General features: G+C 43.6%; 46 protein-coding genes and 1 tRNA gene (2 of these 47 only partly in view). 21 read left to right on the forward strand and 26 right to left on the reverse strand.

Features of this window, described 5'->3' with window-relative positions:
- On the reverse strand, positions 1 to 1,896 hold the 5' portion of the coding sequence (locus BWX39_RS02200; RefSeq protein WP_028905667.1) for an outer membrane beta-barrel protein. 891 nt of this gene lie to the left of the window's left edge; only the first 1,896 of its 2,787 coding nucleotides appear in the window; its start codon is at positions 1,894 to 1,896; its stop codon lies off the left edge, out of view.
- A gap of 259 nt (positions 1,897 to 2,155) precedes the next feature.
- On the opposite strand from BWX39_RS02200, the gene BWX39_RS02205 reads away from it, so the two are divergent.
- From BWX39_RS02205 to BWX39_RS02215, 3 genes are all read left to right on the forward strand, one after another.
- Entirely contained in the window at positions 2,156 to 3,625 is a 1,470-nt protein-coding gene (locus BWX39_RS02205; protein ID WP_028905666.1) for a hypothetical protein, read from the forward strand.
- 10 nt (positions 3,626 to 3,635) lie between these two features.
- The gene (cdd, locus tag BWX39_RS02210) at positions 3,636 to 4,115 is read left to right on the forward strand and encodes a cytidine deaminase (protein WP_028905665.1); all 480 of its coding nucleotides are present in this window, start codon (positions 3,636 to 3,638) and stop codon (positions 4,113 to 4,115) included.
- Between the two features lie 135 nt (positions 4,116 to 4,250).
- Positions 4,251 to 4,451: a DUF4250 domain-containing protein gene (locus BWX39_RS02215; RefSeq protein WP_014708998.1), complete on the forward strand. Its 201-nt coding sequence runs from the start codon at positions 4,251 to 4,253 to the stop codon at positions 4,449 to 4,451.
- 104 nt (positions 4,452 to 4,555) lie between these two features.
- Here BWX39_RS02215 and BWX39_RS12340 read toward each other — a convergent pair whose 3' ends face one another.
- On the reverse strand, positions 4,556 to 4,789 hold the full coding sequence (locus tag BWX39_RS12340; protein ID WP_076123190.1) for a hypothetical protein: 234 nt from the start codon (positions 4,787 to 4,789) through the stop codon (positions 4,556 to 4,558).
- Between the two features lie 136 nt (positions 4,790 to 4,925).
- Here BWX39_RS12340 and BWX39_RS02225 point away from each other — a divergent pair, with 136 nt between their 5' ends.
- From BWX39_RS02225 to BWX39_RS02260, 8 genes are all read left to right on the forward strand, one after another.
- Positions 4,926 to 6,095: a nucleoside recognition domain-containing protein gene (locus BWX39_RS02225; protein ID WP_028905664.1), complete on the forward strand. Its 1,170-nt coding sequence runs from the start codon at positions 4,926 to 4,928 to the stop codon at positions 6,093 to 6,095.
- 97 nt (positions 6,096 to 6,192) lie between these two features.
- Positions 6,193 to 7,713 (forward strand): 2,3-bisphosphoglycerate-independent phosphoglycerate mutase, encoded by a 1,521-nt coding sequence (gpmI, locus tag BWX39_RS02230; RefSeq protein WP_028905663.1) that lies wholly within the window; start codon positions 6,193 to 6,195, stop codon positions 7,711 to 7,713.
- Positions 7,714 to 7,783: 70 nt separating this feature from the next.
- Positions 7,784 to 8,446, forward strand: a complete 663-nt coding sequence (gene ung, locus BWX39_RS02235; RefSeq protein ID WP_028905662.1) for a uracil-DNA glycosylase — start codon at positions 7,784 to 7,786, stop codon at positions 8,444 to 8,446.
- Between the two features lie 31 nt (positions 8,447 to 8,477).
- On the forward strand, positions 8,478 to 9,215 hold the full coding sequence (gene ung / locus BWX39_RS02240) for a uracil-DNA glycosylase (protein WP_028905661.1): 738 nt from the start codon (positions 8,478 to 8,480) through the stop codon (positions 9,213 to 9,215).
- Positions 9,205 to 9,804: a DUF3109 family protein gene (locus tag BWX39_RS02245; protein WP_028905660.1), complete on the forward strand. Its 600-nt coding sequence runs from the start codon at positions 9,205 to 9,207 to the stop codon at positions 9,802 to 9,804. Before ung (BWX39_RS02240) ends, BWX39_RS02245 begins: the two co-directional genes overlap by 11 nt.
- A gap of 491 nt (positions 9,805 to 10,295) precedes the next feature.
- Positions 10,296 to 13,616, forward strand: coding sequence for a leucine-rich repeat domain-containing protein (locus tag BWX39_RS02250; protein WP_028905659.1), 3,321 nt, complete (start codon positions 10,296 to 10,298; stop codon positions 13,614 to 13,616).
- 13 nt (positions 13,617 to 13,629) lie between these two features.
- Complete coding sequence (locus tag BWX39_RS02255; RefSeq protein WP_028905658.1) at positions 13,630 to 13,821, forward strand: hypothetical protein; 192 nt, start codon at positions 13,630 to 13,632, stop codon at positions 13,819 to 13,821.
- Between the two features lie 249 nt (positions 13,822 to 14,070).
- The gene (locus tag BWX39_RS02260) at positions 14,071 to 14,535 is read left to right on the forward strand and encodes an HU family DNA-binding protein (RefSeq protein ID WP_028905657.1); all 465 of its coding nucleotides are present in this window, start codon (positions 14,071 to 14,073) and stop codon (positions 14,533 to 14,535) included.
- A gap of 189 nt (positions 14,536 to 14,724) precedes the next feature.
- On the opposite strand, the gene BWX39_RS02265 is transcribed toward BWX39_RS02260, so the two are convergent.
- From BWX39_RS02265 to recO, 4 genes are all read right to left on the reverse strand, one after another.
- Positions 14,725 to 16,038, reverse strand: a complete 1,314-nt coding sequence (locus tag BWX39_RS02265; RefSeq protein ID WP_028905656.1) for an outer membrane beta-barrel protein — start codon at positions 16,036 to 16,038, stop codon at positions 14,725 to 14,727.
- Positions 16,035 to 16,598 carry an RNA polymerase sigma factor gene (locus tag BWX39_RS02270; protein ID WP_028905655.1) on the reverse strand — a complete coding sequence of 188 codons (564 nt, stop codon included), beginning with the start codon at positions 16,596 to 16,598 and terminating at the stop codon, positions 16,035 to 16,037. The genes BWX39_RS02265 and BWX39_RS02270 overlap by 4 nt, the downstream gene beginning before the upstream one ends.
- 24 nt (positions 16,599 to 16,622) lie before the next feature.
- Positions 16,623 to 17,327 (reverse strand): NigD1/NigD2 family lipoprotein, encoded by a 705-nt coding sequence (locus BWX39_RS02275; RefSeq protein ID WP_028905654.1) that lies wholly within the window; start codon positions 17,325 to 17,327, stop codon positions 16,623 to 16,625.
- Positions 17,328 to 17,464: 137 nt separating this feature from the next.
- Positions 17,465 to 18,190 (reverse strand): DNA repair protein RecO, encoded by a 726-nt coding sequence (gene recO / locus BWX39_RS02280; protein ID WP_028905653.1) that lies wholly within the window; start codon positions 18,188 to 18,190, stop codon positions 17,465 to 17,467.
- A 114-nt stretch (positions 18,191 to 18,304) separates the two neighbouring features.
- On the opposite strand from recO, the gene BWX39_RS02285 reads away from it, so the two are divergent.
- From BWX39_RS02285 to BWX39_RS02305, 4 genes are all read left to right on the forward strand, one after another.
- A tRNA-Glu gene (locus BWX39_RS02285) sits at positions 18,305 to 18,376 on the forward strand.
- Positions 18,377 to 18,398: 22 nt separating this feature from the next.
- Positions 18,399 to 18,653, forward strand: a complete 255-nt coding sequence (gene rpsT, locus BWX39_RS02290) for a 30S ribosomal protein S20 (RefSeq protein WP_014708987.1) — start codon at positions 18,399 to 18,401, stop codon at positions 18,651 to 18,653.
- Between the two features lie 710 nt (positions 18,654 to 19,363).
- On the forward strand, positions 19,364 to 21,334 hold the full coding sequence (gene gyrB / locus BWX39_RS02300; protein ID WP_014708985.1) for a DNA topoisomerase (ATP-hydrolyzing) subunit B: 1,971 nt from the start codon (positions 19,364 to 19,366) through the stop codon (positions 21,332 to 21,334).
- A 96-nt stretch (positions 21,335 to 21,430) separates the two neighbouring features.
- The gene (locus tag BWX39_RS02305; protein WP_014708984.1) at positions 21,431 to 22,297 is read left to right on the forward strand and encodes a helix-turn-helix domain-containing protein; all 867 of its coding nucleotides are present in this window, start codon (positions 21,431 to 21,433) and stop codon (positions 22,295 to 22,297) included.
- A gap of 697 nt (positions 22,298 to 22,994) precedes the next feature.
- Here BWX39_RS02305 and ftsZ read toward each other — a convergent pair.
- The 13 genes from ftsZ to mraZ form a co-directional block, all read right to left on the reverse strand.
- Entirely contained in the window at positions 22,995 to 24,305 is a 1,311-nt protein-coding gene (gene ftsZ / locus BWX39_RS02315; RefSeq protein ID WP_014708965.1) for a cell division protein FtsZ, read from the reverse strand.
- A 55-nt stretch (positions 24,306 to 24,360) separates the two neighbouring features.
- Positions 24,361 to 25,809: a cell division protein FtsA gene (gene ftsA / locus BWX39_RS02320; RefSeq protein ID WP_014708966.1), complete on the reverse strand. Its 1,449-nt coding sequence runs from the start codon at positions 25,807 to 25,809 to the stop codon at positions 24,361 to 24,363.
- A 33-nt stretch (positions 25,810 to 25,842) separates the two neighbouring features.
- Positions 25,843 to 26,703 (reverse strand): hypothetical protein, encoded by an 861-nt coding sequence (locus BWX39_RS02325; RefSeq protein ID WP_028905652.1) that lies wholly within the window; start codon positions 26,701 to 26,703, stop codon positions 25,843 to 25,845.
- A 4-nt stretch (positions 26,704 to 26,707) separates the two neighbouring features.
- Positions 26,708 to 28,093, reverse strand: coding sequence for a UDP-N-acetylmuramate--L-alanine ligase (gene murC / locus BWX39_RS02330; protein ID WP_028905651.1), 1,386 nt, complete (start codon positions 28,091 to 28,093; stop codon positions 26,708 to 26,710).
- Between the two features lie 45 nt (positions 28,094 to 28,138).
- Positions 28,139 to 29,242 carry an undecaprenyldiphospho-muramoylpentapeptide beta-N-acetylglucosaminyltransferase gene (gene murG / locus BWX39_RS02335; protein WP_028905650.1) on the reverse strand — a complete coding sequence of 368 codons (1,104 nt, stop codon included), beginning with the start codon at positions 29,240 to 29,242 and terminating at the stop codon, positions 28,139 to 28,141.
- 438 nt (positions 29,243 to 29,680) lie between these two features.
- A complete protein-coding gene (locus BWX39_RS02345; protein WP_028905649.1) occupies positions 29,681 to 30,952 on the reverse strand; it encodes an FtsW/RodA/SpoVE family cell cycle protein in 1,272 nt (423 codons plus the stop codon).
- A 58-nt stretch (positions 30,953 to 31,010) separates the two neighbouring features.
- The gene (gene murD, locus BWX39_RS02350; RefSeq protein ID WP_014708971.1) at positions 31,011 to 32,342 is read right to left on the reverse strand and encodes a UDP-N-acetylmuramoyl-L-alanine--D-glutamate ligase; all 1,332 of its coding nucleotides are present in this window, start codon (positions 32,340 to 32,342) and stop codon (positions 31,011 to 31,013) included.
- A gap of 76 nt (positions 32,343 to 32,418) precedes the next feature.
- Complete coding sequence (locus tag BWX39_RS02355; RefSeq protein ID WP_028905648.1) at positions 32,419 to 33,690, reverse strand: phospho-N-acetylmuramoyl-pentapeptide-transferase; 1,272 nt, start codon at positions 33,688 to 33,690, stop codon at positions 32,419 to 32,421.
- A 51-nt stretch (positions 33,691 to 33,741) separates the two neighbouring features.
- A complete protein-coding gene (locus tag BWX39_RS02360) occupies positions 33,742 to 35,202 on the reverse strand; it encodes a UDP-N-acetylmuramoyl-L-alanyl-D-glutamate--2,6-diaminopimelate ligase (protein ID WP_028905647.1) in 1,461 nt (486 codons plus the stop codon).
- 52 nt (positions 35,203 to 35,254) lie between these two features.
- Positions 35,255 to 37,408 (reverse strand): penicillin-binding protein, encoded by a 2,154-nt coding sequence (locus tag BWX39_RS02365; protein ID WP_028905646.1) that lies wholly within the window; start codon positions 37,406 to 37,408, stop codon positions 35,255 to 35,257.
- Positions 37,409 to 37,413: 5 nt separating this feature from the next.
- Positions 37,414 to 38,082: an FtsL-like putative cell division protein gene (locus BWX39_RS02370; protein WP_028905645.1), complete on the reverse strand. Its 669-nt coding sequence runs from the start codon at positions 38,080 to 38,082 to the stop codon at positions 37,414 to 37,416.
- Positions 38,083 to 39,018, reverse strand: coding sequence for a 16S rRNA (cytosine(1402)-N(4))-methyltransferase RsmH (rsmH, locus tag BWX39_RS02375; protein ID WP_028905644.1), 936 nt, complete (start codon positions 39,016 to 39,018; stop codon positions 38,083 to 38,085).
- A 7-nt stretch (positions 39,019 to 39,025) separates the two neighbouring features.
- Complete coding sequence (mraZ, locus tag BWX39_RS02380) at positions 39,026 to 39,505, reverse strand: division/cell wall cluster transcriptional repressor MraZ (protein WP_028905643.1); 480 nt, start codon at positions 39,503 to 39,505, stop codon at positions 39,026 to 39,028.
- Positions 39,506 to 39,860: 355 nt separating this feature from the next.
- Between mraZ and BWX39_RS02385 the strand changes: the two genes are divergently transcribed.
- Positions 39,861 to 40,676: a glycerol acyltransferase gene (locus BWX39_RS02385; RefSeq protein ID WP_036860594.1), complete on the forward strand. Its 816-nt coding sequence runs from the start codon at positions 39,861 to 39,863 to the stop codon at positions 40,674 to 40,676.
- A 59-nt stretch (positions 40,677 to 40,735) separates the two neighbouring features.
- Positions 40,736 to 41,728, forward strand: a complete 993-nt coding sequence (locus BWX39_RS02390; protein WP_028905641.1) for a GNAT family N-acetyltransferase — start codon at positions 40,736 to 40,738, stop codon at positions 41,726 to 41,728.
- A 240-nt stretch (positions 41,729 to 41,968) separates the two neighbouring features.
- Here BWX39_RS02390 and BWX39_RS02395 read toward each other — a convergent pair whose 3' ends face one another.
- Complete coding sequence (locus tag BWX39_RS02395) at positions 41,969 to 44,158, reverse strand: glutamine synthetase III family protein (protein ID WP_028905640.1); 2,190 nt, start codon at positions 44,156 to 44,158, stop codon at positions 41,969 to 41,971.
- 276 nt (positions 44,159 to 44,434) lie between these two features.
- Between BWX39_RS02395 and BWX39_RS12345 the strand changes: the two genes are divergently transcribed.
- Positions 44,435 to 44,662, forward strand: a complete 228-nt coding sequence (locus BWX39_RS12345) for a hypothetical protein (RefSeq protein ID WP_076123193.1) — start codon at positions 44,435 to 44,437, stop codon at positions 44,660 to 44,662.
- Between the two features lie 148 nt (positions 44,663 to 44,810).
- Positions 44,811 to 47,627 carry a M16 family metallopeptidase gene (locus BWX39_RS02405; protein WP_028905639.1) on the forward strand — a complete coding sequence of 939 codons (2,817 nt, stop codon included), beginning with the start codon at positions 44,811 to 44,813 and terminating at the stop codon, positions 47,625 to 47,627.
- Between the two features lie 707 nt (positions 47,628 to 48,334).
- On the opposite strand, the gene pckA is transcribed toward BWX39_RS02405, so the two are convergent.
- Positions 48,335 to 49,948, reverse strand: a complete 1,614-nt coding sequence (gene pckA / locus BWX39_RS02410; RefSeq protein WP_028905638.1) for a phosphoenolpyruvate carboxykinase (ATP) — start codon at positions 49,946 to 49,948, stop codon at positions 48,335 to 48,337.
- A gap of 282 nt (positions 49,949 to 50,230) precedes the next feature.
- Between pckA and upp the strand changes: the two genes are divergently transcribed.
- Positions 50,231 to 50,890 (forward strand): uracil phosphoribosyltransferase, encoded by a 660-nt coding sequence (gene upp / locus BWX39_RS02415; RefSeq protein ID WP_014708961.1) that lies wholly within the window; start codon positions 50,231 to 50,233, stop codon positions 50,888 to 50,890.
- 775 nt (positions 50,891 to 51,665) lie between these two features.
- On the opposite strand, the gene BWX39_RS02425 is transcribed toward upp, so the two are convergent.
- From BWX39_RS02425 to BWX39_RS02445, 5 genes are all read right to left on the reverse strand, one after another.
- Positions 51,666 to 52,523, reverse strand: a complete 858-nt coding sequence (locus BWX39_RS02425) for an OmpA/MotB family protein (protein ID WP_028905637.1) — start codon at positions 52,521 to 52,523, stop codon at positions 51,666 to 51,668.
- 186 nt (positions 52,524 to 52,709) lie between these two features.
- Positions 52,710 to 53,114, reverse strand: coding sequence for a hypothetical protein (locus tag BWX39_RS02430; RefSeq protein ID WP_028905636.1), 405 nt, complete (start codon positions 53,112 to 53,114; stop codon positions 52,710 to 52,712).
- A 100-nt stretch (positions 53,115 to 53,214) separates the two neighbouring features.
- A complete protein-coding gene (locus tag BWX39_RS02435) occupies positions 53,215 to 53,679 on the reverse strand; it encodes a hypothetical protein (RefSeq protein WP_028905635.1) in 465 nt (154 codons plus the stop codon).
- A gap of 37 nt (positions 53,680 to 53,716) precedes the next feature.
- Positions 53,717 to 54,499 carry a glycosyltransferase family 2 protein gene (locus BWX39_RS02440; RefSeq protein WP_028905634.1) on the reverse strand — a complete coding sequence of 261 codons (783 nt, stop codon included), beginning with the start codon at positions 54,497 to 54,499 and terminating at the stop codon, positions 53,717 to 53,719.
- The gene (locus BWX39_RS02445; protein WP_028905633.1) at positions 54,500 to 55,768 is read right to left on the reverse strand and encodes a glycosyltransferase family 4 protein; all 1,269 of its coding nucleotides are present in this window, start codon (positions 55,766 to 55,768) and stop codon (positions 54,500 to 54,502) included.
- Positions 55,769 to 56,994: 1,226 nt separating this feature from the next.
- Between BWX39_RS02445 and BWX39_RS02455 the strand changes: the two genes are divergently transcribed.
- Positions 56,995 to 57,671 carry the 5' end (the start) of a helix-turn-helix domain-containing protein gene (locus BWX39_RS02455; RefSeq protein WP_028905632.1) on the forward strand. The gene runs 1,498 nt beyond the window's last position, so only the first 677 of its 2,175 coding nucleotides appear in the window; it begins with the start codon at positions 56,995 to 56,997; the stop codon falls past the right edge of the window.

Here is a 57,671-nt window from a genome sequence, read left to right on the forward strand (position 1 = left end):
CTTGTTTAACTTCCATTTAACAGCCATTTCCGGCATAAAGGTATTGCTGTTGCGGTGTGCCACAGTGTCCAATCTGTCGCGCTGATAGTTCAGTCTTTCCCAGTCAAAATTGTAGTTTACCTTAGGAATAAATTGCCAATTGCCCACCTTGTAAGTTATTCCGAGTGTACTTGTGGCATTGGTTTCTAAGTGCTTACTGCGATAGCTGTTGGCTGCATCGAGCACGCTCTCGGGGTCGTCTTCTATCTTTGAAGCGATGGGAGAACTGTAAAAACTTTGCCGAATGTTATTGTTACCGGCTTTAAACTGTTCTGCTGCGGTTAGCATAAGTGCGTCATTGATGTGGTATTCTATCGTAGCCTCTCCGCTTGCCTCTATGTTATGATAGGGTGCGCGGCTGTATTGATAGAGCGGCGAGGACGTTCCTTTGTTTATATACTCCAGCTCACGGTGAGCATCGAAGCGGTTGTTGCCATTCTGATATGTCATTTCGGCATTGATTTCCAACTGTGCTTTCTTGGCAATGAAGTGTTTCCAGATACCTTCGAGTTTGATTCCTCCACCTTCGTTTATTTGTTGCTGGTACGAACGTTCCCGGTTTATGATGTGCCGATAGACAGCATCTCCGTGCCCTGCGCTTAGTGCTAAGTCTAAAGGAAAGTCTCCGTAAGGTTTCGTATCGGTGTCGAAGCGTGCGCTACCTGTCTCTGTATTGTTTCGTTGCAATGTGTAATTGAAGATTAAGTTTGCTGCAGCGATGTTATTTCTGTCGACAAACGACATCAATTCGGCGCGCACTTCGGGCGCTATTTCATGGTTATAGTGTTTCTTTCGGTTGAGGCTCCACGTCGTAACACTGTTTGGTGAGAAGTACTGAGAAGTCTCGTAGTCGGTTCCCCAGCCATCTTTGTGATTGAAGTTTGAAGTAAACGCAATGAAGTGATACTCGTTGGCTATTGCTTTCCAGTTGTGCTGATAGCCCAAGGCTGCATTCTGTGCCTTGCCGAAATAGTCGAAGTCGCCACTTTCCCACCAGCTTGTACCTACTTTCTGATATCGGTTTACGTTGTTGGTATTAAGGTGGAACATGATAGGATTCTTGTCGCTGAGCTTTGTAGAAGTAATATCAGCCTCGTAGTTCTTGGGCGATTGTAACTTTGCCTTTATGTCGCCATACCATTTATCCATAAAGGCCGCCTTTATTTTAATATCCAAAACTTGGTCTTCCTTGCCGTCGTCTTTGCCCGAATGTTTGGCAAATTCGCTTGCTTTGTTGTAGCTTTTAATGTTCTGAACGGCTTCTGCAGGCAGGTCGGCAACGATTCCGCTTCCTCCGAATATATCGTGTCCGTTCATTTGGAGGCGCAAAGGTTTGTCGTTCCAATACAGTTTGCCGTCTTTTTTCGTTACTCCAGGCAGCTTTTCTATGAGTTCTTTCAGTCGTGCACCTTCGGTTAGCTTGAATGCAGCGGGGTTAAACACAATTGTATCGCCCTGTATGGTGAAACGTTTTGCCTTTGCAGACACCAGCACTTCGTCGAGTACAACGTCCGACGGCTTCAGTCTGAACTCTCCCAACTTTATGGTGTCGGCAGTCGAACCGCTTCCGCAGTACCCTCTCTTCTTGGCATCGTGGTAGCCTAAAAGGCTCACAGTAACCGTTAGCCGCCCCTCCAAGGAACACTGATTGCTGAAGTAGCCCAACGAATCGGTAGTGGTAGAGGTCCAAATTATAGCTCCACCCATTTTGCATTCCATCTTTACCGACGCCATTGCCAACGGTTCGCCCGTCTTGTCGTCTACGGCTTTACCCGTAACAATGTCTGCACTTACCAATGAAGGTATGCTTGCCAATAGGGCAAGTATAAGGCTAAATAAACATTTCTTTCGTATCATATATGTAGTTTATTTATTGTTCAGATTGGTTTTATAGTTATAAGATGTTGCAAATGTAATACTTTATTTTGACATTAAAGTATTTACCCTCTCTTGTTTCTTGAAATATTTTAACTCTTAAACTGCGCTTTTGAAGAGCGAAAGCAGCAGTACAGATTTTTAAAAGCACTTTTGCACTGTGAGTACAGACTATCTCCCGTTTGCTTGTATTTTTATTATAATAATGTAATAAGTAGTGTTTTTCTGCGTTATTATACCAATGGAGAAGTTTAGAATACTTGCATATATGTTGCTGTTGGCTGTTGTCGGGTTGGTAACGGCTTGCAACGACGACGATACTTTTACGACGTCGAAGAGCAATCTGTTGGCATTTTCAACAGATACGGTGCGCCTTGACACTACATTCTCGAAAGTTCCAACCCCCACAAAGACATTTTGGGTCTACAATCGGTCGGGCAATGGCATTCGCCTTGCCAATGTTCGGTTGGAGCAAGGCAACCAAACGGGTTTCCGAGTGAATGTAGACGGCATCTACTTGGGACAGGCAAACGGCTATCAGGTGAATGGGCTTGAAGTGCGAAACAAGGACAGTATTCGTGTTTTCGTAGAACTTACAACGCCGAAGAATGGCAAGGCTGACCCACAATTGGTGGAAGACAACCTCGTGTTTACACTCGAAAGCACGGTGCAACAGAAAGTAAACCTGAAGGCTTACAGCTGGGACGCCGAACTCTTGAAGAACATTGAGATAAAGCACGATACCACCATACAAAGCACAAAGCCCATTGTGGTGCAGGGAGGCATTAAGGTGAACGAGGGCGCAACGCTTACCATTGGTGCTGGAACCACGCTTTATTTCTCCAATAAGGCAGGCTTTGATGTGCACGGACAGCTGAAAATAGCAGGAACAGCCGACAAGATTGTTACGCTTCGGGGCGACCGTTTGGACTATATGTTCGACTATTTGCCGTACGACCGTGTGAGCGGGCAGTGGCAAGGCATTCATTTCAATACGTCGAGTTACGACAACGAAATAGAATTTGCCGATATTCACTCGACTTATAATGGCATTGTGTGCGACTCGTCGAGTGTAGACCGTTCTACGCTTTCGCTTCGTCGGAGCACCATACACAATTGTCAGGGGTATGGTTTGCTCGCTACCAACTGCAAGATAGACGTCAGCAACAGCCAAATTACAAATACGTTGAAAGACTGTGCTGCTTTCTTTGGCGGCAACATAACGCTGAGCCATTGCACCCTTGCGCAGTTCTATCCTTTCGACGGAAACCGTGGCGCAGCCTTACGGTTCGGAAACAGCAGCGACGGGAAGCAATACACGCTCCAGCAATTCAATGTTTTCAACACCTTGATAACGGGGTATGCCGAAGACGTAATAATGGGTGCTTTTACCGATGAAACCGCTCAAAACTTCAAATTCGACCACAGCATCTTGCGCACCATAAAGCCAAAGGAACTTGATGCTGCCAAGTACGTTGAAGTGGTGTGGGAAGAAGCCACCGACACAGTGCAGTCGGGCGAGAAGCATTTCCGCAAGATAGACGGCGACAAGCAAGCTTACGACTTCCACCTTTCGGAGAAATCGAAAGCCCGCGATATAGGTATTGCGTTGCCCAACGGCATCAGTACCACCGACCACGACGGCTTTGCGCGCGATGAGAAGCCCGATGTAGGTTGTTATGAATACAGACCCGAAAAGAAAAAAGATTAAGAAAAAGCTTATGAAGCAAATTGATATAAACATTAAAATAGGCGTCTGCCAGTTGGAAGAACTGTCTGCCGACGAGCAAGTACTTATAGAAACGGCGATTGAAGCCACTAAGAACAGCTATTCGCCTTACAGCCATTTCAGTGTGGGAGCAGCTTTGTTGTTGGAAAATGGCGAAATGGTGATGGGGGCAAATCAAGAAAATGCAGCCTATCCATCGGGACTTTGTGCCGAACGTTCGGCTATTTTTGCAGCGCAGAGCACTCGCCCCGACCAACCCATAAAGGCATTGGCAATAGCCGCGCGCAATGGCGGAGGACTGATGAAGCAGCCCATTGTGCCTTGCGGAGCGTGCCGACAGGTTGTCTTGGAAATAGAAGACCGCTATAAAAAGCCTGTTCGCATCTTGCTTTACGGTACAGAAGGGGTTTATGTAATCGACACCATAAAAGACTTGCTGCCCTTGCAGTTTGTCGGCGAATCAATGAAGTAAACAAGTAATGCCCCACATTTGGCATTGCCATTTGGGGCATTTTGCATTCCCCTAAACATCATTGACAGGCCGCAAAAATAGGTTTCAAGCTTTCTGCGGCTGTTCTTTGATAATCTACAATATATTTTTTATCTTATGGAAAAGTTACCCACCGACCCTGCAATCCTCGTAAGTGCAGTGAATATGCTTTTGCGCGACGAGGAATTTGATACACTGTCATCGCTCTGCAACAATTTCAACGATACCCCAGAACGTTTGCAAGCGTATCTTCGTGCAGCTGGTTTCATATACAGCGAGCAGCAAAAACAGTTCCGCCCCATCGGTTACGATGAATAATTACGGTGTAGGTGTGCAGGAAAATGAACATAAGAAAGGGACGAAACCATACAAGGTTTCGTCCCTTTGCTTTTATAATACTCATTCTTGCGGTTTGTTGAAACTTAGCACAACGTTAATGAAGCAGTGAGGGCTTTTAGATACAGTTTTGTAAAGATAATTCTGTTAAAAAGTGATAACTGCGCTTTGGCGTTGCGAAAGCGGCTGTTTTGCGCTGCAAAACCTACGCTTTTACCGTGCAAAACAGCCGCTTTTGGAACGCAAAACAATAGGTTTTGCAAAGTATTGATGTATAGATAGTTATGTGATGGTTGCGCTTGTGAAAAATATTTACACAATTATAGTCTTCTTACCGAATTTATTAAATATGTTAAGGATAAATTAAATATTTTCCAGCTTTTAGTATCGTAATTGTGAAAAATATAGTAATTTTACGCCCGAAATTTTAAACGCGTGAAAGAACTCCTAAACAAAATGGAACAAAACCAACAAAACAACACGACTAAGAAGTCAAAGCAGATATTGCCAAAGGGCATAATGTGTCTGCTCATTATTATTGCTTTATTCGGCGGTATAGGCTGGGTAATGGGTGTCGCACCAATGCTTAACACCATTATGCATACGGCGCACGATTTGTTATTGAACACTTGCTTCTATCTAATGGCAATCTGTGTGCTTACAGGTGCATTGGGTAAAATCTTCGTAGAGTTTGGTGTGGTAGACCTTATCGAGAAGATTTTGCGTCCGCTTATGCGTCCGTTGTTTCACCTTCCCGGTGTGGCATCACTCGGAGCAATACTTACTTTCCTTTCAGACAACCCTGCCATCATTACTTTGGCACAAGATAAGCACTTTAGCGGATATTTCAAGAAGTTCCAATACATTTCGCTTACCAACTTCGGTACTGCGTTCGGTATGGGACTTATCGTTATTGTGTTTATGCTCGGACAAGGCTATTTCGCTGAACCACTGATTGGTTTCTTCGGTGCTTGCTGTGGTTGTATCGTTTCAACACGCTGTATGCAGCACTTTGTGTTGAAGGCTTATCCACAGTATCTTACAGAGAATGCACTCGAAACAGCGAAGTTTGAAAAGCAAGCAGAGCTTCCAGAACACGAAAAAGAGAAGTCTATCTTCCTGCGTACGCTTAACTCTTTGCTCGACGGAGGTAAGTCAGGTGTGGAAGTTGGCCTTGCTATTATCCCCGGTGTGCTCATTATCTCTACGCTTGTAATGATACTTACATTCGGTCCAAGCAAGACAGGCGAATTTACTGGAGCCGCTTACGAAGGCATCGCCATATTGCCAGAGGCTGCCAACTATCTGAATTGGTTGTTGGAACCTTTATTCGGATTCTCTGACCCACACCAAATAGCATTCCCTATTACGGCACTTGGTGCTGTGGGTGCTGCCCTTAGCCTTGTTCCAAACTTCCTTTCTCAAGGTTGGATAGACGGAAATGCCATTGCTGTATTTACGGGTATGGGTATGTGTTGGAGCGGTTTCCTCAGCACACACACTGCTATGCTCGATACAATCGGCTATCGCGAACTTACTTCAAAAGCCATTATTTCTCATACCATCGGCGGCTTTGCCGCAGCATTGGTGGCACACTGGGGTTATTTGCTCTACACTTTATTGTAGAAAATAAATAGTAGAATAACGATATTTCTTTGTGCTTTGTAAGTTTTTTCTTACCTTTGCAAATCAGTAAAATAGGTATTAAAGGAATAAAATTATTATGGCAAAAAAAGCACTTCTGATGATTCTCGATGGTTGGGGTCTCGGAAAACACGGTAAGGGAGATGTTATTTACAATACGCCAACACCTTACTTGGACTATCTGAATGCAGTTTCTTCACACTCACAGTTGGAGGCTTCGGGCGAAAACGTGGGTCTGCCAGACGGTCAGATGGGTAACTCTGAAGTAGGACACCTTAACATTGGTGCTGGACGAATTGTATATCAGGATTTAGTAAAGATTAATAAGGCTTGCCAAAGCGGTGATATTCTGAAGAATAAAGAAATCATTAACGCTTACAGCTATGCACAGAAGACAGGCAAGAAGGTTCACTTGATGGGTTTAACGTCTAATGGTGGCGTTCACTCTTCATTGGAACACCTTCATAAACTAATCGAAATCGGCAAGGAATACGGCTTGAACGATGTTTATGTGCATTGCTTTATGGACGGTCGCGATACCGACCCGAAGAGCGGTGCAGGCTTTATTGCCGACATACAGAAGGTCTGCGACGCCAACGGTGCGCACATCGCATCTATCGTTGGTCGCTTCTACGCAATGGACCGCGATAAGCGTTGGGAACGTGTGAAAGAGGCTTATGACCTGCTTGTCGAGGCGAAAGGAAAGCAAGCTACCGATATGGTGAAAGCCGTAGAGGAAAGTTATGCCGATGGAGTTACCGATGAGTTCATCAAGCCAATCACCAATGCAAACGTAAACGGAACCATTGGCGAGGGCGATGTGGTTATTTTCTTCAACTTCCGCAACGACCGAGCAAAGGAACTTACCTACGTTCTCACGCAGCAGGATATGGCAGAGCAGGGTATGCACACCATAAAGGATTTGCAATACTACTGTATGACACCATACGATGCAAGTTTCGAGGGTGTCCACATTCTGTTCCCAAAAGAGAATGTTACGATGACGCTTGGCGAATACCTAAGTGTGAAAGGCAAGAAACAGCTGCATACGGCTGAAACAGAGAAGTATGCGCACGTTACATTCTTCTTCAATGGTGGTCGCGAAGAACCTTACGAAGGCGAAGACCGCATTTTGGTGGCATCGCCAAAGGTTGCTACTTACGACTTGAAGCCAGAGATGAGTGCCTACGAAGTGAAAGACAAGCTGGTTGCAGCCATCAATACAGCGGAGTACGACTTTATTGTTGTGAACTTTGCCAATGGCGATATGGTTGGTCATACAGGCGTTATGAACGCCATTGCGAAAGCCGTTCATGCGGTAGACAACTGTGTGAAGGAAGTTATCGAAGCTGCAAAGGCGAACGATTATGAAGCTATCATCATTGCCGACCATGGTAATGCCGACAATGCGCTGAACGAAGACGGTTCGCCAAATACGGCACACTCGTTGAACCCTGTACCGTTTATATACGTTACCGACAACAATTCGGCTCGTGTAAAGTCTGGTCGATTGGCTGATGTTGCGCCTTCTATTCTCCACATTATGGGCTTGGAACAGCCCGAAGAGATGACAGGCGAATGCTTGATAGAAGATAAATAAAGATAAAAACAATGGTTTAGCCCTATCAGACTTATGCCTGATAGGGCTGAATTGTATCTAAGAAAATGTTATGGTAGATATTGAGGCTTCTTGGAAACAACACTTGGAGGGGGAGTTTACGAAACCTTACTTCACCCAACTCACCGAAAGTGTGCGCAACGAGTATATGAACAGCTTGTGCTTTCCACCGGGAAAACTTGTTTTCAATGCTTTTAATCTTTGTCCGTTCGACAAGGTTAAAGTGGTTATTCTGGGGCAAGACCCTTACCACGAGCAAGGGCAAGCTATGGGCTTGAGCTTCTCTGTGCCCGAAGGAATAATGCTGCCGCCATCGCTCCAAAACATTTATAAAGAGATACAAAACGACCTTGGCAAACCCATACCCACATCGGGCGACCTAACGCGTTGGGCAGAACAAGGCGTGTTGCTGCTGAATGCCACGCTGACGGTGCGTGCGCATATAGCCAACAGTCATCAAATCTTGGGCTGGCAGAACTTCACAGACGCCGCTATCGAGGCACTTAATGCCCATCGTGAACACATTGTGTTTATGCTTTGGGGTGGTTTTGCCCGCTCGAAAAAACGATTGATAGATGCCAATCGCCATTGTATTATCGAATCGGTGCACCCCTCTCCGCTGTCGGCAAATAGAGGTGGCTGGTTCGGACAGCACCAATTTTCACGTTGCAACGCTTATTTAAAGCAACAAGGATTGGACGAAATAGATTGGTAAACCCATATTTGGGAAAGAGAAAAGGAAAGAAATGAGTGATAAGAAGATGATGCCTATCTTGCAGATTAATGGTACTGATGTTTCTCTTGAGGCTTCTTGGGAAGAACATTTGAGGGGCGAAATTAAAAAACCTTACTTTACTGAACTCGTTGAAAAACTAAATAGTGAGTATGAAAATGAAGTATGTTATCCTTCAAAAAAGCTTATTTTCAATGCTTTTAATCTTTGTCCATTCGATAAGGTTAGGGTAGTTATTCTTGGACAGGACCCTTACTACAACGGACAAGCTATGGGCTTGAGCTTCTCTGTGCCCGAAGGAATAATGCTGCCGCCATCGCTCCGAAACATTTATAAAGAGATAGAAGATGACCTTCACTATTCTATGCCCAAATCGGGCGATTTAACTCGTTGGGCTGAACAAGGTGTTTTGTTACTGAATACAACACTGACAGTGCGTGAGGCTAAACCCAATAGTCATAAGAGATTAAAATGGCAGAACTTTACAGACGCAGCCATTAAAGTATTAAATAAAAACTGTGAAAACATTGTATTTATGCTTTGGGGAAATGATGCAAAGAGGAAAAAAAGACTGATAGATACTGAACGTCATCATATAATCGAATCATATCACCCTACTGCAAGGCAAAAATATAAATTTAAAAAGCACCAATTTACATGTTGCAACGCTTATTTAAAGCAACAAGGAATGGGTGAAATAGATTGGTTAATGCGTACTGAGGAAAGAGAAAAGGAAAGAAATGAGCGATAAGAAGATGATGCCTATCTTGCAGGTTGGCGATGTTTTGGTTTCACCTGACATTATAACGGAGAAGTTCTGTTGCGACCTCGATGCTTGTAAGGGTATCTGTTGCGTGGAAGGAGATGCTGGCGCACCTGTTTCTATGGACGAAATAGCAGCCATAGAAGATGTTGTAGATACGGTGTGGGGCGACCTCAGTGCGTCTGCGCAAGCCGTTATCGACAAGCAGGGCGTTGCTTATACCGACCGAGAAGGCGAGTTGGTAACCAGCATTGTGCACGGAAAAGACTGCGTTTTCACCTTCCACGACAAAGATTGTTGCCTCTGTGCGCTGGAGCGTTCGTACCGTGAGGGGAAGACAAGCTTCGTAAAACCCATTTCGTGCGCCCTCTATCCCATTCGCGTAAAAGAGTTTGGCAACAATCTTGTAGGTCTGAATTATCATCGTTGGGACATCTGCAAAGATGCCGTGAAGAAGGGTAGGGAACTCGATTTGCCTATTTATAAGTTCTTAAAAGGTCCGCTTGTTCGCCGCTTTGGCGAAGAATGGTATGCCGAATTGGAAACTGTTGCCGAGCAATTGCTGAAAGAATCGTAACCTATAATACATCTTTCTTTTCAAGCTATATATTTGTATGCTGATATATATCGTTTCACGTTTTTTTATAACTTTTCTTGTCCATATCAAAAACATTTATTATCTTTGCACCAATTTATAAAAAGATTTGTGCTGCAAAGGATAAATAACTTAAAAATGTGTTATTCCTCTTTATATAATAATGGTATGGATAAGTTGCAAAAAAACAGAGATGTTTATGCAACTTTTAACTCGTTATATTTGGTTAGCTCGAATATTTTGCTAACACACACAGGCGCACCGTCGCTAAATTCTTATACAAATATTTAAACGTACGCGCGCGAGGCATTGCGTACAACCTCGATAGGAAAAGGAATTTCGTTGATTTTCTTTTCCTAAATCATCGTATCCGTTGGCCAAGTAGAATAGCCTGAATTAAGGATATGCTAACTATTGCTTAATTCAACTATTGAGAATTATAAATTAAGAAATATCAATATTTTATTTTTATTATGAAACAAACAAAACATTTATTATTGCTGTTACTGGCATTTATATTGTCGGTAACAGAAACCTTTGCACAAGCTGTGGGTACTGATTTTACGGTAGGTAATATCAAGTACATTGTAACGGCAATGGATTTAACCACACATAACAATACGGTAGCTGTGAGCTATATTGGTGGTACGGGTGCCGTAACTGTGCCTACATCGGTGGTGCACCCGAAAAACAAGGAAACTGTTTATATTACAGAATCAAAGGAATACACTAATTGTGCTGACGGTGTTACCAGCATAACTTTCTCTGAGGGTTATACCACGATGGGGAAAGGTTGCTATGCAAAGTCGAAAAACCTAACAAAGGTTACTTTCCCCAAGTCTTTTACTACGATGAATCCTGGCTGTTTCGAGGCAAACAATAAATTAACCTCTTTTGAAGTAGTCAGTGGTAACACTAAATTCTCAACCAATTCCGACGGTTGGTTACTTGCTGATGGTGGAACGACCTTACAGGCTTATCCAACCGGACTTAGTGGCGATGTAACTATTCCGAATACGATTACGAAAATTGCACCAACGGCTTTCAATGTATGTGCCAGTCTTGAAAAAGTAACAATTCCTGCATCAGTAACCAGTATTGAATCAGGAATCACTGCCAGTTTCTTGGCTGTAGGTACGTATTTCGAAGTAGATGATAGTAATCCTAATTACAAGAGTGTGGACGGCGTGCTTTTCAACAAAGACGTGTCAGAACTAATAACTTTCCCAAAAGACTATTCAGGTTCACTTCCAAGTGGCAAGTATACTGTTCCTTCAACAGTGAAGACCATCGCCGGTGAGGCTTTCAGCCATACGTCTACCGTGTTGAAGGCTATTGACCTTAGTAACACCGAAACCATCAGTGCACAGGCATTTGACTATACCAGTGGACTGGAAAAAGTAACTATTGGTCCAAAGGTGAACAGTATAGAAGACGGTGCTTTCCTCAATTGCGAAAAGATAACGGAATATATAGTTGATGCAAACAATGCGAGTTATTCCAGCGATGAGGGTATCATTTATTCCAAGGACAAGAAAACGCTCTATCTTTGTCCGATAGCTAAGACTGGTTCTTATGAAATTCCTGAAGGTACGGTAACCGTTAAGGCTAAAGCATTCTATTCTTCTAAGCTTTCAAGCATAAAGTTCCCCTCTACTCTTACAGCTGTGGAGGATCAAGCATTCCGTTTCAGTTCTATTTCTAATCTTGATTTTGGTACTAACTCTAATCTTTCGTCTATCGGAAGTTCTGCTTTTGGCAATACTCAATTGACTGGTAGCCTTACGCTCCCCGCTTCTGTTGCCAATTTGGGTTCAGGTGCTTTCAACTACACCAAGTTAAAAGATGTTCATATTGCTGACGGTTCAAAACTTGAGGCTATCACTTTTCAGGCATTTGGCAATATGCCCGAACTTGAAACTTTTATATTCGATGGCTCGGCTAACCATTTGAAACGTCTTGACGAACAAGCATTTACCAATGACCCGAAACTTAAGCGTTTCGATGTTCCTGCGTCTGTAACGACAATTGGTAAAGGTGCTTTCTTGAATACTACAGCATTAGAAACCGTAACTTTCCAATCTCCTTCAAAGATTAAAGAAATCAAAGAAGGTGCTTTCGGTTCCAGTGGTATCAAGTACATCAATTTACCCAACAGTGTAGAAACTATTCAACAGCAAGCATTCGACAACTGTACCAATCTTACGACTATTACAATTCCTGCTTCTGTAACGAATGTTGGTATAGGAGTTTTCAATTTCTGTGAAAACTTAACAACCATCAATGTAGATGCTGCCAACACTAAGTACTCGTCTCTTAGCGGTATGCTGACCAACAAGGATAAGACCGAACTTGTGGTATTCCCTGCAGGTAAGGCAAACAGTAAGTATGCACTTATTCCTAACATTTCAACAGTTAAACCATACGCCTTTTACGGTAGCGAGAAGATAACCAATATAACTTTCCCTAAAACCGTAACTTCTATCGGCGACCGTGCTATCGCCCTATGCGATAAATTAAAGTCGCTCAGTTTTATGGGTGAGGATAATGTACCGGTATTGAATGCTGACATTATGTATCAATCAAGTAATCTCCGCGACGTAACCATTTATGTACGCAAGAAGTGGTATGAGAATAGTGCCAACGATGCTGCTGTGAATACTTACAACAGTAGATTTAAGGAAGTCCACCCCTCGTTTGTGTCAGAGACTGGGTACGACCGTGGCACGGAATTCTTCCCTACTTCTGCAACAAATGTAGGTGTTATCAGCTTCTATACTCCTCGTACCTCTGTTATTATTGACAATACAGCCAAGGAATCAGATTACACAGACGTGCGTGGCAAGCATTGGACGGCTACGACCTACGATGTGAGCAGTATTCTCGACTACGCATATCAGAACGAAACAACTGTCAAAGACATAGTGGTACTTTCCAACATCGGTATTGTCGGACTTAATGCTTTCAAAGCTGGAAATCAGTTACAAGGAATATATTTTGTGAGCAACACACCAGCGCAGCTTAACTCTACCGACTACGGAATGAATGCTACCGATTATCCGTTTAATGCCAACCAGAATATTTATGTGAAGCGCAGTAAGGTGAACGATTACAAAACAGTTTGGGAAGTAGATGGGCACACACTGAACATTACTGCCGAAATTCCACAGACAACCCACAGTTACGGTGCAACTCGTTGCTATCCGTTCGATGTGCAGTACGATAACAACCGCGATGTTCGCCCTTATCTGCCCGTTGATTTCAGCCACATGACAGCTGCAAATCCGTATGCTAAGGCGCGTCGCATCGACGACGGCTATGTGCCTGCATTCCTCGGAGTGCTGCTGCACAGTCGTAATGCTGCCAGTGCCACCTCTTATTGCGAGATGACCGATACACAAGACCATCACGCCGTAAACGACCCATCGGGCAAGTATTCTGCAGCCACCTACAAGATGGTGGGTGTTGTTGAGGATACGCAGGTAATGAGCGATGCCAACAACAATTTATATGCTTTCAGCAAGAGCAAGGGACAATTCCTGAAGATTAAGCAGGCTCTGGGTAATATGATGCCTCGCTTCAGTGCTTATTTGAAGTTGGACAGCAGCAATCAGGCTAAAGGTTTCTCGTTCCGTTTCGACGATGACGACCCTTCTACAACGGGCATTGAAAACATCGAGATAGCAGAAGACGCCAATGACAGTGCACCTTACTACAATCTGAACGGTATGAGAGTGAACAATCCTGCCAAGGGAGTATACATACATAATGGAAAGAAAGTAATCATCAAATAAAGGAGATTTCGAAATGAATAAAAAAGAATATATACAGCCCAAAGCAGAAGTGGTTATCGTGAATGGTGATACTCTTATGGACGGCGAATGGTGGAGTGTACAGGTTAATCTGGGAGAGGAAATCGAAGACGACGACATCGGTGCCAAGGAGGGTTCTTTTGACGATGACTGGGGATTTTCCGGGTTTAATTCTTGGGATAACTAATAACTATTTCAGCCATGTTCAACCTGTGTATGCGGTTGGGCATGGCACTTTCAGTGTGGGAATGTTCTTTGCGGAACTACTAATAATGAGAAATCGTTAATTAATATTAACCTTCCGTGGGAGGTGTAGATATAGATAACGACAAGTCCTACTTCCGTGGGGCACGGAAGTATAACCCGTGCCCCACGGGTTATACTTTAGTCGTTATTAACATTTCTGCCGCTTCACGGCATAAAAACAATTAAAATTATGGCTTTTTACAAGAAAACGAAAATGAAGGTGAATGGCAAGTGGTATCCCAAATCCGTTTTGGTAGGTTCACCAATTAGCACCGAACAAGTGGCAAAGCGTCTGGCAGCCGAATCTACTGTGAGTCCTGCCGACGTTCGTGCGGTACTGACTGCCCTTGGTGGCGTGATGGGCGATTTTATGGCGCAGGGTCGTTCGGTGAAGCTTGACGGTGTCGGTTCGTTCTATTTCACGGCGGCGACCAACAAGAATGGTGTTGCAACCGAGAAGGAAGTAACCGCCAATCTCATCAACGGCGTGCGTGTGCGTTTCATTCCCGAAACCCGCTATCGTGGCGGTGGAAAAGGACGTGTATCAACCCGCAGCCTAACGGACGTGGACATAGAATGGGAGGAATGGAAAGGCAAGGTTGCTTCTGACAACTCCGGCTCGACGCCTACCCCGGGCGGAAGTGAGCACCCGTAAAACGTATAAAATCTTAAGTATTTATTTTTATAGTCGCAAGAATTGTTGAGAGACAGGGCTTGCGACTATGTTATTTGTCTTATAATGAATAAGTAGGTGTTAATTAATCATGAACACCTACTTATTTAGCACTAAAGCGATTTATTAAAGTCTGTGTTTTCCTAATTCTGAAACGCTGTTGCACCGGTTTCATCGCAAATTAAATCGAAGCCCAGCTTTTAGTTGGAAAGATACAGGGCGGTCGCTATAAATGGTTTGCAAGTCTGATTTGTTGTTGAAGTGGTAGCTTACTCCTGGTTCTAAATAGAAGCTGACGCCCTTTGTAAGTTTGTAGGCAGCACCGAAGCGGGCTGACAATGCCCATTGCAACTCTTTCATTTCTACTTTGTTGGCGATAGTGGTCTCGGTGCCATCGTATCGTTCTTTTTGCTTTCCGTAAACCATTTTTTCTACACTTCCGCCCCCCGACACATACACAGAAGTGTTGTGTCGTTGCCACAACCGATAGTTCAGGTTGAGCGGAATACCGACAAAATTCAGATGTTGTTTGATGTCGTGGTTTATGTTGCCCACTTCGTAAGTGAGTTCCGAATAGTGATGGCTATACATCAAGCCTGTTTCCACACTCATCTTGCTGCTCAATGGCAAGGCAACGGAAACGCCCAAGGTGATGGGTTGGCGGTGGTTGGCTTTTTTAACCATCTTGCTTTGCCCTGTTACTATCATTCCGTTGTTTTCTTTCATTGCTGTCGGTGCGACGGAATAAAGGTCGTCTGACGAATTCACCGTGGGCATACCTGCAAGCAACATACCCAATTGGACGGAGTTTTTATTGCGCCGAGGGCGGCTGTTGGTGGTAGGCGTGGTGGTGCGTTGGTGCTTTGTTGGCTCTGAACATTCCACCTTTTCGTTCGGTTTGGGTGCTTCGTTTACAGTTGTTTCTTGTATGTTGTCCGTCTTGTCAGTCGGTTCTGTGGCGGTAGTGGGTTGTTCTACCATTGCCAAAGTGGTCTTGTCGGCAGTGTTTTGAGGCAAAACCGTCGAGGCAACAGCTTTGAAAGCGGTCTTTAGAGAGGTGAATATTCTGTTCTTTGCATTTACCGTAGGAGTGCTTTCGTTGCCGTTACTGTTGGTGTATGCGTTGTCGGGAGAGGTTGTTGCTGTTTCTCCACTTCTGTTTTCTACTATATTATTGTTGTTTTCTGCTAAGTTGCCAATTGTGTTCGTGTGGTTCGCAACATCTACAGCAGAATTGTTTACCAGCAAAATCGCAACTATTGCAGCGGCAGAGAGAATGGCAGTGAGCCAAATAGCGGCCTTGAACTGTTGCTTTTTATTGGTGTTGGCAGCTGTAATCGGCACTTCTGTGGGTTTGTTCGGTACCTTTTCGCCTTCCTCGATAGGTGGAATATGCTTTAAAATCTCGTCAAACAGTCCTTGGGGAGGAGTTGTTTCATAATTGTTTAGTTTATTATGAAATCCTTTTTTCCATTCTTCGTTCATAGTTTCACTCCTTTCCTATATGAGACAATTTGTTGTTTAAGTATGCTTTTTGCACGGGATAGCTGCGAGGCAGAAGACTTTGCCCTAATCCCAAGTATTTCTCCAATTTCTTTATGCGATTTGTTTTCTAATACGTATAGGTTGAATACGACTCTGTAACCATCGGGCAGCGACTGTATCATCTGCAGTAGCATTTCTTCGGGTATATCTTCTACCGTTAAATCCGACTTGTCGTCTTGTTCGGGAAGCTGCTCTCCGTATATCAGCGGAATGGTTTTCTTGTTGCGCAGGAAGCCCAATGCCTCCATAACAACGATTTGTTTGCTCCATGCCAACAACGAACCGCTGCCCCTGTATTCAAAACTATCAATCTTTGTGAATATCTTTATGAATGCGTCTTGCAGTACATCTTTTGCATCGTCGCTGTCTGCAATATAACGCGAACACACTGTCATGAATATTCCTGCGTATAGGTTGTAGAAAGTCCGCATCGCTGAAGCGTCCCGTCTTTGGAGCCCTTCAGCGATTTTGGTTTCTTCTTTCTGGTCTAACTTTATCATTCAGTGTGTATATGTCTCTTTCCTTTATTTGCTATCATCTCTTACGTGATACTTAAAGGAAACGTGCTTATCCCCTTGATAAGATTTCCAATGGAGCTGTAAAGTTACATCTTTTTTTCCATTCTTCTGTGCTATCTTGTCAATTTCGGATAATCTGAATGCAATAAGACTCGATGCCATTCGTCCCTTGTTATCGCCGTGGGCGTTGTATGCAAGCACTAATTTGTAAGGCTCTTTCTCCGAATATTGCACGATTAAGTTTAGGTCGCGCTTGAGTTTTAGGTCGCGCATGGCGGTGCTGAATCTTAAAGTAAGATAGCCATCCTCTACCACCGTGCCGAATCCGTTGATGATTTCCAATCTGTCTTCGCCATACTTTTTCAATTCCAATTCGGGGTTCTTGAGAACGATAGCCTGCTTTGTGCGTATGCTGTCCATCCAGTTGATGTATATTTTAGTCTTACCTTTGGCGTCTTTCTCTTCTTTTATGTTGGCAATAGCCCTTACTTCCTTGTTTCCGTATGGCGATTTTGTAAGGTTGCTGGGCGGTCCTTGCACCTTTTCGCTTACCCAAACATTGAAACTTTCGCCACCGTTAATCGGTTTTATCGTAACAATAGCATTGGGAAACCTTTTTATATTGTCGTTAGTATCGTTATCACACGAGGTGAAAAGACTGCACACAGTGAATATAGAGATAAGCCCTAAGAATATTTTACCTGTTTTCATTGTTCTTGATATTGTATTAAACTTAAACTTTACTTTATCTTTGAGTACTCGCCAAGTAAATGCGTAAGTGCGCAAAAGGTTGCGTTCTGTATAGTTAAAATATGTTTTGAGGGATAAAACCAATATACATTTTCATTTTAGGAAAACACCTCGCGCAAGATGTCGAAACTTTGAAGGTCGGGCATATTGGGTATGTGGAGACGATAGTAGTGCAACACGAGTTCGGTGATTCGGTTGCGCTCGTCGTGCGAAAGTTTGAAAACTTTCATTGTTTCAAAGTTCATTCGCATCAGTGTGTGCATACGTTCGGCATCTGTTGTATTCAGAAAGTCGGAATGTAAAGGTGCCGACAGCGTGAAGCAACCATTGCGAAGGTCGAAGAAACAGCCTTGCGTGAAATTGTCGAGAAAAGGGTGAAAGCCAAGAAACCTGCCCAAACGCATCATAAAAACAAGGTGGAAGTTGGCAAAACCATCGCAGGCACTGTCGAACCATTCCAAACTTGCACTTATATAATTAAATAAGGTGGAGTTCTCTTGCTCGTCTCGAGTGGTATAATATAGGAATTCTGCAAGGAAAAGCAAAACGCTCGACTTTACAGGATTGCAAGGAATAGACGAATAAGGCTGAGCTATTCTTACATCTTTAATATGCTGCAAGCTGCTTCGTTGCCTGAAATCGTATTCAAAATCGAGCAAAGTCATAGGCTGGAAATATTGCTTTTTCACCTTGCCTTTCGAGGTTTTAGGAATGCGCACAACAAAAGAAACACGCCCAGACAACTCCGTCAGCACATCGACAATCAGCGATGATTCACCAAAACGAACGCTCCGCAGTACTATTCCTCTTGTTTTTGTAATCATAAGCCTTTTTATTGATACAAAGATACAAAAAACACAGCATAATGAAAAATATCTTTGAGAAAATTTGGACGATTAAAATAAAACCACTACCTTTGCACCCGCAAAACAAAAGATGGTCTCTTCGTCTATCGGTTAGGACACAAGATTTTCATTCTTGTAAGAGGGGTTCGATTCCCCTAGAGACTACAAACAAAAATAAAAAGTAAAGATGGCAAATCACAAATCATCACTTAAGAGAATCCGCCAAGACAAGGTGAAGACTTTGCGCAATAAGTATTACGCTAAAACAATGCGTAACGCTGTTCGCAAGTTCCGTAACATCACTGACAAGGAAGAAGCTGTTAAGCTGTATCCAACTGTGCAGAAGATGCTTGATAAACTTGCTAAAACAAATGTTATTCATAAGAATAAGGCAGCGAACTTGAAGTCAGGTCTTTGCCAGCACATTGCTACGCTTGGATAAAATACGGTAAAGTCATAGCAAATAAAGAATAATGAAAGGTTGCAATCTGATAAAGATTGCAGCCTTTTGCGTTTTATAACCCTGTGAAGTCTTGGCAAACGCTTTCTCCTTATATACTTGCATCGAGTAGGTGCTTATGGTTGGTTCTCGTTGTATTTAGAGAAACGTTTGATGTTTTGAGTGAGCTTGTTTTCTCTTTTATGCTCAAGAAAAATACTCAAAAACACGGTTGATTTTGTAAAGATAACATTGTTAAAAATTGACAACTGCGCTTTGGCATTGCGAAAGCGTAGGTTTTGCGATGCAAAAGCGCCACTTTTACCGTACAAAACCTACGCTTTTGGAATGCAAAACAATAGGTTTTGCAATGCGTTGATAAACAGATGATTACGTGATTGTTATGCCTATGAAAAATATTTACAAGGTTTTACCATCTTTCTCTTCCTGAGATAAGGTTGCGAGAGCAGTAGGGTAGCGAGTAAAAAGTACTTTCTTTTCAGAGTAGATTGAGCGAATTTATTACTCTTTATTAAGCTTCTAATGCCCTATAAATCCCTCTAATTAAACTTTTTTTCGCATTAAATATTCCTTTTAATTAGGTATTTTTTCGTATCTTTGCAAGTAGATAGTTTCATAGGTTGTATGAAATCTTGAAAGATTAGGCATACTCGCAGGAACTATCGCAAAAGAACAAGGAGAATCAAATAAAAATGGCAGATAACTTAGGAAACGAGAACAACTACTCGGCCAGTAATATTCAGGTCCTCGAAGGACTTGAGGCAGTGCGCAAACGCCCTGCAATGTATATTGGCGACATAAGCGAAAAAGGACTTCACCACCTCATCAACGAGACAGTAGACAACTCTATCGACGAGGCTATGGCAGGCTATTGCAGCCATATCGAGGTAACCATAAACGACGACAACTCCATTACCGTTGAGGACAACGGACGTGGTATCCCAGTAGACGAACACGAGAAGTTGCACAAGAGTGCGCTCGAGGTGGTTATGACCGTACTGCACGCGGGTGGTAAGTTCGACAAGGGCTCCTACAAGGTCAGCGGTGGTCTGCACGGTGTGGGTGTCAGCTGTGTTAATGCACTGTCTTCCCACATGATGTCGCAAGTGTTCCGTAACGGAAAAATCTACCAACAAGAATACGAACAAGGCAAACCCCTCTATCCTGTGAAGATAGTTGGCGATACCGACAAGACGGGTACACGTCAGCAATTCTGGCCAGATGCCAGCATTTTCACAACAACAGTGTTCCAATGGGATATTGTGGCACGCCGTATGAGAGAACTTGCGTTCCTGAATGCAGGTATAAAAATCACACTCACCGACTTGCGTCCAAACGAGGAAGGAAAAACACGACAAGAAGTTTTCCATGCTAAAGATGGACTGAAAGAGTTTGTGAGATATGTAGACCGCCACCGTACGCACCTTTTCGATGATGTTATCTACCTGAAAACCGAAAAACAAGGCATTCCAATCGAGGTTGCCGTTATGTATAATACGGACTACAACGAAAACATACACTCGTATGTGAACAACATCAACACCATCGAGGGTGGTACACACCTTACAGGTTTCCGTGCTGCATTGACACGTACATTGAAGTCGTATGCCGACAACGAACCACAAATAGCAAAGCAAATAGAGAAAGCTAAAATAGAAATTACGGGCGAAGACTTTCGCGAAGGTCTTACCGCAGTTATCTCTATCAAGGTTGCCGAACCACAATTCGAAGGACAAACCAAGACGAAGCTCGGAAACAGCGAAGTGTCGGGTGCTGTCCAACAGGCAGTGGGCGAGGCACTTTCATATTATTTGGAGGAGAATCCAGCCGAAGCAAAACTCATTTGTGACAAGGTTATTCTTGCGGCAACAGCCCGCATTGCAGCCCGCAAGGCACGCGAAAGCGTTCAGCGCAAGAATGTTATGACAGGTGGTGGATTGCCTGGAAAGTTGGCTGACTGCTCTAACAAAGACCCTAAGGAATGCGAGATTTTCCTTGTTGAGGGTGATTCTGCAGGTGGTTCTGCCAAGCAAGGACGCGACCGATACACGCAAGCTATTCTGCCTTTGCGCGGTAAAATTCTCAATGTAGAGAAGGTTCAACGCCACAGAGTGTTTGAAGCAGAATCGGTAATGAACATTATCCAGTCGATAGGCGTTCGCTTCGGCGTTGATGGCGAGTCGGATTTTGAGGCTAACACCGATAAGTTGCGCTACGACAAGATTATCATAATGACCGACGCCGACGTCGATGGCTCTCACATCGACACACTCATTATGACGCTTTTCTATCGCTATATGCCCCGTGTTATTGAGGAAGGACACTTGTATATTGCTACTCCGCCACTTTACAAATGTACCTACAAGAAGGTCAGCGAGTATTGCTATACAGAGCAGCAACGCCTCCAGTTCCTTGAGAAATATGCGGGTGGAGATGAAGAAAACAAAGCGGTTCACACGCAACGATACAAAGGTTTGGGTGAAATGAATCCTGAACAGCTCTGGGAAACCACAATGGACCCAAAGACGCGCCTCCTAAAACAAGTAACTATCGAGAATGCTTCGACTGCAGATGAAATGTTCTCTATGCTGATGGGAGACGATGTTGAACCACGCCGTGAGTTCATTGAGCAGAACGCAACCTATGCAAACATTGACGCATAGTGTTGCCGACTCTCTAAAAGGAATAGCTTAATCTACGGACTTTCACTGTTTTGCACCTGCGGGATAAGTGATTGACCCCGTTCAAAATAGTATTATATGAGGGAACTTAATATTGATTTCATTAAGGGTAAATACCCCAATGGCTTCAGCATAGAGAACGATTTGTTGCTGTACGACTCGACAACTGGTTTGCCCACTCTCACCGAAACATCGAAAATGAAATGCTTGTTGTTGGCAATCTGCACGGGTGGAGAGATTGAGTACACGGTTGATACTGTAATACACAAGGTTTCTTCTAACGATGTTCTCATTGTCAGCGAAGGACAAGTAATAGGCGATTATAAAATGTCGGCAGATGCAAAAGGAGTCTGTCTTTTGCTTTCTTACGACTTCTTCCAAGAAATTGTGAGCAATGTGAAAGAACTTACAACCCTCTTCCTCTTCGCACGCCGCCACCCAGTATTCCACGCCGAAGACCGTTTGGTAAGCGAATTGCTGAACTACATACAAGCCGTAAAGCTGAAAATACTCGACCTTGAACACGAGTTCCGCCGCGAATTGGTCGCAACAATGCTGAAAGTGCTTATCTACGATATGTGCAACGTTATCTATCGTGTGCAGCAAGTAGAGAAAACGGGCAAGTCGAGAGGCGAAACCATCTTTTCCGACTTCATACGATTGGTGGAAAAGGAATACCGTTCAGAACGCCGTGTAAGTTGGTATGCCGAGCAACTTTACATCTCTCCCAAGTATCTGTCGGAAACAATCAAGCATATCAGCAAGCGCACACCGAGCGAATGGATAGACTATTACGTGATGATGGAAATCCGTGTGTTGCTTAAAAACAGCAAGATGAGCATCAAGCAGATTGCGGAAGAATTGAATTTCCCCAACCAAAGCTTCTTAGGAAAGTATTTCAAAGACCGCTATGGCAAGAGCCCATCGCAGTTCAGAAGAAGCTAACAGACTGACAAAGGTGCTAAAAACATAAAAGGAGTTGAGAATTACGATTTCTCAACTCCTTTTTCAGTTTCTTTCTGTCGTCTAATAAGATAATGTGGGTTCAGTATAAGAAAGCATTTAAAGTAGGCACCTCTTAGGTGCTTTTTGGTATTCTCCCCTAATGAAGTAGTGAGAGTTTTTCGGTTTGACTTTGTAAAAATAATTCTGTTAAAAATAGACAACTGCGTTTTGGCATTGCGAAAGCGGCTGTTTTGCACGGTAAAAGCGTAGGTTTTACGTTGCAAAAGAGCCACTTTTGGAAAGCAAAACAATATGTTTTGTAATGCTTTGATAGATAGATGATTAAGCAATAGTTATGTCTGTGAAAAATATTTACACTTTTGTTGTTTTATTTTTGTTCATAAAGTAACGTGAGTTCGGTATCTTTATTTGCAAATCAAGAAGCTTACCTTCTTTTTAATTATAGGTATTTCAATTCATAATCAATTCGTTTTTGGTAGTGCTTTAATAAATAATATGTTAGTGTAATTCTTATATCAGACTCACGTTAAGGTAGAATCTGTGTGTATAAAATCTTCCTACTATAAAACAAAAACGATGTGCGTTTGGGAGTATTCGCACATCGTTTTGGGGTATAAATGATTGTATTATTGAAAAGTATTTTGCGTTGTCTTATGGGCTTTATCCGTCTTGTTTCTTAGACAAAGCTGATGACGCCCTGAACTTCTTCAGAGGGCGTTTCCTCTTTCTTCTCTGGTGTAACCTTCAGGTCTTTGAGCATTTGCTTCGTGCGCTTGTAGGTTGGTGTGTTTTCGATGGCGAGGATAATGTCTTCGTTGTCTAAATCTTCTTGCGAGAAGATGTAGATGTGCGGGCGACGCTTTGATTTTGTAGACTTGCTTCCGCCGTAGATGCGGTCTCTGCGGTCTCTGCGTTCTGCCTCGCGCTCTTCTTCTTCGGCAAGGCGTGCTGCTTCTTCCAACGAATGTTTCTTGATGTGGCTGCCCATTCCTTCTACGTCCTTGATGCCGAAACCTGTTGCGAGAATGGTTACTTTTACTTTCTTGTCGAGTTCCGGGTCGAGTGCCAATCCCCATTTCAGCTCGAATCCGTTGCCGAAGTGGCTCATAAATTCGTTTATATCGCTCATTTCTTCCATCGTCAAGCCGGGATTGTCGTTGTTGTCGCTGCTGAAATTGATGGAGAGGAGTATCTTTTTGGAATTGTAAATGTCGTTGTCGTTGAGCAATGGAGAGTTCAGAGCGTCTTCGATAGCTTGCTTTACACGACCTTCTCCTTCGCCGTAACCCGTGCTCATAATGGCTACGCCGCCGTCTTTCAGTACTGTCTTCACGTCGTTGAAGTCGAGGTTGATGAGTCCGTGTACGGTAATGATTTCTGCAATGCTTTTTGCGGCTACGCTGAGTGTGTCGTCTGCCTTTCCGAAAGCGTTAAGCACGCTCATCTCTGGGTATATTTCGCGCAGGCGTTCGTTGTTTATCACCAGCAGGGCGTCTACGTGTTTCGACATTTCTTCTACGCCGTCGAGTGCTTGGTCTATCTTCTTGTCGCCCTCGAAACGGAATGGAATGGTAACGATACCTACGGTGAGAATGCCCATTTCCTTGCTTACTTTTGCAATGACGGGGGCTGCTCCTGTACCTGTACCGCCTCCCATACCAGCGGTAATGAATGCCATCTTGGTGCCGTCGCTCAGCATTTTCTTTATATCGTCGATGGTTTCCTCAGCTGCTTCCTTTGCCTTGGTAGGCTTGTTGCCGGCTCCTAAACCTTCTTTGCCAAGCTGCAAATGAATGGGAACGGGTGAATCATTGAGTGCTTGTGCGTCGGTGTTGCACAAAACGAATGTTACGTCGTGTATGCCTTCGCGATACATATGGTTCACGGCGTTGCCACCGCCTCCGCCAACACCGATAACCTTGATGATGCTGTTCTGTTCAGCTTCGCCGAAGTCGAGTATTTCTCTTTTCATATTATTATCTGCCATAGCCGTTTTTCCTTTGTCTTGTTTTTTATTTCCTACGCCTTTGAAAATGTTTTCTTTACTCTTCGGGCTCTAAAATAGAACCGCCAAATTCTTTCACCTTACGAGAGAACTTGCCCCAAAAGCTGTTCTTGCGTTTCTCTTCTTCTTCCTGCTTGCGCTTTTCTTCTTCCTCTTCTCTGCGTTTGCGCTCTTCTTCCTCTATGCGGCGGCGTTCTGCTTCAGCTTTTTCTTTCTCTGCTGCTGTCAGTACAACGCCTTGTCCGATTTCAGTCGGCTTTCTTGGTTCCTTGTGAAGGTCGCTTGTGGTAGCTGTTGTTGTCTTGGTTGTATCCTCAAACAGCTTCTGGTCGGGGTTGATAGGAGCACCTGCACAGTTGATGTCGCCCTTTGCCACCAAACCGAGAATGGTGTTCATCGTGCCGTTCTTGGCATTGATGTCGGCATTGCTTGCATTGATGGTTTGGGTAACGAACTTCGCAATTCTGATTTTATCGACGTGAGAATGGTTGCGGAAAGCGCGTTCAATGTTCTTCATATTAGAGCCACCGCCTGTAAGAATGAAACCGCCTAAGAGCTTGTCTGCAAATTCTGCTGGAATTTGATAGATTACATTCTCGATGATTTCTTCGACGCGGGCTTCAATGATGGAAATGAGTTTCCTGCTTTCTACCGAGTAATCGTCGGTTACTGTGTAAGAAAGGTTGTTGTCGATGTCGTTGTCGTCGGTGTATGCACTGCCGTATGTGAGCTTCAGCTTCTCTGCATCTTTCTCTTCCATCTGCAAGCTGGCAATGTCTTTTGTGATATTCGCACCACCAAGCGGCAGTACTGCCAAATGACGGAGTATGTTCTTGTAGTAAACCGATACTGTTGTGGTTTCTGCTCCAAGGTCTACAAGCACGCAACCGCCGCGCTTTTCGTTTTCGGTGAGTACGCTGTCTGCCAATGCCAAAGGTGCAAGATACATCTCGGCAATGGCGATGCCTGCCTTTTCAAAACAACTGTTGAGGTTGTCGTAGAACGATTTGCGCCAAAGTATGTTGAGGAAGTTGCCCTCCAAATGGTTTGCCTTAATGCCTACGGGGTCGATAGAGTCTTGGTTGTCTACCTTGTATTCTTGTGTGGCAGCATCGAGAATTTCCTGTTCCGGATAGCTCATATCGCGGTTTGCGTCCATCAATTCGTTTATCATATCGCTTGATATGATGGTGTCGGCAGGCAATTCCTTTACTATTACATTCTTTACACTGCGGATAGACTGTCCTCCTACGCCTACATAGACGTGTGTTATTTCGTGTTTAAGCTGCTTTTTTAACTTGTTTATGATATTGGTTAAGCACTGTCCTGTCTTGTCGATGTTGTAGACTACGCCCTTTCTGATACATTGCGAGGCGTCTTCCTTGACAACGGCATTTACAGAGATACTGCCGTCAAGGTTCTTCTTGCCAGCTATACCCATAATTTTTGATGAGCCCAGTTCAATGGCTACAATAAATTCTGCCATACACTAAAATACTTTATAACTTATGTTTTATTCTTATTCTGATACTTCTGTCGGAATTGTTTCTTCTTGCTTTGCTTGCTGCTGTAAAGCTGCTTGTGGTTGTTGTTCAGACTTTTTCTTGCAAATAATCTGGTTGTCGAACTCTACATTGATGTACGAGTACTTGTTCCAACCAGCCTGCGAGAGCCCATAGCGATAGAATTTCTCGGTTCGTTCGAGCTTCTTTGCCACAAACTCGGCTATACTTTTCTCGTTTGCAGACTTGCTTTTCCTTATTGGCAGGTAGCCAATAAATATAATGTGGTCGCCTATTCGTGGTACAAGTTCTATGCCACGGTCGGCACAAACGTGGATTTGCTCAATCTGATTGAGCCAGAAATCCGATTTGTTTATAGCTTTTGCCAATGGTGCAATGCCATAGTGGGCAAACCATTGGCTGATGTTTCCCGATGCGATGATTAAATCGCTTGTATATTTAGAGTTCGGAAGTATTCCTCCGTTATCGTCCAAGTAATAGTCTTCTCCTTTATCGTTCTTGATACGAATGATAGGCATACGTTGCGAAATCATAATATTCACGTGCCCATTCTCGGTTATGTAGCATTGCGCAGTGTCTACAAATGGTCCAACCTTCAAGGCTTCTTCTATTCTTCGTGGCTTTATTGCGTCCAATTGCTTGTTAAGCGGATAGAGTTGTTCCTTTTCAAGAATGGATTTTATTTCCCTTGCACTGAGGAAGCCAGAGTTGTTGGAATCGGAAATGTTGATGTTCACTTTCGTACAGATGCGATGGCTCTTGTCTGGCGTGTTCCACGAGGTTACCGCCATAACAAGATAGAATGCCAACATGGCATCTAATGCGCAGAAAGTTATCTTCTTCCAGTTTGTGTACATTTCCTTATCTCTGTTCCTTCTCTTTTATAATCTCTGTAAGTTGTCCCACGTAGTTGTCAAGGTTTCCTGCTCCCAGCACTACAAGCACATCGAAGTCCCTGCCTTTTGCAAACTCCAGCACATCGTCTTTCCTTATCATTTGTTTCTCAACATTGCTGCTGAGGTTGTCGTAGATAAGTGCTGACGTTACGCCTGGTATAGGCTCTTCTCTTGCAGGGTAAATCTCGGTGAGTACCACTTCGTCGAAATGGCTGAGTGCTTCTGCAAAGTCCCTATAGAAATCGTTCGTGCGCGAGTAGAGATGAGGTTGGAAAATAACCGTAATCTTCCGATTCGGGTAAATTTCCTTCAAGCTCTTGGCACTTTGCAGTATTTCCTTAGGGTGGTGCGCATAGTCGGAAAGCAACACGTGGCGGTCGTTCTTCAGCTTGAAGTCGAAGCGACGGTCCACTCCTTCGTAGCTTTTCATGCCCTTGCGCAGTTCGTCGGCTGTGCAACCGCTGAGTTGTGCCAATGCCATAGCAGCGATGCCGTTCTCTATATTGATAGGAACGGGCTGTCCTAACTCTATGTCCGTAACGTTTTCGATGGGCGACACCATATCGAATACGATGGTTCCGTTTTGTATTCGTATGTTTTCAGCGTGAAAATCGCCTGCTTCCCTGCTGTATTCATACACCTTAACGCCTGCTTGTACGTTCTGTTTCATCTCCAAATCCTTATGGATAACGAGGGCACCGCCAGTCTGTATCAGTTCGGTGTAATGGCGGAAACTTTCCAAGTAGGCTTCTTTAGTGCCGTAAATGTCCAAGTGGTCGGGGTCGGTCGATGTGATAACGCTCATATATGGGCGCAACCAATGGAAAGAACGGTCGAACTCGTCGGCTTCGATAACCACATAGTCGCTTTTGTTCGACAGTATGTAGTTTGTGCCGTAGTTCTTTGAAATGCCACCAAGGAAAGCGTTGCAATCCAAGTGGCTCTGGTGCATAATGTGGGCGCACATTGTTGAGGTGCTCGTCTTGCCGTGTGTACCGGCAAAGCAAAGTCCTTTGTGTGTTTGCGTGAGCCTGCCCAATACCTGTGCACGCTTTTCTATCTGAAATCCATTTGCACGGAAAAAAGCCAGTTCCTTGTGCGTATCGGGAATGGCTGGTGTGTAAACCACCAATGTTGTGGCGGGGTCTTTGCACGCTTCGGGAATCAAGTCTGTGTTCTCTTCGTAGTGCAGTTGTATTCCTTCTTGTTCCAAATGGCGTGTCAAGTCAGACGGTGTCTTGTCGTAGCCTGCTACCACAAGTCCTTTCTGACGGAAATATCGAGCCACGGCACTCATGCCGATGCCACCTGCTCCTACGAAATAAACAGCTTTAATATCCTTCAGTTCCATTTTCCGTATTGTCGTTCGGTGTATTGAAAACACCTCTTGTTCGTTTTATTTAATCAGTTTCATCACTTCTTCTGCAATCACGTCGGCAGAGTCGTGAAGTCCCATTCTCTTTACATTCTCGCTTAAATCTGCAAGTTTCTGCTCGTCGGTTACGGTCTTTACCGCCAACTGTAAGAGCGTTTCGGGTGCTTCGACATCTTTGACAAGCAATGCCGCACCTTTGTTTACCAATGCCATTGCGTTCTTTGTCTGATGGTCTTCTGCAACGTTGGGGCTTGGCACAAGTATGACAGGCTTGCCAATGAGCTGGAACTCGCTGATAGAACTTGCTCCTGCGCGGCTGATTACCAAGTCGGCAGCCTTGTAAGCTGCACCCATATCGCCGATGAAATCCATAATTTTAAGGTTCGGAAGTTCCTTTCCCTTCATTTCATCGAGGATAGACTGGTGATAGTATTTGCCTGTTTGCCATATAAACTGTGCGTCGGAAGCCTCTATAAGGTCTAAGTGTTCCAACACGGCACGGTTAATGGTGCGTGCGCCCAGACTGCCACCTACCAGCAGAATGGTCTTCTTCTTGGGGTTCAGCTCGAACGATTTTCTTGCCTCTTCTTGCGAAAGCGGTGTTTCGAGTACGTTCTGTCGCACTGGATTACCTGTCATAATGATTTTTTCGGCTGGGAAGAAACGTTCCATTCCTTCGTAAGCCACACAAATCTTCTTTGCCTTTTTAGAAAGCAATTTGTTGGTTACACCAGCGTAAGAGTTCTGTTCTTGAATTAAGCAAGGAATGCCCATCTTTGAACACTCGTAAAGCGTTGCGCCACTTGCGTAGCCACCTACTCCCACAGCAACCTGCGGTTTAAAGTCTTTTATAATCTTGCGTGCCAAGCGCAGACTCTTCCAGAGCTTGCAGAGCACACTGAAATTCTTCAGCTTGTTTGCGCGGTTAAATCCCTTAATGGGCAAGCCTTTAATCTCGTAGCCTGCAGCAGGAACACGTTGCATTTCCATTCTTCCTTCTGCTCCGACGAATAGTATCTTTGCGTCAGGGTGTTTTGCTTTAATGGCATTGGCTATCGACACAGCTGGAAAGATGTGTCCGCCTGTTCCGCCACCGCTTATGATGATTCTTAACTCTTCGTTCATAGTCTCTATTTATCAACCTACAAAGTTAATCATTTTTTTTGTTTTGTCGTAAAATTAACCACTTAAAAATGTGAAATATCACAAATGTAGTTTTGTCGTGGTATAGCCACTGTATTTCAGTTTGTTATCTTCTGTTTCTCAACAAAAGCAGTTCAGTAATTTTTCAATAGGCAATTGCTTTTCGCTTCCTTTCTTGTGGCAAGTGCTGAAAATCGCTTCAGTTTTGTAAAGATAATTCGACAGAAAAATGATAATTTCGATTTGACGTTGCGAAAGCGTAGGTTTTGCGATGCAAAAGAGCCGCTTTTACCGTGTAAAACCTACGCTTTTGCAATGCAAAACAATAGGTTTTATAATGTGCTGACATAGAGTAAGTTAAGCGATAGATATTCTTTGAAAAAATATTTACACTTTTGCGGCGTTTTTTCTGTCTCTTGCTTATGCTCCGACAGTTTTTCTTACGGTTGCCGTATCGTTATCGCGCTTTTTGGCAAAACGGCTGATACTTAGCAGCATACCTATGTAAAGACAGTTGATGATGGTAGATGTTCCACCCTTGCTGATAAGCGGTAGCGGTTGTCCTGTAACGGGGGCTAACCCCACTGCCACAGCCATATTGAAGAGTGCCTGCGTAACTAATAGGAAAGCAATGCCCATTGCAAGGAATGCGGGGAACGAGTTTTCGCACCTGCCAGCTATCTGTCCCGACCTCATCAGTATCACAATGTAGAGGAAAGCTACGAAAAATGCTCCTATGATGCCCATTTCTTCGATAATGATGGCATAGATAAAGTCGGAGAATGCTTGCGAAAGGAAGTCTCGTTCGTTAGAGTTGCCAGGCCCTTTGCCCAAAATGTTCGACGACGCAATGGCGATGTTGGCGTGTCCTATCTGTCCGTCCTTATCGAGGTCGTAGTCTTTTGGTGCTACGTATTCGTTGTTTAAAAATCTGTTGATACGTGCTTTCCACGTGTCGGCACGGTGGAAAAGCTTTCCTATGAAGTTCTCTTCGGTTTCTTCTTCCACGAGTGTTGTCTGCTCGGTAAGGGTCTGTTTAGGTGCGTTTTTCTCTTCGTCGGTTCCTACAGCCATTACCAATGCAAGTGCAAAAACCACCGTCAGTGCCCCGACACCTAAGAGTTTTCCTATTTGTTTTAAAGGCACACGCCCCACAAACATCATAAGCAGCACGGTTAAACTTGCCAGCAGTGCCGTGGAAAGGTTCTCGAAACTAATGGGAATGATGATGGCTGCCGATAGAAACAGTATGTATTTGAAAGCCTTTTTGGCGGCTCCAGTTTCGGTTTGCATGGCACTGAGTATCTGTGCAACTGCCAGTACCAGTGCGCCTTTGCCCAATTCGGAAGGTTGGAACTGAATGCCCATAACCTCAATCCACCTACTTGCGCCGTTCGTAACGCCACCTGTAAGCAGCACGCCTATCAGCATCAGCACCGAAAGGACGAGAGCGGGGAGTGTCGCTATCTTGAAATACCGACACTTTATGTTCATTACGACAATCATAACGATGAACCCAATGAACAGCATTCCACCGTGCTTCAGCAGCGGTGCCCAATAGTTTCCTCCCTTGTACGAAAGTGTACTCGATGCCGAATATACTTCTACAATGCTAATCATACAAAGAAGGAAGAATACCATCCATATTACTTTGTCGCCTTTGAATATGTTGTTAAGGGACTTTAGGCTCATTTTCTGTCGTTTTGAAGTTTTAAAATGAAGTATTAACGTGTTGTCTTATATGTTGTTTTTACAGTGCGCGTGCAAGTGTCTTGAACTGCTCGCCACGGTCTTCCATATTCTTGAACAAGTCGAAACTTGCGCAGCACGGACTTAGCAGTACGGTGTCGCCAGGCTTTGCCATAGCGTAGCACGCCTCAATGCACTCCTTCATAGAGTGGGTGTCGCGTACAGGAATGCCCAATTCATCGAAGTTTTCGTGCAATTTCTGGTTGTCTGCACCGAGATAAACCAAGCCTACACACTTCTTTTTCACAAGGTCTTTAATGGCGTTGTAGTCGTTGCCCTTGTCTTTGCCGCCAATAATGAGAATGGTAGGTGTACGCATACTTTCCAAAGCATACCAGCAAGCGTCTACGTTCGTAGCTTTCGAGTCGTTGATGTATTGAACACCAGCCACCTTGCATACCTTTTCCAAGCGATGTTCCACACCAGGGAAATCGCTCAGGCTTTTGCGAATGCTTTCTTTCTTGATGCCGCTGATGTTCGATGCTAATCCTGCTGCCAACGAGTTGTATATGTTGTGCTTGCCCGTAAGCGACAAGTCTTCCTGTTCCATATTGAATGGGGTAGGCTGTTCGAGGGTGTACTGTCCTTCCTCTATGTAGCCGATGCTGCCCTTCTCTTTGAGTTCGGAGAATGGATATTGCACCGCCTTTACGTCGAACTTCTCCAACTCTTTCTTGATGACAGGGTCGTCGTTCCAGTAAATAAAGCAGTCTTCGTGTGTTTGGTTCTGAATGATGCGCATTTTAGAGTCGGCATACTTCTCGAACTGATTGTCGTAGCGGTCCAAATGGTCGGGGGTGATGTTCAGCAAGATAGCGATGTTTGCACGGAAATCGTACATATCGTCGAGCTGGAAACTGCTAAGTTCAATCACGTAGTAGTCGTGTGGCTCTTCAGCAATCTGCAAGGCGAGGCTCTTGCCGATGTTTCCTGCCAGTCCAACGTCGTATCCAGCATCTTTGAATATATGGTAGATGAGGCTTGTAGTTGTGGTTTTGCCGTTGCTACCTGTAATACAAACCATTTTGGAATTAGTGTATCGGCCTGCAAATTCTATTTCGCTGATGATGTGCGTGCCCTGTTCGATAAGCTTTTTCACTATCGGAGCTTCCTTCGGAATGCCAGGACTTTTTATGATTTCGTCGGCATTCAGAATCTTTTCCTCCGTGTGTTGCCCCTCTTCCCACTCTATGTTGTGGTCGTTGAGTAGCTTTTTATATTTATCTTTGATAGCAGACATATCCGAAACAAACACGTCGAAGCCTTTCGCCTTTGCCAATACGGCAGCTCCTGCACCGCTTTCGCCTGCTCCTAACACTACAATTCTCTTCATATTTACTTGTCTTTTATCGTCGTTTTGCAAGGCTGTTGTCCTTGCGGTTGTTTTGTTCTGGTGTATCTTTCTCGTTTTATCTAATCTTCAAAGTAATGATGGTCAGTGCCACCAAGATAATGGTTACAATCCAGAAACGAAGGGTAATCTTGCTTTCGTGCACTGGTGTGTGGGGCGTTTTGATGAGATATTTGCAGTCTGGTTCCAATCGGCAGTCTTCTGTTCGGAAACTATCGTGGATAGGCGCACGCTTGAAAATACGTTGCTTTATGCCTCTACGCTTGCCCAACTTGTAGTAGTAGACTTGCAAAATAACACTTAAACTTTCCACGAAGAAGATGCCACACAAGATAGGCAGCAGCAATTCTTTATGGATAATGATAGCACCTACGGCGATGATACCGCCAATGGTGAGGCTGCCCGTGTCGCCCATAAACACTTGTGCAGGGTAGGCGTTGTACCAAAGGAAACCTATCAGCGCACCGATGAAAGCCATGAAGAACACCACCAACTCTTCCGAGCCCGGAATATACATTATGTTCAAGTAGGCGGCATATTCAATATGGCTGCTTACATAAGCCAAGATGCCTAACGCCACACCTATGATGGCGGAGTTTCCTGCACACATTCCGTCCATTCCATCGTTTAAGTTCGCACCGTTTGAAACGGCTGTTACCACGATAATGGTCATAATAACGAACAATATCCAGCCTGCTGCCGTCTTGTATTTGCCACAGAACGACATAATTTCAGAGTAGTCGAGGTTGTGGTTTTTTATGAATGGAATGGTGGTCTTGAGGGTCTTCTCGGCTTCTTCGCCGTGTTTCACAATTATTTCCTGCCCATTATTGCTACGCATTTCCAAGTTGATGTTCGACTTGACATCGGGCGACGCCCATAGAACCAAGCCCACAATAAGACCGATAGTGAACTGTCCGACTATCTTGTACTTGCCTTTCAATCCGTCTTTGTTGTGCTTGAAAATCTTAATAAAATCGTCCATTCCACCGAGAAATCCGAGCCAAATGGTGGTAATGACCATTAAGATGAGATAGATGTTGCGCAAACGACCCAACAGCAATACAGGAATGAGCAATGCAACAATGATGATGATGCCGCCCATCGACGGTACACCTATCTTTTTAACACCGAACGGGTCGATGCTCGCATCGCGTTGCACCTCTGTAATTTGCTTTCTCTTGAGATATTTTATAAACTTTTCGCCGAACCAAGCTGAAATTACCAATGCAAGAATCATTGCCATAATGGCTCGGAAACTGATGTAGCCCCATACGTGGGAGCCACTGATGCCGAATTGGTCGAGCCAACGGAAGATGTAGTATAACATAATGTCTTTATTTAAAGTTAGGCTTTTTATTCGTTACTGCTTACGGTTTCTTTACTTTAAACCAAAAATTTCACGTACCACTTCGTGGTCGTCGAAGTGGTGTTTTACGCCATTTATTTCTTGATAAGTTTCGTGTCCCTTGCCTGCAATCAGGATAACATCGCCCTTTTGTGCCATCATACAAGCTGTGCGGATAGCTTCTTTGCGGTCGGTTATGGATAGCACCTTCTTCTTCTGAGTGGTGTCGAGTCCTGCCAACATATCGTCGATAATGGCTTGTGGGTCTTCGTTACGGGGGTTATCGCTGGTTAGGATAACCTTGTCGCTGCGCTTTACGGCTTCGAGAGCCATTAATGGACGCTTGCCTTTGTCGCGGTTGCCACCTGCACCACATACCGTAAACACGTTTCCGCCCTTTCCATCGAGCACTTCGTGTATAGCCATCAGCACGTTTTCGAGTGCGTCTGGTGTGTGTGCATAGTCTACAATGGCTGTGTATCCTTCGGGTGAAGCGATGGGTTCCAAGCGTCCGTTTACATTCTTCAGTGTGCTGAGTGCCACTAAAATGTCTTCAGCCTTCTTGCCCAGCATAATAGCTGTACCGTAAACAGCCAGCAAATTGCTTACATTGAATTTGCCAATGAACTGTACACCTACTTCCTTGCCGTCTACTTCAAGGTACATTCCTTCGAAATGGCACTCTAAAATGCGCGCACGGAAGTCTGCCATACGTTTGGTAGAGTAGGTTTTTATCTTTGCCTTGCAGTTTTGAACCATTACCATACCGTTTTTATCGTCGGCATTGATAATAGCAAAAGCGTCCTTGCTTAAATCGTCGAAGAACATTTTTTTTGCATCGCGGTAGTTCTCAAACGTCTTGTGATAGTCCAAGTGGTCGCGTGTGAGGTTGGTGAACAAGCCTCCTGCAAATTTCAATCCGCCAATGCGACGCTGGTGAATGGCGTGGCTCGAACATTCCATAAAGGCATATTCACAGCCTTCGGCTACCATTCTTGCGAGCAGTGCGTTCAGCTCTATTGGGTCGGGAGTGGTATGGCTGGCTGGCACTTCCTTATCGTCGATGTAGTTGCAGACGGTAGAAAGCAAGCCAACTTTGTGTCCGAATTTGCGGAACATATTATATAATAAGGTGGCAACGGTTGTCTTGCCATTCGTTCCTGTTACGCCAACAAGCTTTAACTGGTGCGATGGGTCGCCATAGAAGGTTGTTGCGACTTTGCCGACAGCATCTTCGGTAGACTTGACTTGTATGTAAGTAACGTCTTTCTCTGTAGTTTCAGCTGACATATCTTCCAACAAAACCGCCGAAGCACCTAATTCTATCGCCTTTTTTATGAACTTATGGCCATCGGTCTGCGTACCTTTCATAGCAACAAACAAATGTCCTTGTTCTATTTTACGGCTATCGATATTGATGCCTTTGATGTCTTTGTCCGTATTGCCAACTATATTTAGCGGCTTGATGTTTTTAAGCAAATCGTTTAATTTCATATCTTGCTTCTCTCTTTTATTCGTTCTTGTTGGAGTTATCTTGCTGTGAGGTTTAGGCAAAGCGAAGTTTGCAAACCATTCCTCGCTTAATCTTGTCGCCTGGTGCAAGCGATTGTTCTACCACTCTGCCACGTCCAGACATAACAACCTTTATGCCACAGCTCTCTAATAGATAAATGGCATCGCGTGCTCCCATATTGTGTACATCGGGTACAAGTTGCTTGTTGATATTCTTTTTCTCTGAAAACGTTATGGTATTGTTGCTTGTTTCTACTGCTCCCCAAATGTGATTGCCAAATGGATTTGCGCCATTCCAACCATTCTTAACGTTGAAACCGAGAGCAGAGAGTACATAGTCGGTTGCTAAAAGGTTGCCACTCTTTGCCATTGGAATAGGCGAAGCGGTTGAATCTTTAGCATCGACAACGCTGAGCTTTAGGTTTTGTGCCATAATACCTTCTGCAATGTTGTGGAAAACAACACCACTCATACCGCCACCCGATGCTGGCAACCCAGACTTTTGTATGCAGACAATGCAGCTATACCGCGGTGCATCGGCTGGGAAAAAGCCTGCAAAGCTTAATAAATAGTCGGTAACGCCTGATTTATAGCCCGCAGCACCTTTCGACATCTGCGCTGTGCCTGTCTTTCCAGCTACTGAAAACTTGTCGGAACCAGCTTTTTTACCCAATCCTTCCGATACAACCTCGCTGAGAATACGTTGCATTTGTATTATGGTAGATTCCTTTGCAATTTGTTCGCGTTGTACGATGGGAGGGTATTCGGCTAATATTGTTCCGTCTTTCACAACCTTCTTGACAAAGCGTGGACGCATCATTTTACCACCATTTGCTATCGCATTGTAGAATGTCAGTGTTGAAATGGGAGGCACTTGCGTTTCGTAGCCAATACTCATCCACGCCAAAGCCGTATTGCTCCAGTTGGTATATTGACCTCGCTTGGTCTTTTTAGGCATTCGAATCTTTGCTGGAGAATATCCTGTGATAGGAATTTGAAGATCGTCGGCTAAGCCTAAATCGTAAATTCCTTGCACGAACTTCTCTGGATTTCTATGATAGAAGTTGTCTATAATTCGACTGATGCCAATATTAGAACTGTATTTAAGACACCAAGGTAATGTCAGATTGCCGTAACCGCCGCGCCGCCAGTTGTGGTCCTTCATATCACGGCCGTACATATTCCACACACCGCCACCTGTTGCCACGGTGTACATCGTGTCTACAACGTTGTCGTCGAGTGCGACCATCATAGAAGCGGTTTTGAAAACTGAGCCTGGTTCAAGCAAGTCGCTTACTGCGTGGTTCTTTATTTCTCGGTATTGACCGTCTTCACACTTATCAAGATTCACGATAGCCTTAATGTCTCCTGTTGCAACTTCCATAACAATGGCTACGCCAACGTTGCCATTTATCTCCTGCAATTCCTCAAGCAAGGCTCTTTCGGCTAAGTCTTGTATGCTGACATCGATGGTTGTAACGATGTCAGAACCATCAACAGGAGGGATTTCGGTGATACTGAGGTATTTGTTTCTGATTTTTCGGCGGTTCTCAATGCCGTTTGTGCCTCGCAAGATGCTATCGAACGACATTTCCAACCCGCATCGAGCCACATCTTTTGCACCATAAAGATCGCCCACGGTACGTTGTGCAAGCGAACCGAAAGGACGGCGACGTGCATTGAATTCTTCTTCGTGGAAGCCACTTTGGAACTTTGCGTATTTAAAAACAGGGAGTTTCTTCACCTCTTTATATGTATTGTAGTCGATACGGAACTTCCAAATAGGGAAGTGGCGTCGTTCTTCTTTCAAGCCACTTAATAGGTATTGTTTAAATTCTCCTGCTGTTTTTTCGGGGAAAAGTTCGTTCAGTCCCTTGCAAATATAATCTATGCTATCGACAAAAGCAGTATCTTTTCCTGATTCCTTGAGTGTCTTGAAGTCCATAAAAACTTTGAACTCAGGCAACGAACTTGCCATAAGTTCTCCGTTGGAGCTAAGAATATTGCCACGTGTAGGTAAGATAGGAACATTATCCTTCTTCTGTTTTGCTGCCACTTCCAACCAATAATCCTTCTGCACAATCATTATATAGGCTGATTTGGCAACAACAGCAATAGCTATGAGGCTCATAATAAATGCTATGAGCGAATAGCGCGGCATAATATTTTTATTATTGAACTTACTCATAATCTTTATTTTGAAGGAACGTTAATGATGAATGGAGGTCGCGAGGAAATCTTCAGTATGCTGTCTTTGTTGGTTTTCAGAATTTCCAGCACGTGACTTTCTCGTGAGCGTTCTGTAAGTTGGCTGCTGCTTGACAAGGCTCTGTACTTCGCATCGGACAGTTCTGTTTCGAGTTTGTCAATCTCTATCAAGTCTTTCTGAACGCTGTAACGGTTTGATATATATATAATAACGAAAACCACGATGAGCACAATGAGTCCAATGTTGTTTCTTAAGAAATGTGCCGAGAATATGTCGCCACCGAGTATTTTCTTCAGTGTGAAGTTGCTCGATAATGGCTGTTCGTCTTCTCTTGCTTGCTCCTCAATTGCATTTTTCAGTGCTTTTTCTTCTTCTATTATCTTTGCAGCCTTTGTCTCTTCGGTTTTCTGCTTGTCGTTTTTTTCTTCTTTCTCGCCTTCTTTTTGGAGTTTAGAACTTTCCATGTTCTTTGTAAGTTGAGGCTTTTCTACCTCTAACTCAACCTCAGTTCCGTCCATAGCCACAGAATCAGTAGACTGCTCAGACAATGTTGTTGCCTCTGCAGTTTCCTCTTTTTTTCGTTCTCTTACAGTGAAAATGGGCTTTGCTACCACTTCCTGTACTTCTTCGTTTTCTGTTAGCTTATCGTCCATTTATTTCTTTTCGGCTATTCTAAGTTTTGCACTGCGACTTCTTGGGTTGCTTTCTTGTTCGTTCTCGTCAGGCACTATCACCTTGTTGTTTATCAATTTGAATGGTGAATTGATGCGCCCGAAGAAGTCTTGCTCCACCTTACCTTCAATATTGCCCGATTTCATCATATTTTTCACGATGCGGTCTTCCAATGAATGGTAAGTAATAATGGAGAGCCTGCCTCCTGGTTTCAGCACTTCTGAAGCACTGTTGAGCATCTCTTTCAGTGCAGCCATCTCTTGGTTCACCTCTATGCGGAGTGCTTGAAACAGCTTTGCCATTTCCTTTTTCTCCCGTTCTCGTTTGAAAAGCGGTTCCACAACAGCCTGAAAGTCCTTCGTTGTAAGTATGGGTGTTGTACTTCTGCTATTCACAATGGCGGCAGCAATCTTGCGCGAGTTCTTCAGTTCTCCATAAAGATAGAACATATTTGCAAGCTTTTCCTCGTCGTATTCTCGCAAAATATCGGCAGCAGTTTTGCCTGCCCGTTTGTTCATACGCATATCGAGTGGAGCATCGAAGCGGAATGAAAATCCTCTTTGCTCGTCGTCGAAGTGATGACTGCTTACTCCCAAGTCGCCCAACAGTCCGTCTATCTGCTCTACGCCATAATAACGCAACCAGTTTGACAAATATCTGAAGTTGGAACGTACAAACGTAAAGTTCTCAGGCTTCTCTCCATTGCCGCCGATTTCGCATATATTCTGTTCTGCATCGGCATCTTGGTCGAAGCTGTATAGGTGTCCTTTCTTGCTAAGACGTGAGAGAATCTCCCTGCTATGTCCACCACCACCAAAGGTAACGTCTACATAAATTCCGTCAGGGTGAATGTTCAAACCATCAACACTCTCGCGAAGCAATACCGGAACATGATATGTTTCAGCGGTCTTAACCATATTTTCTTTATCGGGTTGTATCTGTGGCGAGTGCTTTTGTTTCTCCTGAATTTCCCATAATAGTCTCCAATGTTTCACTAAAGTCGTCTGGGTCAAGGAATGCGTTCTCGTTCTCGTTGTTCCAAATCTCAATGCAATCGTCCATACCAATGAATTTTATTTGCTGATCGATGTTTGCCATTCTCAAGTATCGTTTCGGTATTAAGAAGCGTCCGTTACCATCAAGTACGATGGTTTCAACGTCTGAGACGAATTGGCGATAAACCATCTGGTCGCGTTTGTTCCAACGATTGAGGTAGCTGCGAAGATTATCGAGCATCTTGTTCCACACCGATTGGGGGTAGATTACCAAGCAAGGCTGGAAAACATCTTTCTTCATAATCAGCGACTCTTCGCCAGATGTGCTTAATATCTTGCGGAATGTTGCTGGCAAAAAGGCTCTTCCTTTCACGTCAGTCTTGGCTTCTATGCTACCTAAAAATCGCATGTGTACTTCTTATATAATTGAAATTTCGGTTCAAAGTTAAGTAAAATTCCCCACATTTCACCTCTTTCCTCCACAAAGTTTGCGTTATTCTTGTATTTTTAATATATTTAACGCAAAGTAAAGGTGTAGAAGAAGTGCGTAAAAGACTTATTGTAAGTATTTTTCATTACGTCTTAAATGAAGCTTGTGTGTACTTTCAAGTAGTTTTACGTGCAACTTTGGCGTTGGTTTTGGTGTGCAAATCAATGGCTATTGAGTATTTTTTTTATAAAAAAGTCGAATATCTCAAAAGGTTTAGCTATATTTGCACTCTATTTGAGAACTTGGAAAAATTAGAAAGCATATAGCAAGTAACATGGAGAGGACCATCGATATCCAAAAGATACTGTACAGTAAAATGGGCTCGAAGGCAAGGTTTGTTCCTCGTTTCGTGATTAATTGGTTTAGAAACATTATTCACGAAGACGAGGTTAATCAGTTCCTGTGGGAAAATCGAGACAAGACAGGAACGGAATGGCTTACCGAATGTGTGCATTACCTGCGTATGACGCTTGAGATAGAGGGCTTGGAAAACTTGCCCGACAAGAACGACGGCAAACTCTATACATTTGTTTCTAATCACCCACTTGGCGGACAAGACGGTGTTGCATTAGGTTCTATCATTGGCAAACATTACGATGGAAAGTTTCGTTACCTTTTGAACGACTTGCTGTTGAACCTGCCTGGTTTGGAGCCTGTGAGTATCGGAATAAACAAAACCGGCAAGCAGAGCCGCGATTTCCCTCGCATGGTGGAGGCTGGATTTAGCAGCGACAACCATATTGTGATGTTTCCAGCAGGATTGAACAGCAGAAAGCAGAATGGTGTGATTCGTGATTTGCCTTGGAAGAAGACTTTCATAACGAAGAGTGTAGAGTATCAACGCGATGTTGTGCCAATCCATTTCAGTGGACGCAATTCGGAATGGTTTTATAAAATTGCCCATTTCAGCGATAAATACGTGAAGAAAGTAAATCTTGCAATGTTCTTTTTGGTCGATGAAATGTATAGGAATGTTGGCAAAACATTTCGTGTCAGTTTCGGAAAACCTATTCCGTGGCAGACTTTCGATGACAGCAAAACACCGATGGAATGGGCACAATTTGTCCAAGATAAGGTATATGAACTTTAGGAAAGTTTTACTTGTTATGAAGTAATGCGAAATAAAGAGATGCGATAAAAAGCAATAATATGAAGGAAGAAGAGATTATCCAACCAGTCGGTAAGGAACTTTTGAAAAGCGAACTTACTCCAGGCAGATTGCTGAGAGGTACGAATAAGAGTCATAACGACATCTATGTATTCTCGGCAAGCGAAGCTCCGCATCTTATGGACGAAGTTGGACGATTGCGCGAAGAGGCTTTCCGCAGTGCCGGTGGCGGTACGGGAAAGGCAAAGGATATTGACGAATTTGACCTGATGCCCAATGGTTGCAAGCAACTTATCGTATGGAATCCTGACAACGAAGAGATTATAGGTGGTTATCGTTATGTGTTTGGAAAAGAGTGGAAGTTTGGCAGCGATGGCCAACCTATACTTCCTACCAGCCACATGTTCCATTTTTCCGACAAGTTCTTGAAAGAATACGCTCCCTATACGGTTGAATTGGGTCGCTCTTTCGTTTCTTTGGGGTACCAGAACGTTCGTGAAAATTCTAAAAGTATCTTTGCACTCGATAATCTTTGGGACGGTTTAGGCGCGCTCACGGTACTGAATCCTCATTGCAAATACTTCTTCGGTAAAATGACGATGTATCCGTCGTATATCCGTCGTGGTCGCGATATGATTCTTTACTTCCTCAAGAAGTTCTTCGACGACAAGGAAAACCTCATTATACCGATAAAACCGCTCAAAATCGACACTCCTTTCTCCGAATTTGAGTCGTTATTCAATGCTGCTTCCTTTAAAGAAAACTATCGTATTTTAAATAGGGAAATACGCAAGTTAGGGTTCAATATCCCTCCTTTGGTGAATGCTTATATGAACCTTTCGCCAACTATGAAACTTTTTGGAACGGGGATTAACAATGGCTTTGGCGATGTAGAGGAAACAGGAATCCTTATCGCTGTGGACGAAATATTTGAAGAGAAGCGCGTTCGCCATATTGAAAGCTTTGTAAAAGACCACCCAGAAGCACTCAAGATAACAAGCGGTGCGAACAAAGTGATTTACGAGGAGCGGTAAAATTTAGAAAAGTAATAGATTATAATAAAACAGTAAACCAGTATTTATTGTCCATTTCATCGAGGAAAAGGCAATGAATACTGGTTTTTTATTTTGTGTTTCCAAGCTCAAAGCGCAGTTGCCGCTTTTCATTGGAATTACCTTCACAACATCAAAGACAACTTCCTGCATCTGCCTTCAGCAGTAACAAGAGAACGATTCCCTTACCGAACTGCTGCCAAGTTGCAGTTTATGCCCGTTTTAACGAATGAATAGGAGTTCACGATATTTCGGCAACGTCCACATTTCGTCGCTCACAATCAGTTCGAGCTTGTCTATTTCGTGGCGTATCTCTTCCATCTTCGTGGTAATGTTGTCGTGGTAGGCAATGGCTTTTTCGCGTTGGTTTTCTATTCTGTTGGCAATTTTCCTTGCCTCGACAAGTTCGTCTACGCCTGTTTCTATGGCTTGCATACGCTCCGCTATTTCCTTTAGAATCTTTACATTGCGTGCCGTAAGTCGCTCGCCTTCTTCTCTGCCGAAGATGTTTATCATCGAACTGACGTTCTTTGCCAACCTACTTTGGTAATGGGTTACAACAGGAATGATGTGGTTCATAGCCAAATCGCCGATTACACGTGCTTCTATCTGAATCTTTTTCGTGTAAGTTTCCCACTTCACCTCGTTGCGAGCTTCAAGTTCGTTGCGCCTCATTACGTTCATGGATTCGAACATTTGCACGGAATCATCGCGCAAATAGGTGTCGAAACATACAGGACAACTTGCCTCGCAGTCCAATCCTCTCTGCGCTGCTTCAGCTTTCCACTCGTCGCTGTAACCATTTCCGTCGAAGTGGATAGGCTTACAGGTTTTAATATCGTTGCGAACAACTTCTATAATCGCACTCGTCTGGTCTTCGCCTTGTTCAATCAGTGCATCAACACGTTGCTTGAAACTTGTCAGAGCTTCTGCCACAGCCGTATTCAGTACGATGAGCGAAGAGGCGCAGTTGGCTTCCGACCCAACTGCGCGCAGTTCAAAGCGATTGCCAGTAAAGGCAAATGGCGACGTGCGGTTGCGGTCGGTGTTGTCGATGAACAGCTCAGGAATTTCCGGAATGTCGAGTTGCACGCCTTGTTTCCCCTTCACGGTGAACAAGTCTTTCTTGTCGGCTTTTTCTATATGTTCAAACAAGTCGGTCAGTTGTTTGCCAAGGAACGACGAAATAATGGCAGGTGGTGCCTCGTTTGCCCCCAAGCGGTGGTCGTTGGTTGCACTCATAACCGATGCTTTCAGCAGTCCGTTGTGTTTGTAAACACCCATTAATGTTTCTACAACAAAGACTACGAAGCGCAAATTGTCGTTTGTGTTCTTACCACTTTTGTGCAGCAGCACACCTGTATCGGTAGCCAAGCTCCAGTTGTTGTGCTTTCCTGAACCGTTGATGCCTGCGAAAGGTTTTTCGTGTAGCAGCACACGGAAGCTGTGTCGGTGTGCAACCTTCTTCATCAGTGCCATCAGCAGCATGTTGTGGTCTACTGCTAAGTTGCATTCCTCGAAGATTGGAGCAAGCTCGAATTGTCCCGGAGCAACCTCGTTGTGGCGGGTTTTTACAGGTATGCCCAACTCTAAGGCACGGATTTCCAAGTCTTTCATAAAGGCTTGCACACGTTCGGGGATAGTGCCGAAGTAGTGGTCGTCCATTTGTTGGTTCTTTGCAGAGTCGTGCCCCATCAGCGTTCTGCCCGTAAGCATCAGGTCGGGACGTGCAAAATATAAGTCCTCGTCTACAAGGAAGTACTCCTGTTCCCAGCCCAAATTGGTGTGTACTTTCTTTACATCGGGGTAGAAATATTGGCAAACATCTTTTGCCGCACTGTTTACGGCAAGCAACGAACGCAGCAGCGGTGCCTTGTAGTCGAGTGCTTCGCCCGTGTAAGAAATGAAGATAGTAGGAATACAAAGTGTGTCGTCTATGATGAAGACCGGACTTGTGGGGTCCCACGCCGAGTAGCCGCGTGCCTCGAAGGTGTTGCGAATGCCACCCGATGGAAACGAACTTGCGTCTGGCTCTTGTTGTACGAGCAGTTTTCCAGAGAAGTCCTCGAGCATTCCCCCTTTCCCGTTCGACTCTATGAAGGAATCGTGCTTTTCCGCTGTGCCTTCTGTCAGGGGCTGAAACCAGTGCGTATAGTGTGTAACGCCATTCTCTTTTGCCCACTTTTTCATACCGTTTGCCACACCATCGGCAATCGAACGGTCGAGGCGTTTGCCGTTTTCCATTACGTTCATCATCTTGTTGAAGATGTCCACAGGAAGGTATTTGTACATTTTGTCGCGGTTGAAAACGTACTTACCAAATAGTTCGGAAGGGCGTTCGTTCAGCAATTCTAACTCTACGGGGCGTTTTCTAAAAGCCTCTTTTACAACTTCAAATCTTAAGTTACCCATACTTCTTTTTACTTTTTTCAGCTTTTGTGTAATGCAAAAATAAATATTTGTTTGCAATTTGCAAAATAATTGTAGCATTTTGATATGTGTATTGTTTGAAAAATTAATATATATCATTTATTTTGCCTTTCTTGCAGTTTTTAGTTTGTGGAGGAATATCGTTTCATTTTTCCAATAGGCAAGCCTCTTTGCACCTACACCATTGCTTCTGTATACATTATTATATAAAGCGAAATCAGACAATAACAGTGTAAATATTTTTCACAAGGATATCTTTTGTCTAACTTCCTTGTTATCAATGTGTTGCAAAACCTATTGTTTTGCGTTCCAAAAGCGGCTGTTTTGCACGGTAAAAGCGTAGGTTTTGCGTTGCAAAACAGCCGCTTTCGCAATGCCAAATCGAAATTACCGTTTTTCAATGAAATTATCTTTACAAAACAAAAGCCATTTCAGTATATTTCTTGTAGACTACAAAAGAGGAATTATTCGCCAATAAACGGCTGAAAAACACGAAGAAAGTACTAAATTAAGAGAGCCTTTTTTATATTTAACAGAGTACAAACAGAATTATAAGAAAAAAGATGAATAATTACCGAAAAATAATTACCTTTGTACGATTAGTGAACAATAATTTTTAATCTAACTTATAAAAATGAAACTGAAACATTTCCTTTTTGTTGCCTTGTTCTTTATTGCAGGAATAGCAAACGCACAACAGTTTGGCTCAATTCCAGTAAACAAGAATGTAAGGCAGGGTAAGCTCAGCAATGGTCTGACTTATTACATCTTGCGCAACAACTGGCCTGAGAATGTAGCCAACTTCTACATTGCGCAGCGTGTTGGTTCTATTCAAGAAGAAGAACCACAACGTGGTTTGGCTCACTTCCTTGAACACATGGCGTTCAATGGTTCTGAGCACTTCCCAGACTCTACCTTGTTGGAGTTCACACGCTCGCTCGGTGTGCAGTTTGGTAGCGATTTGAACGCTTACACCTCTATCGAAGAAACTGTTTACCGCATCAGCAACGTACCGACAAAGCGTCAGACAGCACTCGATTCTTGCTTATTGGTTTTGAAAGACTGGTCTAACGGTCTTACACTCGACGATAAGGAAATAGACAAGGAGCGTGGTGTTATCCACCAAGAATGGCAATTGAGCCAGAACGCAATGATGCGTATCTACGACCGTTCGCTGCCAAAGCTCTATCCTAACAACAAGTACGGACTTCGTTTGCCTATCGGTTTGATGAGCGTGGTAGACAATTTCAAGTACCAAGCCCTCCGCGATTACTATCACAAATGGTATCGTCCAGACAACCAATGTATCATTGTTGTGGGCGATGTAGACGTAGACCGCACCGAAGCACAGATTAAGAAGCTATGGGCAAATGCTACCGTGCCAGCCAATGCTGCACAAGTAACAAAGCTTCCAGTGGAAGACAACGAGCAGGCTATCTATGTTTTCGATAAGGATAAGGAAATGCAGAACTCTACTATCGGCATTTTCATGAAGCACGATGTGTTCCCTGACGAAATGAAAACAAGTCAGGCATATTACATCGACAGCTATATGAAGACAATGATAGCTACGATGTTGAACCAGCGTTTCAGCGAAATGAAGCAGAAAGCAGACTGCCCATTCACCAGTGCAGGTGGTTACGACGGCAGATTTATGCTCTCAAGCACCAAAGATGCGTTCACATTGAACGGTAGTGCCAAGGAAGGCAAGGACATAGAAACACTCAAAGCTCTCTATCGTGAGGCACAACGAGTACGCCTGTATGGTTTCACACCTACCGAATTTGAACGTACAAAGCAAGAATTCCTTTCACAAATCGAGTCTGAATACACCAATCGTGATAAGACAACCAGCAGCCAATATGGCGACGAATTGCGCGACCACTTCTTGAAGAACGAGCCTATCCCAAGCAAGGAAGACGAGTACAAGATTATGAAGCAGCTCATCGAAATGCCTGCACTCAACTATCAGGTTGTAAACGAGTATGCTAAGGAGCTTATTTCCGACAAGGACAAGAACCTTGTTGTCTACATCTTCGCACAAGACAAGGCTGGAAAGGTAGACCCAACCGAAGAGAAGATGGCACAAGCTATCAAGGAAGTACGTGCAGAAAAGATAGAACCATACGTTGATAACGTAAAGAGCGAACCTCTGTTGGACGAAACAAAACTGCCAAAGGCTGGAAAAATCGTTAAGGAAACAGAGAACAAGAAGCTCGGTTACAAAGAGCTGACATTGAGCAACGGTGCTCGTGTTATCCTCAAGAAGACTGATTTCCAAGCTAACGATGTACGTTTCTACGCTGCAGCAAAAGGCGGTAGCGGCTTATACGGCAAGGCTGACTTCGATAATCTTAAGCTGTTCAACTCTGTTATGAACAACAGCGGACTTGGAAACTTCTCTAAACAAGAACTCACCAAGGCTCTCTACGGAAAGCAAGCAAGCGCAAGTTTGTCGCTCGGCACATACTATCAGTATGTAAGCGGCCAGTCTATACCGAAGGATATTGAAACGATGATGCAGTTGGTTTACCTCAAATTAACAAAGGTAACTAAGGACCAACAAGCATTCGACGCAATGATGAAGCAGTACGAAGAGGCTTTGAAGCACAAAGATTTGTCTCCAGAGAGTGTCTTCGGGGACTCAGTGTCAGTTACTCTCTACAACCACGAACTTCGTTATGCTCCTCTTTCGGTAAACAGACTCAAAGGCGTGAATTACGACCGCGTACTCCAGATATGGAAAGAGCGTTACGCTAACCCTGGACAGTTCACCTATTACTTTGTAGGAAACTATGACGAGGCTGCTCTCCGTCCACTTATTGAGAAGTATATCGGTTGCTTGCCAAAGGGTAAGGTAGAGAACTGGAAAGAAGTTCCAGGCTTCGTTAAAGGTAAAGTGTTGAACCATTTCACCTTCAAATCAGAGACTCCAAAGGCTATGAGCGTAGAAGTTTGGCACCAACCAACAAAATACACTGTTGAGAATGCTGTACTCGTAGACGCTGCAGCGCAAGTATTGTCAATGGTTTACTTGAAGGACATTCGTGAAGACCAAGGTGCTGCTTACTCAGTAGGTGCAAGCGGTGGCTTGAATCAGACTGCCGACAAGACCTTTGCCATTATTCAGGCACAGTGCCCAATGGACCCAAACAAGGCTGAAATCGCTGTTAAGCTCCTCAACGAAGGCATTAAGAACAACAGCGTAAAGGTCGATATGGATAAGCTTCAGAAAGTTAAGGACTTCATGCTCAAGCAAGCTGACATTAGTGCGAAGAGCAATCGCCACTGGATAAATGTTCTCAGCGAGTATATCACATTAGGTGTAGATATTCAAAGCGACTACAAGGCTGCTGTTGAAGCCCTGACTCCAGAGAAGATTGCAGCATTCCTGAAAGGCTTGCTCGCTTCTGGCAACCACGTAGAAGTGGTGATGACACCTGCAAAATAAAACTTGTTGCGCAAGTCTTGCAATCGTAAGACTTGTGCAATATACAGATTCAATCATACGAAAGCCCACGATTGCAATTGCAATCTTGGGCTTTTTCTGTTCCAAAGAGAATGTGTCAAGGCTCAAAGACTTGCCCTTTCTCTTTCCCTTTACAGTCTTTTCGCTTATACTTTTGCACCTGCTGTCAAGGGTGTATTTTAGTTTAACTTTGTAAAGATAATTCTGTTAAAAAGTGGCAATTGCGTTTTGGCATTGCGAAAGCGGCTCTTTTGCGATGCAAAACCTACGCTTTTACCTTGCAAAACAGCCGCTTTTGGAACGCAAAACAATAGGTTTTGTAATGCGTTGATGTATAATGAGTTACGTAATAGTTATACTTTTGAAAAATATTTACATCTTTGTTGCTTTCTTTTCGTTCATAAAGTAGCGTGGGTTAGATGTAAGAATTTGAGGACAAAGAAACTTCACTGCTTTTTGATTATAAGCATATTAAAGTATAATCTATTCTTTCTATAAGTATCTTATAAATAATATATTGGTGTAATTCTTATATTGAACTCACGTGAAAGGAACTGTGGTGCCTATGAAGAAAGATGTATAACACTCTCGATATGCCCTTTTTGCATACAAAAAATCTCACCCCTGCTATGTGCAGAGGTGAGATTAAGGGTTTCGATAAAGTGTTTCAGTTACACCTTATATATGTATTAGAGCTGTGGACCAGCTGCTACAAGCTTCTTACCAGCATCGTTTCCTTCGTACTTCTTGAAGTTCTTGATGAAGCGGTCTGCGAGGTCTTTAGCCTTTTCTTCCCACTGTGATGCGTCAGCGTATGTGTCGCGTGGGTCGAGAATGTTGGTATCAACACCTTCCAACTTTGTAGGAACAGTGAAGTTGAAGTAAGGAATCTGCTTTGTTGGAGCAGCGTCGATAGAGTGGTTCAAGATTGCGTCGATGATACCGCGTGTATCCTTGATAGAGATACGCTTGCCTGTACCGTTCCAACCTGTGTTCACCAAGTAAGCCTTAGCACCGCTCTTTTCCATCTTCTTAACCAATTCTTCAGCATACTTTGTTGGGTGAAGTTCCAAGAAAGCCTGACCGAAGCAAGCTGAGAATGTAGGAGTTGGCTCTGTGATACCACGTTCTGTACCTGCCAACTTAGCTGTAAATCCAGAGAGGAAGTAGTACTTTGTCTGCTCAGAATCGAGAATTGACACTGGAGGAAGTACACCGAAAGCGTCTGCACTCAAGAAGATTACCTGCTTTGCAGCTGGACCTTGAGAAAGTGGACGTTGAATATTCTTGATGTGGTAGATAGGATAAGAAACACGAGTGTTCTCGGTTACGCTCTTATCAGCGAAGTCAATCTCACCGTTTTTGTCTACTGTAACGTTCTCGAGCAATGCGTCGCGGCGGATAGCACCGTAGATATCTGGCTCAGCTTCTGGGTCGAGGTTGATTACTTTCGCATAGCAACCACCTTCAAAGTTGAACACACCGTTGTCGTCCCAACCGTGTTCGTCGTCTCCGATGAGCTTACGCTTAGGGTCGGTAGACAATGTTGTCTTACCAGTACCAGAGAGACCGAAGAAGATTGCAGTGTTTTCTCCGTTCAAATCGGTGTTTGCAGAGCAGTGCATAGACGCAATACCCTTCAATGGCAAGAAGTAGTTCATCATAGAGAACATACCCTTCTTCATTTCACCACCGTACCATGTGTTGATGATAACTTGCTCCTTAGAAGTTACATTGAACACAACAGCTGTTTCAGAGTTCAAGCCGAGTTCCTTCCAGTTCTCAACTTTAGCCTTTGATGCGTTGTAAACGATGAAGTCTGGCTCTTGTTCAAAGTCCTCTTCGCTTTGTGGGCGAATGAACATATTTGTAACGAAGTGTGCCTGCCATGCTACTTCCATGATGAAGCGCACCTTCATGCGTGTATCTTTGTGAGTACCGCAGAAACCATCAACAACAAACAAACGCTTGTTAGAAAGTTCATTCTTTGCGATTTCCTTTACTGCATTCCAAGTTTCCTTAGTAGCTCTGTGGTTGTCGTTCTTGTATTCGTCAGATGTCCACCATACTGTATCGTGTGAGTTTTCATCATCAACGATGAACTTATCTTTAGGAGAACGACCAGTGTAGATACCTGTCATTACGTTAACAGCACCAAGTTCTGTTTCCTGGCCTACTTCGAAACCTTCAAGACTCTCTTTTGTTTCTTCATTGAACAATACTTCGTATGAAGGATTGTACAGCACTTCTTTTGCGCCTGTAATGCCATAATTGGCGAGTACGCTCTTATCAAATTTTGCCATTTGTAAATATTATATAAATGTTGAAATTAATTCCGTATCTTGTAACAACTTTACCTTAAAATAACACCGCAAAGGTAATAATTTTATGATGTAATGCAAAATGATAGGTATAAAAAATGCAGCAATAAAACATTTGCAAGGTTAAAGAATATAAAAAATATTATTGTTGGCAGATATTTGCTATTCAGACGTTGCAAATAATAAACTATTTTCTTAATTTTGCCACAATTTTGGGCGCATAAAAACTATCACCCCAATTTAACCATACTATAAAAAGAAAAAATGGAAATCATTAACTTCTCGGAACAGAACTCCATTGTAAACCAGTACATGGCAGAAATCCGCGACAAGGACTACCAGACAAACCGTCTCCTTTTCCGTAACAACGTAATGCGAATAGGAGAGTTCGAAGCATTCGAAATCTCTAAAACACTTCAGTACGAAATGAAGGAAATCCAGACTCCGCTGGGCATTTCTAAGGTAAACGTACCTACCGACAAGATTGTACTTGCTACTATCTTTCGTGCAGGACTTCCTTTCCACAACGGATTTCTCAACATTTTCGACCATGCAGGCAATGCTTTCGTAAGCGCATACAGGGAATACAAGGACAAGGAACACCACGAAGTAGGCATTCACGTAGAATATTTGGCAACACCGAATATTGACGGCAAAACCCTCATTATTGCCGACCCAATGTTGGCAACAGGTGGTTCGATGGAGCTTGGCTACAAGGCAATACTCTCTAAAGGTACACCTCGCCACGTCCATATAGCTTGTGTGATAGCTTCTCCAGAAGGTATCGACCACATTAAAAAGACTTTCCCCGACGACAAGACCACCATTTGGTGCGGTGCAATCGACGAAGGCTTGAACGAACACAAGTACATTGTTCCAGGCTTTGGCGATGCTGGTGACCTTTGCTACGGCGAAAAACTCTAAGTACAATTTACAAACCACGCAACAGCAATGGCTGATATTAGCCATTGCAAAGCAGGTTTTTTCTATAAGATAAAGCGGAGTGGCGACACAAGGTACCACTCCTTTCCGCTTTATTTTTTCTTTTTTTCCCCCAATTCGTATTATTCTCGGTACTTCCAATAGACGCATAGACAGCGTTTATAACGTTTCGTTTAGAAATCGGCGCAGTGCTCTTGTTCTCTGAAATACCGGGATAGGCAATGTTTTTGAAGGGAAATAATTGCCCCTTTCTTGCCTATAACAATTACTGAAAAACAGCTTTGGTTTTGTAAAGATAATTCTCTTAAAAAGTGATAACTGCGCTTTGGCATTGCGAAAGCGGCTCTTTTGCAACGCAAAACCTACGCTTTTACCGTGCAAAACCGCCGCTTTTGGAATGCAAAACAATAGGTTTTGTAACACGCTTATGTATAGATAGTTACGCAATAGTTACGCTTGTGAAAAATATTTACATTCTTGTTGCCTTTTACAGAGGTATCTGTACTGTCGGAATGGCAATAAAAAAGGTCTTCAAATACAGATAACTGTATATTTGAAGACCTTATGTTTAGATGTTCGCATCAATCTAATTCAGTAGGAAGTAGGCAGCTCTGCCAATTAATTTCCCTACATAGTACAATATGAAGATACATAATGTAAGAATCGTTAGATATGCGACCCATCGTTTATATCCTGTTAGTGAACGGTAGTTCATAGGAGTTTGATAATTCTTTTTCGTTGTTAAAACACTTTATTTTTATTTCTCTGCTGACTCTGGAGCCTTACCGATAAGGTCCATAAACTGGTCGAGCTTAGGAGTAATGATAATTTGTGTGCGGCGGTTACGCTGCTTTCCAAGCTCTGTGTCGTTGGTTGCGAGTGGGTTAAACTCGCCACGACCACCTGCAGTCAGACGTTTTGGGTCTACACCGAAGCGGGTTTGCAAGTATTGTGCCACCGATGAAGCACGCAAACAAGAGAGGTCCCAGTTGTTGCGAATATTCTTCATCTTTTCGCTCTGTGCATTTACAGGCACGTTGTCGGTGTTACCTTCAATCAGCACATCGTAGTCTCTGTAGTCGGTAATAATCTTTGCAATCTTGCTAAGGGTTTGTTCTGCACGGTCGTTTACTTCGTAAGAACCGCTCTTGTAGAGCATATTGTCTGCCAACGAGATGTAAACAACGCCCTTCAACACCTGAACATCAACTTCCTTGAGTTCCTCCTTGCTGAGGCTGCGTGTAAGGTTGTTCGTAAGAACAAGGTTGAGCGAGTCGCTCTTGGTCTTCACTTCCACGAGGTGGCGAATGTACTGGTTGCTCTCGTTGATTTGGTCTACCAACTTAGAAATATTGATATTGTTTGAATTGGCATTGTTCAAACTCTGGTCGAGGCTACCCTGCAAAGCTGCTGCATTTGCTTTTGCCTGTGCCAATTGGTCTTCCAAACTCTTTATACGAGCATTGTTTGCTGCAATTGTTTCTTTAGCATTTTGGTATTCGCTCGATAGGCGTTGGTTTTCTGATTGGCAATTCTGCAAATCTTTCTTGCTGGCACAACCTGTCATCAACAGTGCACCTGCACACAAGGTTAATACTAAAAGGTTCTTTTTCATATTGCTAATAGTTTATTAATTTATACTCAATTATGTTTGCTTTGCTTGAATACATCAAGCGCAGACGTATTGCGCCTGCTTACCGTGCAAAGATATTCATTTGGTTGCAGATAGCTATAAAAGTAAAAAAGGTTTAGCTTATTTTAAGCGAGTTTAAGTATTTACAAGCTAAAAACGCTATACATTCTACTCAATAGGCTCTATCTTGGGGGCTTTCATATCAGAAGGTTGCGTGCCGTTGCTTCCCGTTTCCTCTTTTATAGGGGGCGGTGGTAACGCTGGCACTTCGATTGGTTCGGGTTCAGGTATGTTGTTAATGTTACTGTTGCCATCTTCCGAATCAACGTAGTCCACCTTCTTGTTTTCCTTTACTTCTACTTCCTTCGCCTCTTCTTTCGTCAATACAGGGATTTTCGATGTGGTATCAATACCTATCACCGCACCCGACATATCCACCTCGTACTTGCGTGGCGGTGCCATATCGCGGGTTGCCATTAGGACTGACAGCAACAGCGAACCAAAGAAAAGCACCCCTGCACAGATGGCAACGGGCTTGGTGTATGTAGGTTTCTTGTTTCCTTGTGAGTTCATAAGCACATTTTAGAATGACGAACGTATGCAAAAGCAAAGTTGTTTCTATTGCGCAAAAGTACTGAAAATATCCAATACCACCAAAAGAATGTACAAAATGCTACTGTTTCTTCTTGCTTATCTGGCGGTCAGAAAGCGCATCGCTCGCCTTGTTGAGGGTTTTATCGACATTGTTGCCGAACTTCTTGCCTGCCTCGCTCAGCTTTTTCAGGAACTTTTTGCCGTTCTTTTCGGCTTTGCCCGCAACTCTTCCAATGGCTTCCGATTCGCGTTCCATAAAGTCTTCCATACCGTCTCCAATGTTGCTGAGCCCTTCTTTTATCTTTTCTTCAGATGTTTTCTTCTTGTACGTTGTAGTATCTGTTGTGTAAACATCGTAGTTTTCCGTTGCATAAGTTTCTGTTTGCTGCTTTTTATCAGTAGTCTGCTTGTTCTGTTTTGCTTTTGAAACTTGCTTCTTTTCAGGCACAGGATAGTTTAGAACTGCATTTGTCTGTGCGCTCATGCTTGTGCTAATTCCTATAAAAAGGAAAGTCAGCAGGGTATAAACAATCTTTGTTTTCATTTTACTGAGGATTTAATTTGTTAATATTTATATGATTTTACTGTTTTATGAGCTTTCTTACTACAAACCAAATGTGCTTTGCAAGGGTAGGGAATACGCCATAGTGCTTGCACATTACCTGAAAACGCTCGCGAAGCGATGTACGGTGGTGCAGCGTAGTTTGCCCTTCTTCCATATAGTTGGCTATTACGGCGTGCACGTTTCTAAGCAACAGTCCCTTCCGTTCGCCCTCACGCATTATCTTTATGCACCAATCCACGTCGGCAGAATAACGGTAGTGCGTGTCGAAAGGTGTTTTCCGTGCAATATCCAAGCGAGCATAAAAGGCTTGATGGCATACCAACATACCGTCGCGAAACGAACGCCAAGTAAGCTTTTCGGGCGGTTGCAGCCTGCGATGATACAGGAAATTGCCCTTTTCGTCTATGATATCAGTATTGCCATATACCACTGCAGGGCGTTCTTCGCCGTCGCCTACTTCGGCTGCCAATGCTACTTTCTCGAGTGTATCAGCCGTCGGAAAGCGGTCGCCAGCATTCAGAAACACCACATAATCGCCCTTTGCGCGCACCAAACCTTTATTCATAGCGTCGTAAAGTCCTTTGTCGGGCTCGCTGTATATACGAACGATATGTTCGTTTTCTGCACTGTCCGACATTTCTTTATAGGCTTCAGCTATCGTTACAGTATTGTCTGTCGAGGCACCGTCCACGATAATGTGTTCCACCGTGGGGAAATCCTGCATCAGCACACTGTCTAACGTAGGCTGCAACACATCGGCTGCGTTATAGGTAATGGTGATTACTGAGAATGTTATCATTTATTTGTTCTTTGAATAAGCAACTGCTCTCTTGTAAATATCTATATATTGCGTAGCTACACGCGTTTGCGAATAGCACAGTTTCACCTTTTCTACAGCATTGGCAGACAGCTTTCCGTAGTCGGCAACGTTCAACACCCAGTTGATTCCGTATGCCAAATCAGCCGAGTCTTTCATTCTCACGACATAGCCATTGCGCTCGTGGTCTATCATTTCGGGAATACCGCCCACCTCAAAGCCCACACACGGCACGCCACAAGCCATTGCTTCCATAATGGTGTTGGGCAGATTGTCTGACAGCGATGGCAATACAAACACGTCAATGGCATTGTAAACGTCCACTATCTGCTGCGTATCGCTCACATATCCTAATGGAAACATCGGCAAGTCGAAGTTCTCTCGCAGGTCTTCAGCGTGTCCGCCGAGCACTACAACTGCCGTGTTTGCTAACGTTTCGGGGTGCTGTTCCACCATTTTTCGGCACGCATCAACCAAGTAACCCATACCTTTATTCTGGTTTGTAACCCGTTGAGATGCAAAAAGTATCAAGCGTTTATCGGTTGGCAAACCCAGTTTTCTGCGGGCTTCAGTCTTGTCTGCCTTGCAGAAAATGTTTGTATCTATCGGGTTCGGAATACATTCTATCGGGTTCTGACCTATCAATGCGCTCCGCTTTGCTTCGCCTTGCAGCCACTTGCTGCACGTTATATATATAATATGTGAACGCCCTTCTATCGCTTCCTTGCGCTTCCACGTCCTCTGTGCAAGGCTTTTTCTTATGCCTGAGGGCAGCAGACGGCAGTCTTTGCATTGGGTTTCAAACTGCCGACAGTCTAACGTAATGTGGCAAACAGCCGTAGCGGGCCATATATCGTGCATTGTCCACACGAGCGGTTTGCCTGTTTTCAGTATCTTTTCAATACCTTTGAGCGACAGCATACCTTGGTTTATCCATGCCAAATGAACAACGTCGGCATCTTTAAATGCCTGCAACTGCGTTATGTCGGTACCTGCATTGGCAATGTCGATAGCAAACAGATTGCGCTTGGAGAAGCGTAAGTGCCAGAATATGCACCATCGTTCCCACAGCTTATTCCATTGTGTGCGCCACCCATTCTTTATTGTAAACACAGTCGTGTCGTCGCTTAACTTGTCGCGAACAAGCATATTTGCTTCAATTCCGTTGTTGTTCAGCGCATCTTTCAAACGGTTTGCAGCCACAGCGGCACCTCCCGTCCGTTCACTTGTATTTACAATCAGTACTTTCATCATACCTTAGTTTCACCTGACAAAGATACAAGTTTTCAATGAAATAATAGAAAAAAGCAGGAAATAATCCTATAAAACTGCTCTAACTGCTTTATATACTATCGTTTGACATACATCAAGAATTTGCAGTTTTGTAAAAAACGAGCCTTGAAATATTTGCAAGTATTCCAAATACTATCTACCTTTGCATCGTCAAAAGGTTAATAGATTGTTTAGGTTAGTAGTAATAGATTTAGGTTTTTAGTTATTTTTTAAAGGTAAAAGTTTAACAGATTGTGTAATAAGGAAAACAAGGAGACCGTGAGGCTTCCTCTATTCATAAGACAAAAGACAATTAAGGTTAAACAAAATAAATGCTGAAGCTCGTTGAGAGTTTCAGCATTTATTTTTATCCCCTTTGTTTTCTTGCTGTAAACGAAGTCCCGTTTGAGAGTAGTTCAGCAAGACTTATTGCCCTTTCGTTGTTCAAGAGAAATGCAGAAGAATAGTCATCGTTTTGTAAAGATTATTCTGAAGAAAAAATGATAATTTCGATTTGGCATTGCAAAAGCGTAGGTTTTGCACGCCAAAAGAGCCGCTTTTACCGTGCAAAAGCGGCTCTTTTACAATGCGAAACAATAGGTTTTGGAACGTGTTGATAATGAGATTGTTACACAATAGTGGCGTTGTGGAAAAATATTTACACTTTTATAACCTTCTTTCCGCCAATAAAACATAGAGCAGACTTGTGTCTAAAGTAGACGAAAATAGAAGCTGATGTATTTGCTTTATAGGCTTGCATAAAGGCGGAAGCGCAAGACTGACACATACAGACATAATAGAAAAAGGTGGTGTATCATTGTTTGATACACCACCTTTTTACTTTCTCAAATCATCAACTAACCTAAATAATTTACTCTCTAATAATAACTAATCAACTATTTTTTTACTTACGTGAACTGCTTGTGCTATATTGGCAGTTACGATAGCAACTATCATCAATATTATGAACATAATCTTTTTACCTTTCTTGAGAGCCGCTTGCCCTCACTATTTTAACTTCTTACCTATTGTTTACGAGTGCAAAGTTACGGCTTCTTGGGTTTTCAGGCAAGCAATTCAGGCAAGATTGTGTAATATGGGCGCATTTATTGCCGTGCGTCAAGCGGATTGATTTTTATCAATGACAAATTTGCGAGCCTCGTATTTTTTGATTAAATTTGCTGAACGATAGCGAGAACAAAGCGATGGAAAAGAATATAGAACTGCAAAATGCGTGGGACTTTGTAGAACACACAGGCATCAGCATCTTTCTTACAGGAAAGGCTGGTACAGGAAAAACAACCTTTTTGCGTGCCATTAAGCAACACAGCACAAAGCGAATGGTAGTGGTAGCCCCTACGGGAGTGGCTGCCATAAATGCCGGTGGCGTAACCATTCACTCGTTTTTTCAGCTTCCGCTTTCCCCTTTCGTGCCCGAAAGTATGGTGAAACCGCGCTTTGAATACAGCAAACAGAAACGAAAGATAATGCGAACGCTTGACTTGCTCGTTATCGACGAGATTAGTATGGTGCGTGCCGACATTCTCGATGCCATCGACTCGGTGCTCCGTCGCTTCCGCGAACACGACAAGCCGTTTGGCGGAGTGCAACTCCTGATGATTGGCGACCTGCAACAGCTTACCCCCGTGGTGAAGCCCGAAGAGGAAGAACTGCTGAACCGATACTACAACACACCGTATTTCTTCGACTCGAAAGCACTGCAAAGCATACAATATGTTACGATTGAGCTGACGAAAGTGTTCAGACAGCAAGACGAAACGTTCATAAACATTCTAAATCACTTCAGAGATGGCAACGTAACAGACGAGGACTTCAAGACGCTGAACAAGCGTTATCAACTGAATTTCAAGCCCGAAGAAGG

This window comes from Prevotella intermedia ATCC 25611 = DSM 20706 (genome assembly GCF_001953955.1).
GTDB lineage: Bacteria > Bacteroidota > Bacteroidia > Bacteroidales > Bacteroidaceae > Prevotella > Prevotella intermedia.

Bases quoted from the DNA above. Each gene is read 5' to 3' on its own strand.
- BWX39_RS02205 (WP_028905666.1), top strand. From the start codon at position 2,156: ATGGAGAAGTTTAGAATACTTGCATATATGTTGCTGTTGGCTGTTGTC.
- cdd (WP_028905665.1), top strand. From the start codon at position 3,636: ATGAAGCAAATTGATATAAACATTAAAATAGGCGTCTGCCAGTTGGAA.
- BWX39_RS02215 (WP_014708998.1), top strand. From the start codon at position 4,251: ATGGAAAAGTTACCCACCGACCCTGCAATCCTCGTAAGTGCAGTGAAT.
- BWX39_RS02225 (WP_028905664.1), top strand. From the start codon at position 4,926: ATGGAACAAAACCAACAAAACAACACGACTAAGAAGTCAAAGCAGATA.
- gpmI (WP_028905663.1), top strand. From the start codon at position 6,193: ATGGCAAAAAAAGCACTTCTGATGATTCTCGATGGTTGGGGTCTCGGA.
- ung (WP_028905662.1), top strand. From the start codon at position 7,784: ATGGTAGATATTGAGGCTTCTTGGAAACAACACTTGGAGGGGGAGTTT.
- ung (WP_028905661.1), top strand. From the start codon at position 8,478: ATGAGTGATAAGAAGATGATGCCTATCTTGCAGATTAATGGTACTGAT.
- BWX39_RS02245 (WP_028905660.1), top strand. From the start codon at position 9,205: ATGAGCGATAAGAAGATGATGCCTATCTTGCAGGTTGGCGATGTTTTG.
- BWX39_RS02250 (WP_028905659.1), top strand. From the start codon at position 10,296: ATGAAACAAACAAAACATTTATTATTGCTGTTACTGGCATTTATATTG.
- BWX39_RS02255 (WP_028905658.1), top strand. From the start codon at position 13,630: ATGAATAAAAAAGAATATATACAGCCCAAAGCAGAAGTGGTTATCGTG.
- BWX39_RS02260 (WP_028905657.1), top strand. From the start codon at position 14,071: ATGGCTTTTTACAAGAAAACGAAAATGAAGGTGAATGGCAAGTGGTAT.
- BWX39_RS02265 (WP_028905656.1), bottom strand. From the start codon at position 16,038: ATGAACGAAGAATGGAAAAAAGGATTTCATAATAAACTAAACAATTAT.
- BWX39_RS02270 (WP_028905655.1), bottom strand. From the start codon at position 16,598: ATGATAAAGTTAGACCAGAAAGAAGAAACCAAAATCGCTGAAGGGCTC.
- BWX39_RS02275 (WP_028905654.1), bottom strand. From the start codon at position 17,327: ATGAAAACAGGTAAAATATTCTTAGGGCTTATCTCTATATTCACTGTG.
- recO (WP_028905653.1), bottom strand. From the start codon at position 18,190: ATGATTACAAAAACAAGAGGAATAGTACTGCGGAGCGTTCGTTTTGGT.
- rpsT (WP_014708987.1), top strand. From the start codon at position 18,399: ATGGCAAATCACAAATCATCACTTAAGAGAATCCGCCAAGACAAGGTG.
- gyrB (WP_014708985.1), top strand. From the start codon at position 19,364: ATGGCAGATAACTTAGGAAACGAGAACAACTACTCGGCCAGTAATATT.
- BWX39_RS02305 (WP_014708984.1), top strand. From the start codon at position 21,431: ATGAGGGAACTTAATATTGATTTCATTAAGGGTAAATACCCCAATGGC.
- ftsZ (WP_014708965.1), bottom strand. From the start codon at position 24,305: ATGGCAGATAATAATATGAAAAGAGAAATACTCGACTTCGGCGAAGCT.
- ftsA (WP_014708966.1), bottom strand. From the start codon at position 25,809: ATGGCAGAATTTATTGTAGCCATTGAACTGGGCTCATCAAAAATTATG.
- BWX39_RS02325 (WP_028905652.1), bottom strand. From the start codon at position 26,703: ATGTACACAAACTGGAAGAAGATAACTTTCTGCGCATTAGATGCCATG.
- murC (WP_028905651.1), bottom strand. From the start codon at position 28,093: ATGGAACTGAAGGATATTAAAGCTGTTTATTTCGTAGGAGCAGGTGGC.
- murG (WP_028905650.1), bottom strand. From the start codon at position 29,242: ATGAACGAAGAGTTAAGAATCATCATAAGCGGTGGCGGAACAGGCGGA.
- BWX39_RS02345 (WP_028905649.1), bottom strand. From the start codon at position 30,952: ATGAGCCTAAAGTCCCTTAACAACATATTCAAAGGCGACAAAGTAATA.
- murD (WP_014708971.1), bottom strand. From the start codon at position 32,342: ATGAAGAGAATTGTAGTGTTAGGAGCAGGCGAAAGCGGTGCAGGAGCT.
- BWX39_RS02355 (WP_028905648.1), bottom strand. From the start codon at position 33,690: ATGTTATACTACATCTTCCGTTGGCTCGACCAATTCGGCATCAGTGGC.
- BWX39_RS02360 (WP_028905647.1), bottom strand. From the start codon at position 35,202: ATGAAATTAAACGATTTGCTTAAAAACATCAAGCCGCTAAATATAGTT.
- BWX39_RS02365 (WP_028905646.1), bottom strand. From the start codon at position 37,408: ATGAGTAAGTTCAATAATAAAAATATTATGCCGCGCTATTCGCTCATA.
- BWX39_RS02370 (WP_028905645.1), bottom strand. From the start codon at position 38,082: ATGGACGATAAGCTAACAGAAAACGAAGAAGTACAGGAAGTGGTAGCA.
- rsmH (WP_028905644.1), bottom strand. From the start codon at position 39,018: ATGGTTAAGACCGCTGAAACATATCATGTTCCGGTATTGCTTCGCGAG.
- mraZ (WP_028905643.1), bottom strand. From the start codon at position 39,505: ATGCGATTTTTAGGTAGCATAGAAGCCAAGACTGACGTGAAAGGAAGA.
- BWX39_RS02385 (WP_036860594.1), top strand. From the start codon at position 39,861: ATGGAGAGGACCATCGATATCCAAAAGATACTGTACAGTAAAATGGGC.
- BWX39_RS02390 (WP_028905641.1), top strand. From the start codon at position 40,736: ATGAAGGAAGAAGAGATTATCCAACCAGTCGGTAAGGAACTTTTGAAA.
- BWX39_RS02395 (WP_028905640.1), bottom strand. From the start codon at position 44,158: ATGGGTAACTTAAGATTTGAAGTTGTAAAAGAGGCTTTTAGAAAACGC.
- BWX39_RS02405 (WP_028905639.1), top strand. From the start codon at position 44,811: ATGAAACTGAAACATTTCCTTTTTGTTGCCTTGTTCTTTATTGCAGGA.
- pckA (WP_028905638.1), bottom strand. From the start codon at position 49,948: ATGGCAAAATTTGATAAGAGCGTACTCGCCAATTATGGCATTACAGGC.
- upp (WP_014708961.1), top strand. From the start codon at position 50,231: ATGGAAATCATTAACTTCTCGGAACAGAACTCCATTGTAAACCAGTAC.
- BWX39_RS02425 (WP_028905637.1), bottom strand. From the start codon at position 52,523: ATGAAAAAGAACCTTTTAGTATTAACCTTGTGTGCAGGTGCACTGTTG.
- BWX39_RS02430 (WP_028905636.1), bottom strand. From the start codon at position 53,114: ATGAACTCACAAGGAAACAAGAAACCTACATACACCAAGCCCGTTGCC.
- BWX39_RS02435 (WP_028905635.1), bottom strand. From the start codon at position 53,679: ATGAAAACAAAGATTGTTTATACCCTGCTGACTTTCCTTTTTATAGGA.
- BWX39_RS02440 (WP_028905634.1), bottom strand. From the start codon at position 54,499: ATGATAACATTCTCAGTAATCACCATTACCTATAACGCAGCCGATGTG.
- BWX39_RS02445 (WP_028905633.1), bottom strand. From the start codon at position 55,768: ATGAAAGTACTGATTGTAAATACAAGTGAACGGACGGGAGGTGCCGCT.